This window comes from Halorubrum sp. CSM-61 (genome assembly GCF_003781945.1).
Lineage (GTDB): Archaea > Halobacteriota > Halobacteria > Halobacteriales > Haloferacaceae > Halorubrum.
Window position 1 is genome coordinate 278,992 of record NZ_RJJW01000001.1, and the last position, 54,212, is coordinate 333,203.

Sequence of the window (54,212 nt, forward strand, 5' to 3'; positions counted from 1 at the left end):
ACTCCGACGCCGGCGATTCCGACGCGCCGGTCGTCGTGGGGATCGATCAGGCCTTTCTGCTGCCCGACGACGGCGAGGACCGGGCCGTCTCCGCCGCGGTCGCGATCCGCGGCGGCGACGTGGTCGAGTACGCGAGCGCGATCACGTCCCTCTCGATCCCGTACGTCCCGGGCCTGCTGTCGTTCCGTGAGGGAGAGGCGATGCTGGCGGCGCTCGACGCGCTCTCGGTCGAACCGGACCTGCTGGTGTGTGACGGCTCCGGCCGGATCCACTTCCGGGAGGCCGGGATCGCGACCCACGTCGGCGTGCTGCTGGACGTGCCGAGCGTGGGCGTCGCCAAGAGTCTGCTGTGCGGCGCGCCCGACGAGTCGACCGACGGGCGACCGCCGGGGTGGCGGACCCCGATCCGGGCGGACGCCTCGATGGAGACGACGGGCGTGGACGACGGCGACGGCGGCGACGCCGGCAACGACACCGACGCCAACGGAGACATCCCAGCCGCCCCCGTCGTCGGCTACGCCTTCCAGTCCCGGCAGTACCCGAACAGCCGGCGCGTGAACCCCCTGTACGTGAGCCCCGGTCACCGGGTGTCGGCCGCGACGACCGTCGAGTTCGTCGCGGCGCTGTGTGCGGGCTACAAGCTCCCGGAGCCGACCCGGATCGCGGACGCGTACGCCGACGCGGTGAAGCGGGACGAGACGTGAACGCGAAGCGGAAACCGACCCGACGAGGGACGGAACTCGGCGACCGAACCCCCGTGCCATGGGTTGCCACAGGCAGGCGGTTTATATACGCTGGGCCGCGAACGCGAACGCATGGGAGACGAGGAGACCGAGGGACCGATGTCTGCAGAGGAGTTCCGATCGCTGACGGACGGACTGGTTCGACAGAGCTCCGGCGGCGGGACCACCGTGTACAAGAACGCCGCGGGGGTCGGCTGTCCGAACCCCGACTGCGACCGCGGCGTCTTTCAGACGCTGTTCGTCAGCGACCACGGCTGGCAGCAGATCGGCGCGACCCGAGACGGGATCGATCTCTGCCTCTGTAACACCGAGTCGAAGCGGCTCGTCTTCATCCACGACGAGTGACCGCCGACGATGACGAAACAGTGAGCGACGAGTTCGATCCGGTCACCGCGTTACACGAACACCTCGCGGCCACCGAAGAGCGTCCCGTGGAGCGGGAGGCGGGCTGGCGGCTCGGCGAGGCACAGGCGCTGGCCGCGGAGATCGCCGACGGCGGGGTCGACCGAGCGACCGTCATCGGACGAGCCGACGAGATCCGGACGCTACTCGCCGAAATCGACCGTACTGGCGACCGGGAGGCTGATGACCACGTCGCCGCCGCACGAGAACTCGCGAACCGGATCGCGAATCGCACGGACGACGGGTGAACGCCAGTAGCCGACGCGGCACCCCCACTTCGTATTACTCGTCCGCCGCCGACGCTCCGCCGGCCTCCGCGGCGCATCGATTCGGATCGAGTTCCAACTCGATCGCCGCGGTCTCGTCCGGCGGCTCTCGCCGCGTCCGCGATGAACAGGTTTTAGCCGAGTGACCCGACAGATCGCGGCATGGTCGAGGCGTTCGCGGTCGCCAGCGGGAAGGGCGGCACGGGGAAGACGACGAGCACGCTCGCGCTGGGGATGGCGCTCGCCGAGGAGCACGACGTCACCGTCGTCGACGCCGACACGGGGATGGCGAACCTGCTGTTCCACGCCGGGCTCGACGACGCGGCGGTCACCCTCCACGACCTCCTCGTGGAGGGGACCGCGACGGCGGTCTCGGAGGCGACGTACGACCGCTTCGGGCTCTCCGTCGTCCCCTGCGGCACGTCGCTCGCCGGCTTCGAGGCGGCCGAGCCGGGTCGCCTCCGCGAGGTCGTCGCCGATCTCGCGAGCGACACCGACGTGCTGCTCCTCGACTCGCCGGCCGCGCTCGGCTCGAAGTCGGCGGTGTTACCGGTCGTCCTCGCCGACCGCGTCGTGGTCGTCGTCGAGCCGACGATCCCCGCGCTCTCCGACGGGCTGAAAGTACAGGAGTACGCGCGCTCGTACGGGACGGGGACGGCCGGCGTGCTGTTCAACAAGGTCCGCGACGACGCCGCCGACGTGGCCGATCAGGCCGAGAAGCGCTTCGGCGGCCCCGTCCTCGCCAACGTCCCCGACAGCGACGCCGTCAGGGCGGCGAGACGCGCCGGAGAGCCCCTGCTCGCGCACGCCCCCGAGAGCGAGCCGGCCGCCAGCTACCGGCGGGCCGCGGCCCGGCTCGACGTGCGCGACGGCGACGAGGGGGCCGTCGCCGACCGCTTCCGGAGCGCGGTCGTCCCCGACACGCCATGACCGGGACCGCGGAGTCGCCGGAGCTCCGGATCCCCCGCGGGGACCTGCTGCGCTCCCGCGTCGTCTCCGACGTGGGCACGACGCTCGACCGGGCGCTCGATCGCGAGCTGACCGGCTACGCGACCCTCGTGCCGCAGGAGACGCTCCTGCTGGAGGGCGACGCCCGCGGCGTCGTCACCTTCGCCGACGGCGTCCCCGTGCTCGCGTACAACACGGTGAGCGACAGCGGCGGGCCGGACGCCCTCGCCGAGCTCGCGGTCCCGGGTCCCTACCGCGTCGAGCTGTACGCGGTCGACGACGGCGCGCTGGAGACCGCCCACGAGGAGGAGGCGCTCCGCGTCGCCCCGGGCGCCGCGGCGACCGAGCTCGCCGACGACCAGGCGCTCGCCGACCGCACCCGCGACGCGGCCCCCGACGAGCGGCTGGACGCCGGCGGCGACGAGGACGGCGACGCGGTCGCCGCGTTCCTCGAAGACGACGAGCGGATCGACGCGATCCGCGAGCAGGCGCGCTCGGAGGCGGCGGAGCGGGCCTCGGAGTGGGGGCTCGACGACGCGCTCGCGGAGACGGACGAGAGCGGGTTCGACGGGTGACTCGCCACAGGGGTTAGGTCGCTCCGCGCCGTGTAACGGATATCACCGTCCTCCGCCTCCTCTGCCTGACCGCGCCGAACGACTTCGCCGACTGGTACGCCGCGAGCCGCGCGTACACCCGCCACGTCGCCGAGGGGATGGGGTTCGAGGGGGTCGACGCGCTCGACGGGACGCGGATCGCTACCGACCTCCGCGAGGATCCCTCCGGGCTGTCGCCCGCGGCGGCCCGTTCCGTCGCGGCGACGCTGCTCGCCGACGGGCGGTTCTCCGAGCCGTACTGCGAGTGGCTCCCGACGTGGTACGAGCTCGCCCTGATCGCGCCGGTCCGGTACGGGGAGTGGCGGCTCCGGCGAGTCGCCGCCGCGCTCGCGGACGCCGCGAGCGTGACCGTAACCGCGCCGCGGTTCTCGCGTCCGCGAGACGTGACGATCGACGGCAGACCTGCGCTCGCCCGCGTCTCCGGCTTCCGCGAGCGATTCCTGCTCGCCGACGCGCTGTTGCACTTGGAGTGGTTCGAGCACGCCGCGGCCGCCGACGGTATCGAGGTCCCGGCGGCGCTCGTCGACCGGACCCGCGAGGAGTCGCTGTCGTACTACGGCGGCGACCGCGACTGCCTCTCCGATCCGGTGCGGCGGTTCCAGCGGCTGCTGTTCGCCGACGACGCGTGGGTGCGACGGGTCGACGAGAGCTACGGGCTCGACAGCGGCCTGTTCGGCCTCTGGGAGCGATTCCTCCGCGCGGAGCGGGAGCGGCTCGCGTCGACGTGACGGGTCGATCGAAAGATGGGGTGTCCCGAGAGGCGTTACAGGACCGGTAACACGTTATCGACCCTGTCGTTGAATCGGGAGGTAAGTATTCCAGTGGACGGGTCATACGAGAGTGTACGAGCCGTCGACCGGTTCGTCGTTCCCCCGGGACGCTTCGGCCCTCTACCGCGTTTTCCGATCTCGCGTCCACCGGACACGACCAGTGGCGTCTCCGCCAGGTGCGTCCGACCCCACTGCGATCACTCGGCCGCGAGTAATCTTTTATTCACAGTTGCACTGGCCGGAAGCTTCATAGGTCGGCTCTCGGATCCTCCGAACACACGAATGGCAGTACTCTGGCTCGAGGATGTCGATGCCGACGACGTCGGGACCGTCGGCGGGAAGGCGGCTTCGCTCGGTGAACTCATCGGCGCTGGGCTCCCGGTTCCGCCGGGGTTCACCGTCACGGCGGGCACGTACCGCTCCTTCATCGAGGAGTCGGGAATCGACGAGGAGCTGTTCGCCGCGGTCGACGTCGATCCAGAGGACTCCGCCGCGCTTCGGGAGGCCGAAGAAACCGCGGCGGAGCTGATCTTGGAGACCCCGCTCCCCGACGACGTTCGCGACGAGATCGTCGAGAGATATCGGGCGATGGGCGACGACGCCGACGAGGCGTTCGTCGCGGTGCGCTCCTCGGCGACCGCCGAGGACCTCCCCGACTCCTCTTTTGCCGGCCAGCAGGAGACCTTCCTCAACGTCCGCGAGCGGGACCTGATCCGACGAGTGAAGGAGTGCTGGGCGTCGCTTTTCACCCAGCGCGCGATCTACTACCGGCAACAGCGGGGATTCCCGCACGCCGAGGTCGACATCGCGGTCGTGGTCCAGCGGATGGTCGACGCCGAGAAGTCCGGCGTGATGTTCACCAGCCACCCCTCGACCGGCGACCCGCAGATCACGATCGAGGCGGCCTGGGGACTCGGCGAGGCGGTCGTGTCCGGCACGGTCTCGCCGGACAACTACGTGTACGACCGCGAGCGGGCCACCGTCGACGAGGTGACCGTCGCGGACAAGAAGGTCGAGATGGTCAAGGACGCGGAGACGGGCGAGACCGTCACGCTGGACGTCGACGACGAACGCCGGAACAGCCGGGTGCTCTCCGACGCGGAGATCGGGGAGCTCGTCGAGCTCGGGAAGCGCGTCGAGGACCACTACGGGACGCCCCAAGACGTGGAGTGGGCGATCTACGACGGCGAGATCTACATGCTGCAGTCCCGTCCGATCACGACGATCCAAGAGGACGCCGGGAGCGAGGGGGAGACCAGCGAGAGCGGATCCGCGGGGAGCGCGAGCGGTGACGGCGGAACGGGCGACGTCGCCGCCGATACCGCCGAGAGCGACGACGTGCTCGTCGACGGCCTCGGCGCCAGTCCCGGCGTCGTCTCGGGGACGGTCCGTATCGTCCACAAGCTCGACCACCTCGATCAGGTGCAGGAGGGCGACGTGATGGTGACCGAGATGACGATGCCGGACATGGTCCCCGCGATGAAGCGCGCCGCCGGGATCGTCACGGACGAGGGGGGCATGACGAGCCACGCCGCGATCATCTCGCGGGAGCTCGGCGTTCCGGCCGTCGTCGGCACCGGGAACGGGACGCGGCTCCTGAGCGACGGACAGAACGTGACGCTCGACGGCGACAAGGGGACCGTCCGCGCCGGCGCCGACGAGGGGGCCGAATCCGGTGAGGAGTTCGAGCCGATCGAGGCCGCGCGGCCGGAGACCCCCGTCAAGCCGATGACAGCGACGGAGGTGAAAGTGAACGTCTCGATTCCGGAGGCGGCCGAGCGCGCGGCGGCGACGGGCGCAGACGGCGTCGGCCTGCTCCGGATCGAACACATGGTGCTGTCGCTCGGGAAGACCCCCGAGAAGTACATCGCCGACCACGGTGCCCGCGCGTATCAGGACGAGCTTATCGAGGGCGTCCGCCGCGTCGCAGACGAGTTCTACCCGCGGCCGGTCAGAGTCCGGACCATCGACGCCCCGACGGACGAGTTCCGGGAGCTGGAGGGCGGCGAGGGCGAGCCGGCCGAACACAACCCGATGCTCGGCTGGCGCGGGACCCGCCGGAGCCTCGACAAGCCCGAGCCGTTCCGACAGGAGCTCGCGGCGTTCGCCCGGCTCTACGAGATGGGGTACGACAACCTGGAGGTGATGTTCCCCCTCGTCAACGACGCGAGCGACGTCGAGGGGATCAAAGGACACATGCGCGAGTCCGGGATCGATCCCGAGACGCATCGGTGGGGCGTGATGATCGAGACCCCCGCGAGCGCGCTGCAGATCGAGGAGCTTGCGGCCGCCGGGATCGACTTCGCCTCCTTCGGGACGAACGACCTCACGCAGTACACGCTGGCGGTTGACCGCAACAACGAGCACGTCGCCGACCGGTTCGACGAGCTCCACCCGGCGGTGTTACAGCTCATCGGCGACACGATCGAGACGTGCCGGGAGCTCGGCGTCGACACCAGCATCTGCGGGCAGGCGGGGTCGAAGCCCGAGATGGTCGATTTCCTCGTCGAGGCGGGCGTCTCCTCGATCTCGGCGAACATCGACGCCGTGCGAGACGTGCAACACGAGGTCAAGCGGACCGAACAGCGACTCCTCCTCGACTCGGTCCGCTGACGCGATCGCGTGAGGCGATCCGCGCGGGGCGAATGCACCCGGAGCGGAACGGGTAAGACCCTCCGCGGCAACGTTCCGTCGAATGCAGCAGCCCGAGCCGCAGTCGTTCGACCGGGTGCTCTCCTCGATGTGCACCGAGCCGCATCCCGCGGCCCGCGCGGCGGCCGAGCGATTCCTCGCGACGAATCCGGGCGATCCGGCCACGTACGAGACAGTCGCGTCGCTGGAGGAGCGCGCGGTCGAACTGCTCGCGACGCTCGCGGATCACCCGACGCCGACCGACGCCGCGGGGTACGTCACCTCCGGCGGTACCGAGGCGAACGTGCAGGCGGTTCGGTCGGCGCGGAACCGTCACGACGCGGGCGACGTGAACGTCATCGTCCCCGAGAGCGGCCACTTCTCGTTTCACAAGGCCGCGGAGATGCTCGACGTCGAGCTCCGGACCGTGCCCGTCGGCGACGACTTCCGCGCCCGGACCGACGCGGTCGAAGCGGCCGTCGACTCGTCGACGGCGCTGGTCGTCGGCGTCGCCGGGAGCACGGAGTACGGTCGGGTCGATCCGATCCCGGAGCTCGCTCGGATCGCGCACGAGGCGGACGCTCTGATGCACGTCGACGCGGCGTGGGGCGGGTTCGTGCTCCCCTTCGCCGACGGCGAGTGGTCGTTCGGCGACGCCCCCGTCGACACGCTGACGGTCGACCCCCACAAGTTCGGACAGGCGGCGGTGCCGGCCGGCGGGCTGCTCGCCCGCGACGACGCGGCGCTGGACGCCCTCGCGGTCGACACACCCTACCTGGAGACGCGGTCGCAGGCCACGCTGACGGGCACGCGGAGCGGCGCGGGCGTCGCCGGGGCGGTGGCCGCGATGGAGGCGCTGTGGCCGGACGGCTACCGCGACGCGGTCGAGCGCGCGACCGACAACGCCGAGTGGCTCGCGGCGGCGCTCGACGAGCGCGGGTACGACGTGGTCGAGCCGGAGCTCCCGCTCGTCGCCGCGGCGCTCCCGGAGACCGAGTTCGGCGCGCTGCGCGAGGCGGGCTGGAAGGTCTCGCGGACGGCTCGCGGCGAACTGCGCGTCGTCTGCATGCCTCACGTGACGCGGGAGGCGCTCCGGGCATTCGTGGCCGACCTCGATCGGATCCGAGAGTAAGGGACAGAACGATGCCGTAGCTGACGGGGAACCCGCGTAGCGGAGCGGTCGGAGTGGCGAACAGGCGGCGCTTCTCGATCCCGGGCGGCTCGCCGCGCGACCGCCTCGACCGCGCCGGGACGGGAGTCAGTTCACGGGACGGTTGGTTCCGGTATCCGGGATAAATCGTCGGAACGGTCTTTTTCACCGATACCGCGGCCACGCCCGCCGTGATCCCCTTCAGCGACCTCTCCCGCGCCGCCTACTGTCCGCGACAGCTCTACTACGCGCGCCGCGACGACGACCGGGACGTCCCCGGCGACGCGAGGGCTCGGATCGACATCGCCTTCCGGTACCCGGCGCTCGTCGACGCGCCGGATTCGACGCTCCGGCGGCTCCCGATCCGTCGGTCGCCCGCCGCGTACCGTCGGAACCTCGCGCGGCTTCGCGAGCGCGACGACTACGACCGGCTCGCCGACCCGGATCACGAGCGCGTCTTCCGGTCCGGAAAGGACTGTCACGGGACGGTCCACAAGGTGCTCGCAGGCGAGACGGGATCTGTTCCTCCGGTCCCCACAGTCGTCTCACCGGGCGAGCCGCCGGAGAACGGCGTCTGGGAGCCGCAGGCGGTCAGGGCCGTCGCCGTCGCCAAGGCGGTCGCGTGGGAGCGCGAGCGCGAGGTGCCGCGCGCGCTGCTCGAGTACCCGAGCGTCGGGACCGTCCGCGAGGTCCGGCTCACGACGCGGAAGAAGGCCGCCTACCGGCGGGCGCTCCGGGCCGTCCGCGCGATCGACGGCCCGCCGTCGCGCGTCGACGACGACCGGTGTTCCGCCTGCGACTACCGGGACCGATGCGGCACCGGACGGCGGTCGTTCCGATCGCTGCTGGGGTGAGGTCTCTACGGCGAGAAGGAGGTGCCGCACTCGCGACAGATGAACCGGAACCGGCCCTCGTCGGTCAGCTCGGTGGCGTGCGTGCGCTCCTCGCCGCACTCGCGGCACTCGATCACGGATTCGATCTGGTCCCAATCGTGGCGCGCGCCCGGTGCGCCGAACGCCCACGCGACGACCTCCTCGTCGGCGTCCTCGCGCACGAAGCCGGACTGGAACTCGCCCGGCGCGAACCGGATCAGCTCGTCGGCCTCGACGTCGACCCGCTCGCGCTCGCGGCCCACCTCGAAGGTGGCGGTGCCCGAGAGCACGTAGAACACCTCCTCTTGGTCGCCGTGCGTGTGGAGTCCGCCCGAGAAGGCGTCGCCGGGGGCGAGCTCGAAGTAGTTCATCGCGACGTGCTCGGTGTCGAGCACCCTCGAGACCGGTTTTCGCACGTCGTGAACGCCCATCGGTTCGTGACGACGTCGACGTCGTCGATCGCGGTTTTCCGCATACTCGCCCGTCCGAGGGCGGCCGTATAACCGTGTCCCCGCCTCGGATCCGCGTCTCGGGGTCCGCGTTCGGTCAAAGCTGTCGAAACCCGACGACTTATCAGTGTGTGACTCGTCGGCACGCACACGAATGACACGAGACGATCGTGGTCGTTCGGAGGATAGAGGAAGTCGCCTCGCGGCGGCTGGCCGCGAAATTCTCCGGCGATAACGACTCCGGGGCGCGACCGCCCCGCGGCGGTACCGGCCCCGAACCCACCGACGAGCCGACGGACACCCTTTTGACCCGAACACCACTCACCACACTCGACGAGGTACAGCTGTTAGACACCACCCTGCGCGACGGCGAGCAGATGCCGGGCGTCTCGTTGACGCCGGCCGAGAAGGTCGACGTCGCCCGCGAGCTCGACGCCGCCGGGATGCACCTGATCGAGGCCGGCTCGGCGTGCACCTCGGAGGGCGAGCGCGAGGCGATCCGCCGGGTGGCCGGCGAGGGGCTCGACGCGACCGTGACGAGCTTCGCCCGCGGCGTGAAGCGGGACGTCGACCACGCGCTCGACTGCGGCGTCGACGGGATCAACCTCGTCGTCCCCGCGTCGGACAAACACGTCGAGACGAAGGTCGGGTCGACCCGCGACGACGTGGTCGAGCGGACGGTCGAACTCGTCGAGTACGCCACGGACCACGGGCTGTGGGTCGAGGTGCTCGGCGAGGACGGCTCCCGGGCCGACCTCGACTACCTCGAACGCCTGCTCGGGGCGGGTCTCGACGCCGGCGCCGACCGGATCTGCTACTGCGACACCGTCGGCGCGGCCGACCCCGAGCGCACCGCGGCGGTCGTCTCCCGGCTCGCCGACCGCGGGCCGACGAGCCTCCACACCCACGACGACCTCGGCTTCGGGGTGGCCAACGTCCACGCCGGGCTGAAGGCGGGCGCCGACACCGTCCACGGGACCGTCATGGGCGTCGGCGAGCGCGCCGGCAACGTCGCCCTCGAAGAAGTCGCCATCGCGCTCGACCGGTCGTACGGCGTCGACACCGTCGAGCTGGAGCGGCTCTACCGGCTCTGCCGGACCGTCTCGGAGGCGACCGGCGTCGCGCTCCCGCCGAACAAGGCGGTCTGCGGCGCCAACGCCTTCGCCCACGAGTCGGGGATTCACACCGACGGGACGCTGAAGGACGGGACGATGTACGAGCCGTACCCGCCGGAGACGGTGGGGCGGGAGCGCCGGCTCGTCCTCGGCAAGCACGCCGGGCGCGCCGGGGTCAAGGCGGCCCTCGCCGAACACGACGTGGCGGTCGACGACGACGAGCTGAGCGAGGTCGTGAGCCGCGTGAAGGAGCTCGGCGACCGCGGGAAGCGCGTCACCGACGCCGACCTCCTCGCGATCACCGAGGACGTGCAGGGCCGCGAGCGCGACCGCTACGTCGAGCTCGTCGACCTGTCGGCCACCTCCGGCGGGAACCTCCCGACGGCCTCGGTCCGGCTCCGCGTCGGCGACGAGGAGCGCGTCGCCTCCGGGACCGGGTCGGGCCCCGTCGACGCCGGGTTGGAGGCGGTCCGGGCCGCGCTGGCCGGCGACGGCGCCGGGGAGGGCGTCTCCTTCGAGCTCGATTCCTACCACGTCGACGCGATCACGGGCGGGACCGACGCGGTCGTCACCGTCGAGGTCGACCTCTCGCGGGGCGACCGGTCCGTGAGCGTCTCCTCGACCGACGCCGACATTACCCGCGCCAGCGTCGTCGCGATGGTGGACGGGTTGGACCGTCTGCTCTCCGCGGCCGCCGAGGACGGGTCGGCGCCGGACGCGGTCTCGCTCGCCGACGACTGAGGACGGAACGACAGGGCTGACAGAGCGGGCGGGCCGCCGTCGTCTGACGAGGTTTTTAAGCGATGCCGCCCGAACGGCGTCCGTGAGCGTCGTCGTCGCGGTGAAACCCTCCGCCCGAAAGCGAAACGCGAAGGTGGGCCGACTCGTCTTCGAGGACGGCTCCCGCCACGCGTTCGAGAGCCGCGCGGCCGCCGAGCGCTGGGCCGGCGATCTCTCGACGGGCGACGGCCACGTCTGGGTCGCGAGCGCGCACCCCCGCGACGGCGACGACGCCGACCTCTACCTCGTCTCGCGGGCGACCAACGCGAAGCTGGAGGCCGCTTACGACAAGCGCCGACGGCGGCTCCGCGGCGACACCACGCCCGAGCAGGAGTCTCTCGGCGGGGAGCCGTAGGCGATGTCCCTCAACGGGAAGCCGTAGGGAGTCGATCGGGAGAGTCCGGTCGCTACCGAACTGAGCGTCCGAAAGAAGCGCCGAGGCGGAGATTTGAACTCCGGTGTCCGAATGGACAGTAGATTTCGAATCTACCGCCTTGGCCAGGCTAGGCTACCTCGGCTCGTTTTTCGGTTGGCCGGTTTCGCTGTTATGCGTTTCGATCGCCGGCGGCGACTCGGGTCGGCCAGTGCTCCGTGATCGACGAATCCGCCTCCGCCGACAACGCTTTTCGGCGCGGATCGCGTGGGGGCGGTATGGACGTCCCCGAAGCCGCGGCGGCCTGTTCCCGCGTCGTCGACGAGGTCGGCGGCGCGGTCGTGGCCGACCGCGAGTTCCTCGACCGCGTCACGCTCGGCATCCTCACCCGCGGGCACGTCCTCTTGGAGGACGTGCCCGGCACCGGCAAGACCCTCTCGGCGCGCTCGTTCGCGACCGCGCTCGGCTTGGAGTTCTCGCGGGTCCAGTTCACTCCCGACCTCCTCCCGAGCGACGTGACCGGGACCAACGTGTTCGACGAGCGCGACGGCTCCTTCTCGTTTTCCCCCGGTCCGATCTTCGCGAACGTCGTGCTCGCGGACGAGATCAACCGCGCACCGCCGAAGACGCAGGCCGCCCTGCTGGAGGCGATGGAGGAGGGACAGGTGACCGTCGACGGGGAGACCCACGAGCTCCCGGACCCCTTCTACGTCATCGCGACGCAGAACCCGGTCGAGAGCGAGGGCGCGTTCCCCCTCCCCGAGGCCCAGCTCGACCGATTCGCGATCAAGACATCCATCGGCTACCCCGACGACGAGGGGGAGATCGAACTGCTCCGTCGGCGGGCGGGTCGGGTCGCGCAGGCGCCGACCGTCGAGCGCGTGCTCGATCCGGGCGCCGTGGCGGACCTCCGCGAGGTCCCCGAAACGATCCGCGTCGACGACGACCTCTTGGAGTACGTGGCCTCGATCGCCCGCGCGACCCGCGAGGACCGCCGCGTCGACGTCGGCGTCTCCCCGCGCGGCACCCAGCGGCTCTTCGAGACGTCGCGGGCCGCCGCGGTCGTCGCCGGTCGGGAGTTCGTCACGCCCGACGACGTGAAGCGCGTCGCGGAGCCGGCGCTGGCTCACCGGCTCGTGTTGACCCCGGACGCCGCCGTCAACGACGCCGACAAGCGCGACGTGATCGCCGACGTGCTCGACCGGGTCGCGGTGCCGACGGTGGACGCGGTCGAGGCGTAAGTTCGGGAGAGAAAGGCGCTACTCCGCGTCCCGCTCGGCCAGCAGTTCGGTCGCCGTGAGCAGCGACTCCAGTTCGATGTCGTGGTCGGCCAGCAGTTCCTCGGCGCCCTCCTCGCGGTCGACGACCACGAGCACGCGGTTCACCGTCGCGCCGGCCTCGCGGAGCGCCTCGACGGCGTCGACCGCGGACTGCCCGGTCGTGGCGATGTCCTCCAACACGACGACCTCCTCGCCCTCGTCGAGCCGGCCCTCGATGCGGTTGCCCGTGCCGTACTCCTTCGCCTGCTTGCGCGCGATGACGTACGGGCGGCCCATCTCGGCGGCCGTGACGGCCACGAGCGGGACCGCGCCCAGCGCGACGCCCGCGAGCTTCGCGTCCGTGTCGGCGAGCCGGGCGGCGAACGCCTCGCTCACGAGTCGGAGCGCGTCGGGGTCGGTCTCGAAGAGGTACTTGTCGACGTAGTAGTCGCTCGTTCCGCCGTGCGAGAGCTCGAACTCGCCGAACCGGACGGCGTCGGCCGCCCGCAGCGCGGCGATCAGCTCGCTCCGTCGCTCGTCGTCGGTCATACCGAGATAGCGCGCGGCGGCGATTATAAACGGGTCGGAACGCGAGCGATACCGGGAGTAGGTATTGCAGATCGGTGGCGGCGAGACCGTACTTAAACGAACTGTGAGCGGCAGCGACGATCACTTATAGAGTGCCGTACGGTGGCGCGTGCCTCCGAGCGGCCGACAGGCCGCGAGGAGTACGCGCGAGGGACGCGGCGACCGAAGGGAGCCGCGAGGCTGGGGAGGTGTGAGGCTGCGGTGCCGTGCGGTGCGGGTGGACTCAAAGGGGCAGCCGCGAGGCCGACGCAGGCGACGTAAGCACCGCAGCGAAGGAGCGATAGCGACTGAGCGAGGAGCACAGCGAGCGTGCGTCGGCCTCGCGGCTGGGGCTTTGTAGGTCTTGGCCGTCGATCTGCAGTCAACCGCCTATAACCGAGCGGCTGGGGCTTTGTAGGTCTTGGCCGCAGAGCCGTCGATCACGGAGAGACACCCGTCAGCAACACCACTCGATCACTGATAAACAACCGAGCCACCACAGCGATTCACAACAGCATCTCACGCTCGGATCAACATATTCACTACAGGCCGTCACGAACCGGGGTGTATGAGCACGGACGACGTCTCGCGGCGCACGTTCATTCGGACCGCCGGCGGCGCGGCCGGCGTCGCTGGGGCGACGGCGGCGACGGGGACCGCGGCGGCACAGGAGGAACAGCCGGTCTGGCCGAGCGGGGCCGAGGGGAACGTCGGATCGTACGAGGACGCCCGCGGCGAGAGCGAAGTCACCGTCCAGGTCGGGGCCGGTGACCAGGGGCTCGCCTTCGATCCGACGCTGCTGTGGGTCGATCCCGGCACGACGATCACGTGGGAGTGGACCGGTGCGGGCGGCGCCCACAACGTCGTCACCGTCGAAGACGGCGGCCCAGCCAGCCTCGACAGCGGCGACCCGGTCGGCGAGGAAGGGTACACCTACGAGTACGAGACGAGCGAGGAGGACGCGGGGATCACGCACTACCACTGCGTGCCGCACACCACGACCGGGATGCACGGCGGCCTCGCCGTCGGCGAGGACGTCGAGACCGAGTCCGCCGGCGGAGGGGGCGGCGGCTCCGACGCCGTGTTCGTCCCGCAGGGCGCCCGCGCGCTCAGCGTCGCGACGTTCGTCGCGATGGTGAGCACGCTCGGACTCGCCTTCGTCTTCATGAAGTACGGCGGCACGATCACGGGAGACGAGGAGTAGTTGTCCGTCGCGCTCGGCGCAGTCCGGTTGTCCGCCGCGGTCGCGCGGTCCCCGTTTTCGCTGTTACTCTCCGTTTAAAAGGTCCCGGTACGTGTCGACGACCCGATCGAGTACGGCGTCGTGGTCGTAAGCGGCGAAGTCGCGCTCGACGGACTTCCTGTCGAGGTCGCCGACCGCGACGAACTCGTCGGCGAGCTCGGCCGGGCTCGTGACGAGCCGCCCGCGCCGGTATCCCTCCACGAGCTCGTGAGCGCTGGAGTCCGCCTGATACTCGACGAGGGCGACGCAGCCGCACGCCAGCGCCCACAGCAGGTCGGTCGCGAACGTCTCCCACGTCGCCGTCGCCACCGCGACGTGGGTCCCCTTGAACAGCTCGACCCGCTCGCGGAGCGGCAGGTCCCCGAGGAACGACACCCGGTCGTCGATCCGGAGGTCGCTCGCCGTCGACTCGATCCGGGCGCGCTCCGGGCCGTCGCCGACGATAGCCGCGGTCCAGTCGCGGTCGCGGAGCTCCGCGAGCCCGAGGAGGAACGTCTCGACGTTGGCGTGGCGGTCCAGCCGCCGGGCGTACACCGCGTCGAACCGGTCGTCGACGCCGGCCTCCTCGACGAGGTCGAAGTCGATGCTCTCGGGGATCACCTGCACGTCCTCGCCGGCGGCGCCGTGCTCGCGGACCCGCGTCTTCGTCGTCCGCGAGGGGGTCGTGACGACGTCGGCCCGCCGGGCGAGGGGCCGGTACCGCCGGCGGGAGTCGGCGGGGTGGTCGCGCCACCAGTCGACGACCACGGGCGTCCGCGAGAGGGTCCCCCCGACGGTCGCGGCGATCCCGGGCGTCGGCGGGGTGTTGACCGCGTGGATCACGTCGGGGGCGACCCAGCGGAGCGCGGGCGGGAGGCGAGCCGCGAACGCCGACGGCGACGGCTCGACGGTCACCGACCGATACGTGATCCCCTCCTCGTCGAAGACGTCGTGGTCGCCGCCCCACCAGCGGGCGCAGAGCCAGACCACGTCGTGGCCGCGGTCGGCGAGCCCGCGGGCGAACCGTCGCGTCCGCGACCGCGCCGGCGTGTCGCCGTGACTGGGTGCGAAAAGCGAGACGAACGCGACGCGCATACGCCGACCGGACGGCTGGGGCGGATAAAAAGACACGGCATCCGGCGGGCGACGGCGGGCCGACGGCAGGCCGCCACGGCCGAGCGCGCGGATCGCGGCCGTGCGACCCGTTCCCCCACCCGAAACGGTTTCACACCGCGCGGTGAACCGGACCCCATGCACCAGTACGACATCGAGCGATACCTCAACGTGCGGAACGCCGGCGGGGCGGATCTGGGCCCCAACGGGCGGCTCTCCTTCCTGTTGAACACGACCGGCACCGGACAGGTGTGGTCGCTCGACGAACCCCTCGGGTGGCCCGAACAGCACACGTTCTTCGAGGAGTCGGTCTCCTTCGTCGACTCCTCACCGCAGCGCGCGGAGGCCGTCTTCGGCATGGACGAGGGCGGCAACGAGCGCGCCCAGCTGTACCTGCTCAACTACGAGTCGGGCGAGATCACCGACCTCACCGACCGCCCGGAGGCGAAACACCGGTGGGGCGGCTGGGACGGCGAGGGCGACCGCTTCGCGTTCGCCTCGAACCGCCGCGACGAGGCCGTCTTCGACGTGTACGTCCAAGACCGGGACGCGACCGGCGACGACGCCGAGCTGGTGTACGAGGGCGACGGCTGGCTCTCCGTCGCCGGCTGGTCGCCGAGCGACGACCGGCTGATCGTCCACGAGGCGCACTCCTCGTTCGACCACGACGTGTATACCCTCGATCTCGACTCCGGCGGCCTGACCCACCACACGCCCCACGAGGGGGACGTCCGCTACGGCAGCCCGGAGTGGGGGCCCGACGGCGAGGGGCTCTACCTCGTCACCGACCGCGACAGCGACACGCTGCGCTTGGAGCGACTCGACCTCGCCACCGACGAGTTCTCGGTCGTCGCGTCGGGGGAGGGCCCGGGGCGCGAGAGCGGTGCGGGCGCGGACGAGGAAGACGGGGAGGCAAAGCGAGGCGACGCCTCCCCCGTGAAGCCCGGCGGCGACGACGGCTGGAACGTGGACGGCGTCGCGGTCCACGAGGAGTCCCGCCGCGTGGTCTACTCGCGTAACGTCGACGGCTACACCGAGATCACGGTCGGCGAGCTGGTCGAGGCCGACCGGATCGACCCGTTCCCGACCCCCGACCTCCCGAGGGGCGTCGCCGGCGGCGTGAGCTTCGGCCCGGACGGGAACCGCTTCGCGATCACCGCGACCGGCAGCACCCACAACGCGAACGCGTACGTCGTCGACGCGACGACCGGCGAGACGGAGCGCTGGACCGCCGCCTCGACCGCCGGCATCCCGCCGGAGACGTTCGTCGAGCCGGAGCTGGTCCACTACCCGACGTTCGACGGCCGGGAGATCCCGGCGTTCTTCTCGGTTCCGGCGGCGAAATCACCCGAGGAGGGCTACCCGGTGGTCGTCGACATCCACGGCGGCCCCGAGTCGCAGCGCCGGCCCTCCTTCGCCTCGGTCAAGCAGTACCTGCTGAACAACGGTTACGCCGTGTTCGAGCCGAACGTCCGCGGCTCCTCGGGGTACGGGAAGGCGTACTCCGCGCTCGACGACGTCGAAAAGCGGATGGACTCGGTCGCGGACATCCGGGCCGGCGTGGAGTGGCTCCACGACCACCCCGAGGTCGACCCCGACCGCGTCGTCGCGATGGGCGGCTCCTACGGCGGGTTCATGGTGCTCGCGGCGCTGACCGAGTACCCCGAGCTGTGGGCCGCCGGCGTCGACGTGGTCGGCATCGCGAACTTCGTGACGTTCTTAGAGAACACCGGCGACTGGCGCCGCGAGCTCCGGGAGGCGGAGTACGGGTCGCTCGACGAGGACCGGGAGTTCCTCGAGTCGATCTCGCCGATCAACAACATCGAGGCGATCGAGTCGCCGCTGTTCGTCCTCCACGGCGCGAACGACCCGCGGGTCCCGGTGGGCGAGGCCGAGCAGATCGTCGAAGAGGCGCGCGAGCAGGGCGTCCCCGTACGGAAGCTGATCTTCGACGACGAGGGACACGGCTTCGCGAAGCTGGAGAACCGCATCGAGGCGTACCGCGCGGTCGTCGACTTCCTCGCGGAGCACGTCTGAGACGAAGAGCCGACTCGCTTTTAAAAGAAACTCGTCGCCCGCCTACCAGTCGGGGCCGAAGTCCGGGTTCAGTTGGCGGTCGGTCCGGCCGAGGTCGTCGATTTGTTGGATGTCCTCGTCGTCCAGTTCGAGCCCGAGGCTCGCCCAGTTGTCGGCGATGTGGTCCTCGCCGGTCGCCTTCGGGATGGCGGTGACCCCTTTCTCGCGGAGCCACGCGAGGCTCACCTGCGCCGCGCTGACGCCGTGTTTCTCGGCGATCTCTCCGATCGTCGGATCGTCGAGGATCTTCCCGCGGGCGAGCGGGGAGTAGCCGACGAGTTCGACGCCGTTGGCGTCGGCGTACTCGCGGAGCTCCTCCTGCCGGAGCAGCGGGTGACACTCCACCTGGTTCGCGAACGGCGCCTCGCCGAGAACGTCGGTCGCGGCGTCGAGGTGCTCCGGCTCGAAGTTCGAGACGCCGATCCGGTCGATCAGACCGTCGTCGCGGAGCTCCGCGAACGCGGGCAGCGTCTCCCCGGGGTCGTACTCGCCGGCCGGCCAGTGGACGTACAGCAGGTCGGCGTACTCGGTGTCGAGCTTCTGGAGGCTCTCGCGGGTCGACGCGGCCACGTCCTCGGGCGCGAGGTTGTCGATCCACACCTTCGTCGCGAGGAACACGTCGTCGCGGTCCACGTCCGCGGCGGCGATCCCCTCGCCCACGGCGGCCTCGTTGCCGTAGATCTGGGCCGTGTCGACGTGGCGGTAGCCCGCCTCCAACGCCGTTTTGACGGACTCCGTACACTGCGCGGGGTCGTCGTTCTCCCACGTCCCGAGCCCGAGCACCGGCATCCCGTCGCTGGTCGGTACGTCGAAGGACTGCGGTTCCTGTGACATACGCGAACGTAGTCGCGTGAGGGGAAAGTCGCTTGCGGTCCCGGCGGTCGAAGCCGCCGCGGGAGAGGTGAGGAGGGGGTGGAGGAGGAGGGAGAGAGGAACGAGCCCGAGCGCCCGCCGGTCAGTCGTCCAGCAGCGCCCGCGAGGAGTTCGCCACGACGAGGAGGCTGGAGGCGCCCATCGCGATCGCGGCGAACAGCGGATTCAGGAGGCCGGTCACCGCGAGCGGGATGGCGACCGCGTTGTAACAGAACGCCCAGCCGATGTTCCCCTTCACGCGCCGGCCCGCGGCACGCGAGAGCTCGAAGACCGTCGCCACGGAGCCGAGGTCGTCGTCGACGATCGCCACGTCGGCCGCGTCGGCCGCCATCGCGGTCCCCCCGCCGAGCGCGACGCCGAGGTCGGCGGCGGCGAGCGCGGGCGCGTCGTTGGTCCCGTCGCCGACCATCACGGTCCGCCCGCGCGCCTTCAGCCGCTCGACCGTCTCGGCTTTCCCCTCGGGCGGGACGCCCGCGAACACCGACGAGATCGCGTCGTGCTCGCCGAAGACGGTCGCCGCGCGCTCGTCGTCGCCCGTCAGCACGACCACCTCGACGCCCGAGTCGGCGAGCTCCGTCACGGTCTCCTCCCACCCCTCGCGCAGCTCGTCTCCCACCACGACGACCCCCTCCGCGGCGCCGTCTCGGCCGACCGCGACCGGAACGCGTCCCACGTCGCGGGCCGCAGAGACCGCCTCGCGGATCCCGTCGGGGACCGTCCATCCCCGCTCGTCGAACAGGTCCGGATGGCCGACGACGACCTCGACGCCGTCGACGACGCCGGAGACCCCGCGGGCGTGGCTCTCGAAGTCGGTGACGGCGAGCGCGTCGCCCGCGTCGTCGGCGTCCGCCGCCTTCACCTCCCCGCCGTCGGCGACCGCCGGCGACCCGGCGCCGGAGTCCGACGCGGATTCGGGGGCTCTCGGGGCGCCGTCGCCCGCGCGCGCCGCGGCGATGGCCTGCCCCACCGGGTGCGCCGAGCGCTCCTCGATCGCGGCGGCGAGCCGGAGCAGGTCGTCGTCGACGTCGGCGGAGACCACCCGCATCTCGCCGGTGGTGAGCGTCCCCGTCTTGTCGAAGACGACGGTGTCGGCGCCGCGGAGGCGCTCGAAGACGGTGTCGTCGAAGATCACGATGGACCGCTCCAATGCGTCGCGGATCCCGGCGGCGACCGCCAGCGGGGTCGCGAGCCCGAGCGCGCACGGGCACGAGACGATGAGCACCGTGAGCCCGACGAGCATCGCCTCCGTGACCCCGTTTCCGAGCGCGAGGTTCGCGCCGGAGGCGAGGAGCGCGACCGCGAGCACGACCGGGACGAATATCGTCGCCAGCCGGTCGGCGAGCTTCTGGACCCCGTGGTTCCCGCTCTGGAGGTCCCAGACGAGCTCGGCAACGCGGTCGAGGCTCGAGGTCGCGTCCGGGCCGACTTCGACCGTCAGCGAGCCGTCCGCGACCACGGAGCCGCCGATCGCGGCGTCGCCGGGCGTCTTCCGGACCGGCATCGACTCGCCCGTGACGACCGACTCGTCGACGGCGGCGTCGCCCGCGACCGCCTCGCCGTCGACCGGGATCCGCTCGCCGACGCGCACGAGCAGGCGGTCGCCGGGCGCGAGGTCGTCGATGGCGACCTCCTCGGTCTCGCTTGCGTTTGCCCCGGCGCCGTCGACGTCCCCCTCACCGACCAGCCGCCGGGCGCTGTCGACCTGCACCGCGGTGAGATCGGAGAGGAGCTCGGTCGAGCGCTTCTTGATCGAGTCCTCGTAGTGGTTGCCGACGGTGACGATCACGATGATCGCGACCGTCACGTCGTAGTAGATGGACGGCGACTCGACGAAGATCACGGCGAGCGTGCTGTAGACGTACGCGCTGAGCGCCGCGATCGCGACGAGCAGGTCCATGTTCGGCGACCGCGTCCTCGCGCTGACGTACGCCCCTCTGAGTATCGGCTTCCCGGTGACGAACAGGACCACCGTCGTCAACACGGCGATCACGATGAAGAAGTACGTCCCCGAGGTGGAGGCCATCGCCTGGTTGAGATACTCCAGGGTGCGCTCGTTGTAGAAGGGGAACGCGAAGTACGTCGGGTAGATGATGACGATGTACTGGAGCATGACCGCCATCCCGACGAGCACGCCGGCCGCGAGCCGCGCCGTCGCCATGTTGTCCGCCTGCCGGCGCGAGAAGGCGTCGTCGCGGTCGTACGCGCTGTAGCCGAGCCCGCTCACCGCCTCCGAGAGGTCCTCGACTGAGACCGCGTCGGGGTCGTGGTCGATCCGCACCGTGTCCGTGACGTAGCTCGCGCTGGCGGCGCTGACGCCCTCTGTGTCGGTCGCGACCGTCTCGATGAACGCCTCGCAGGTGGCGCAGTGCATCCCGTCGACCTCGAGGAAGGTAGCCTCGTGGTCGGCCGGGACCTCGGTGTCGGATCCGCTCGTGTCGGCCTCGTTCCCCTCCTCCTGCCGCCGTTCTCGCACCGCCTCCGCGTCGACGTCGACGTCGCCGAGCGTCTCGTACACGTCCCGGCAGCCGGTACAGCAGAACGCGTTGCCCTCGTCGTCGGCCACGTCGACGCCCTCGGTCGGGAGCTCACAGAGCGTGCAGTCGGGCGCGCTCATGGGCTAGTGGCCCCCCGCGGCCGCGGCGTCGATCGGGTTCCAGAAGGGGAGGCTCGGGTGCGGCACGTGGACCCCGACCGCCATCAGCCCGTGCGCGAACAGGACGTAGCCGAGCGCCACGAAGGCGACGCCGAGCAGGCGGTGGACCCGGCGACGGTGGACCGCGTCCACGCTCTCGATGACGGTCCCGTACAGGAAGACGGCGGGCATCGTGCCGACGCCGAGCGCGCCCAGCGCGACCCCGCCGCTGACGGCGGAGCCGCTGGCGAACGCGTAGAGGTACGCCGGGTAGAGGATCGGACACGGGAGCAGCCCGTGGACCGCGCCGAGCCCGACGATCCCGGGACCGTTGGCGAGCCGGTCGACGTGGCCCGTGAGCCAACCGGTGACCCGGTCGAGGCCGGGGAGGTGGACCCCGCCGGTCGCGCCGCCGAGGGCGTACCGGATCCCGACGAGGATCACGGCCGCGCCGACGGCGAGGCCGACGACGCCGCGGACCGCCTCCGCCGCGCCGGTCAGCGTCGCGGTCGTGACGAGGACGAACCCGCCCAGCGCGCCGAGCGCCGCGCCGATGGTCGCGTAGCTCGCGGCGCGCCCGAGGTTGAACAGCGCGTGCTGGCGGACCTCGTAGGTCGTGAGGTGGCTCCCGCGCCGGTCGGCGGTTCGACCGGTTCCGGAGTTGCGGGTCCGTTCGGTCGCGGCGCTCCCGCCGTCGGCGCGCTCGCTCCCCGACCGCATCCGGCCGGCGTACACCGTGACGAGCGGGCCGCACATCCCGATGCAGTGGGCGCCGCCGAGCAGCCCGATGGCGAGGAACAGCAGGACGTCGGTCCCGAGGAGCGTCGAGATGGTCATTCGTGTCAGTTACCGCGAGTTGGTGTCGCGCGCGCTAATGGGTTTCGTCGACCGGAAGGCGGGGGAGACGGGTCGGGGGTCTCGCACGTCACTCCTCCACGAACACGGTCGCATACATCCCGCCGGTCTCGTGCGGGATACAGACGTAGTCGTAGCGCCCGGCCACCTCGAAGGTGTGCGAGAATCGATCGCCGCTCTCCAAGGCGCCGCCGAACTCGTCGTGCCACGCGGTCCGGGCGGTCCGCTCGTCGTCGAAGCCGCCGGAGGCGAAGTAGTCGGCCGCATCGGGAATGCCGCCCTCGTAGGCCGTGACGGTGTGTGTTCGCGAACTCGTGTTCTCCCAGACCACGGCGTCGCCGACGGAGACGGTCAGCTCTGCGGGTCGGAACGCGTCCGCGACCATCCCCACGTCGTAGCCGGGGTCGCCGTCGACGGCCGAACAGCCGGCGAGGGCGGTCGTCGCCGCGACGCCCCCGGCCGCGCCGACCCGTCGGAGGAACCGTCTGCGATGCATACCCGACCTGAGGGCTCCGGTCGTTTCAATACCGCGGTCGACCCCGTCGCGTGGGAATCGTCCGCCTCGGCGTCTCCCGCAGCGGTCGAGCGCGGCGGTCGAGCGCGGCGATGGGCGGTCGACGACGCCCGAGAGACAAGCGCTAAACCCGCGGCGGCGGTGTGTCGGGGTATGAAACAGGCCATCGTCGCCCGCACCGACATCGGGATGGGCGAGGGGAAGCTCGCCGCGCAGGTCGCGCACGCGTCGCTGTCGGCGTACCAGGACGCGGGACGGCGCGCCCGCAAGAAGTGGCAGGGCGAGGGACAGAAGAAGGTGGTCCTCAAGGGCGACTCCGAGAGCCAGCTGTTCGAGCTGGCCGACAAGGCCGACAAGGAGGGGATCCCGTACGCGATCGTCCGCGACGCGGGCCACACCCAGCTGGAGCCGGGGACCGTCACCGCGCTCGCCGTGGGGCCCGCCCGCGACGACACCGTCGACCGCGTGACCGGCGACCTCTCGTTGTACTAGATGCCGCCCTCGACCCCCCTCCGCGAGGCGCACCCGGCCGAGCGCGCCGCGGGCATCGACCACTACGTCAGCGACGCCGACGGGATCGGCGGTCGGCTCCGCGAGTCGCCCGAGGACTTCCGCGTCCGCGAGCTGGAGGCGTTCGAGCCGGAGCCGCTCGGCGCGGACCCGGGAAGCTACCCCGAGCTCGTCGTCCGCGTCACGCTCCGCGACTGGGACACGAACGACTTCGCGCGGCGGATCTCCGACGCGCTACAGATTAGCCGCGAGCGCGTCTCGTGGGCGGGGACGAAGGACAAGCGCGCCGTCACCACGCAGCTGTTCACGCTCCGCGAGGTCGACCCCGACGACCTCCCCGAGATCCGCGGCGCCGAGATCGAGCCCCTCGGCCGGGCGGGTCGCGGGCTCTCGTTCGGGGACCTCGCGGGCAACGCCTTCGAGATCCGAGTCGCCGAGACGGTCCCGGAAGCCCCCGAGCGCGTCGCCGACGCGGTGAGCGACCTGCGGGCGTTCGGAGGCGACGGGGGAAAGGCGACGGTCAGCGGCCCGGACGGCATCGACGCGGCCGCCGTCGGCGTCCCCAACTACTTCGGCCAGCAGCGCTTCGGGAGCCGGCGCCCCGTCACCCACCGCGTCGGGCTCGCGGTCGTCCGCGAGGACTTCCGCGAGGCGGTGCGGCTGTACGCCGGCAACCCCGCGGAGACGGAGCCCGACGACACCCGCGCCGCACGCGACCGCGTCGACGCCGCGTTCGATACCGACGGCGACTGGGAGGCGTGCCTCGACGCGATCCCGGGGAAGCTCCGGTTCGAGCGCTCGATGGTCCACCGGCTCGCCGAGCGCGGCGTGGCCCCCGACGCGCCGCCGGACGGCGAGGACTGGCGGCACGCGCTGGAGGCGGTCCCCTCGAACCTCCAGCGGCTCTTCGTCAACGCCGCGCAGTCGTTCCTCTTCAACCGGATCGTGAGCGAGCGCCTGCGCCGCGGGCTCCCGTTCGACCGCCCCGTCGCCGGCGACGTGGTCTGTTTCGCCGACGGCGACGCCCCCGACGAGCTGTACGCGCCCGACACAGACCGGCTCCAGCGGGTCGACGAGGACCGCGTCTCCGTCGTCACGCGCCACTGCGAGCGCGGGCGGGCGTTCGTCACCGCGCCCCTCGTCGGTACGGAGACCGAACTCGGCGACGGCGAGCCGGGCGAGATCGAGCGCGAGATCCTCGCCGCCGCCGGGGTCGAGCCCGGCGACTTCGCGCTCCCCGGCGAGTTCGACTCGTCGGGCACCCGCCGGGCGATCCTCCTCCGGAGCGACCTCGACGTGACGTTCGACGACGGGGACCCGCGGTTCGCGTTCGCGCTCCCGAGCGGGTCGTACGCGACCGTGTTGCTCCGAGAGTTCACGAAGAGCGGGCCGCTCGACCTCTGATCGGTGCTCGCTCTCCGCATATCGATCCGAGTTCGTGCATTGTTAGGAGAATTTAGCGGCCAAAAACACCACGACACTGCGTTCCGTTCCGAGCCGTTTTTGTGCGGGAGCCGCCAACCGGAGCCATGACCCGGATCGTCGTCATCGACCTCCACGGCCAGTTCACCCACCTCGAACGGCGGGCGCTCCGCGACGTGGGCGTCGACACCGAGATCGTCTCGGCCGACACGCCCCCCGCGGAGATCGACGCCGACGGCATCGTCCTCTCCGGCGGCCCAGACATGGACCGCGTCGGCAACGCCCCGGACTACCTCGACCTGGACGTCCCCGTGCTCGGCATCTGCCTCGGGATGCAGCTGATCGCGGTCGAGCGCGGCGGCGCGGTCGGCGGCGGCGACTACGGCGGCTACGCCGACGTCGACGTGGAGATCGTCGACGACGAGGACCCGCTCGTCGGTTCGCTGGCCCCCGAGACGCGCGTCTGGGCCTCCCACGCGGACGAGGTGGTCGAGGTCCCCGAGGGGTTCGTCCGGACCGCGACCTCCGACGTCTGCGACGTGGAGGCGATGTCGAACGCCGACGCGGGGCTGTACGGCGTCCAGTGGCACCCCGAGGTCGCGCACACCGAGCGCGGCGAGGAAGTGTTCGAGAACTTCGTCGCGATCTGCGAGTCCGCGTAGGGAAAGAGGCCTAGTCTCCGATGTGCGCCGTCAACACCGGGAGCTCGCTGTGTCGCACGACCCGCTCGGCGACCGAGCCGGCCGTGACGAAGCGTCCGATCCCGGTGCGGCCGTGGGTCCCCATCACGATCAGATCGACCCCGTAGTCGGCCGCGGCGTCGAGGATCTCCTCGTGGGGGCGTCCGCGCCGGAGGTGGCGCTCGGCCGCCACGTCCCGCTCCGCGGCCGCCTCGGCGACCGCGTCGAGCGCGCGCTCGCCGCGCTCCTCCTCGCGCTCGACGACGAGGTCCCATTCGTCGGCGCCCGCGATCCCCTCGTCGACGACGAACAGCGCGTGAATCCGCGCGCCGGTCAGCGCGGCGAGACCGCAGGCCTGCTCGATCGCGGCGTCGCTCCCGGGGCTCCCGTCGGTCGGACAGAGGATCGCGTCGTACATGTCGGTCTGACCCACGATCCGATAGGTGTTAACGGTTAGCGAGGAATCGGCCGACCTCCGCCGACCGAGGGGTCAGAGCCGGTATCGGTGAACGCGCTCGGTCCCGCAGCTCGGGCACTCCCGACGGTACTCGACCGTCGCGCCCGTCGTCACCGCGTCCCACGATCCCTCCTCGTCGACGAACCCGCACTCCTCGCAGGCGTGCGGCCGCCCGTCGAGCCGCGCGCGGAGCCGATCGAACGCGGACGTACCGCCGTAGCTGGATGACATACGGTACCAATACACAATAAAACGATTAATAATTATCGATCAGTCAGATCGTCGATACGGACCGCGCTACCGGTGCGTGCCGCTCTCCGTCTCGATCAAGGTGGCGGTCGGAAAAAGGACGCGCCGCCCTACGCCTCGAACAGCTCGTCGACCGCCTCGCCGGCGGTCTCGGCCGCCTCGCGGGCGACGGCGTCCGGGTCGGGGTCGTCGGGGGCGTTCAGGTAGACGTCGACGTCGAGGACGCCCTCCTCGAACGTGACCGTCACGTCCAGGTCGGTCACCGCCGACTGGTCGTAGTGGGCGAACACGACGCCCTCGGCCGCCTCCGCGGCGGTGCGGACGACCTCGTCGTCCGTGGGCTCGGCGGCGCCGCCCTCGCTGCCCGCGTCACGCGACTCGCCGGTCGATTCGTCGCTCGATCCGTCGGACATCGGCGCTTACGCGCCGCCCGCGCCCGGACCGCCCGGACCCATCGGGCCGCCGCCGCCGGCGCCGCCCTGGAGCATCTGCTGGAGCTCGCCCTGCAGGTCGTCGAACTGCTCCTGTACGCGCTCCTCCTGCTTCTCGAGCTGCTCGACGCGGACTTCGAGGGAGTCGACCTTGTCCTCGAGGTCGTCGTAGGCGGACTCGTAGTCCGTCTCGACGAGGACCTCGCCGATCTCGCGGTACATCCCGGCGTCCTCGTCGACGTCTTCGAGGGCGTCGAGGGCCGTCTTGGACTCGTTGAGCGCGGACTGCGCCTGCTCCTTCTGCTCGGCGACCTGCTGTGCGGTCTCCTGTAACTCCTGCAGCTCCTCGATCTTCTCCTGTGCCTCGGGCGGCATGTTCCCTTGCATGGGCGCAACGAGGCGTCCCGGACGGAAAAACCCCCGACTTCTCCGCCGGCGATCGATTCGACGCGTACAGCGCCGGAGAGGCGTGAAAACGACGTGTCGACGCTACTCCCGACCGCCCGCTTCGCCGACGCGCTCGGCCACCTCGATCAGCCGCGACCAGCTGTTGATCCCGGCGCGGAGGGCGACGAGGTCGTCGGCGACGACGCGGACCCTGACCGCGTCGCCGTCGCGGGAGACGGTGGCGGCGGAGCGGGCGTCGTCGATCTCGCCGACCTCGGGGTCGAGCGCGTCGCCGACGAGGCGCGCGCGCCGCTCGGAGGGGTAGCGGAACGAGAGGACCGTCTCGTGCGCGCGGTCGGCGGTCGCGGTGACGGGGTCGGAAGTCACGGTGACGAACGGGGACGGGTCGGGATCCGAACGCGGGGTTACTCGACGTTGACTTCCTTCACGTCGCCGCCGCGCTCCTTTAAGAGGACGCGGTGGCCGCAGTACGGGCAGCGCACGCCGCCGTACTCGTCGAGGGTGACGTCGCGCTTACAGCGGGAGCACTTGTAGCTCATCGCCTTACTCCTCGTCGGCGAGCGCGGCGCGGATGGAGCGGCGGACGGTGCGACCGCCGGGCGTCTCGGGGCGGTACGCGCCGCCGGTGAACGTCTCGCCGGTCTCCTCGTTCACCCAGATGCCGGTGCCCTTGCGGGTGACGTCGTCGCCGTCGACGGTGGCGTTCTGCATCTCCTCTTCGATGTCCTGAACCCGCTTGCGGGAGACCCGACCGTAGCGAGCGCCGAATCGGCCCGCACTGCCGGTGCTTCGTGCCTTGTCCTCAGCCATAGTGACTCCCTCTACCGCCAGCGCGCGTAAAAAGGCTACGAGTCGGGGGCGTCGGAGGGGGACGAGGAACCGGCGGAACGCAGAAGCTTGAAACGCGCCGCCGGCCACGAACGCGTATGGACGCGGACCGTCGGATCGCCGCCGTCGAGGAGGTCCCCGAGGACAGCACGCTGCTCGTGACGCTGCGACCGGTCGACGCCGACGCGGTCGACGCCGGCGAGGGCGACGTTGGCGAGGCCGAAGACGGGACGCCCGAGGCCGAGGCGATCCTCACGCGGGCGGCCGGCGAGGTGCGCGCGTTCCGCAACTACTGTCAACACTGGACCGACGTGCGCCTCGACAAGGACGACGGGGCGTTCGTCCGCGACGGCGAGGTGTTCTGCCAGAAGCACGGCGCCACCTTCGAGGCCGACGGTGGCTACTGCAACTTCGGGCCCTGCGAGGGGGCCGTCCTGGAGACGGTCGACGTGACCGTCGAGGGCGACGCGGTGTACCTCGCCGACGACGCCTACGAGTTCGTCCGACTCGGCCACGCGACCCGCGACGACGACGCCGGGGACTCGCGGATCGACTTCACGGGGAACTGAGAGCGCAGAGACGACAGCGCCTCTTTGTGCAACGCGGACGCATTTATCCGGGGCCGACGAACGACGGGTATGAGCGATTCGAAGCCCTCCAGGCGCCGAGTGCTCGCCGGCGGTCTCGCCGCGGCGGCGGGCGCGGTCGCCGGCTGTCTCGACGGCTCGGTGACGGGCGGCCCCGCGGACGACGACGGCGACGACCGGGTCCTCGCGCTCGCCCTCAGCGACGCGGGGGACTCCCTCCGTGACAGCGCCGTCGTCGATCCCGCGGAGGCCGGTCGGGGATGGGACGAGGCGGCGTTCGCGGCCGCCCGCGACGGGGAGGAGTACACCACCCAGTACCGGAGGCCGTTTCCGGTCACGCCCGACGACCCGGCGTACGCCCTCCACGAGGGGACGTACTACCGGCTGAGTTCCGTCGTCGTCGACGAGGCGGAAGCGACCCGGCCCGTGCTCCGGCTGTTCGAGGTCGACGATGCCGACGGGGTCGACGCCGTCGAGAAAGACGTCCTCCCGGAGGGCGACCGCCGCGCCGTCGAGAGCGCGCACTTCGCGGCGCGGGCGCGGGGGAACTCGGGGGGCGTGCCGGTCGGACTCGTGGAGCGCGGGGGCTACGTCTACCGCGACGCGGACGCGATCGACGCGAGCGAGCTGCTCGCGGCGGACGGACCGGACCGCGTCGCGTACCGGGACTCCGTCTACCGAGTCGAGGTCGCCCGCGAGCGGTTCCACGAGCCCGTGCACCGCGCCGTCGCCGAGCCGGTCGCGGAGTCGCCGGAGCGGATGGAAGCGATCCTCCGCGCGCGCACGGTCGGCGCGCGGATCGACCGCGACGACCTCTCCGACGACGCCCGACAGGTGATCGAGGCCGCCCGACACGACGGATACGAGGAGTCGCACCCCTTCTCGGACGGATACGCCGAGGTCCTCCGAGCGCTTCACGAGCGACCCTACCTCGACGGTAACATTCGAAAAGACGCGGGGTGGAGCGAGTCGGGCTCGGAGCGGGTCCGCTACGAGGACCGGTACTACGACTACCGACTCCGGTTTCTGCCGGCCTGAAGCCGGCCCGTGCCACCCCGTCAGAACCGCGTCCGACCGCTCGCCCCGCCCGCGTCGTCCCGACCGAGCGCCTTCTTCAGGAAGCTCATCCAGCGCTTCTGGTCGGCCGCCTCCTGCCGTTTCGCCTCCGTCTCCGGGTCGGGCGCGCCGAGCCCTTCCAGGGCGTCGAGCGCCCGGTCGATCCCGATGATCGAGGCCGCCAGCTCCTCGCCGCGGTCGTAGCTCACCTCGTTCTCCTCGATGGGTTCGAGCCGCGCTAAGCGCTCGCGCCGGAGGTTCCGCTTCGCCCGCTCGACCCGGTCGCGCTCGCCGGGCGGGACCGTGTCGCGGCGCTTGATCTCGAAGACGAACGACCGCAGTTCGATCGGCTCCCCCTGGATCTCGATCTCCTCGGGGATGTCCGCGCCCACCGTCGCCGCCTCGCGGTTGACGCGTTCTAAGAGCCCCTTCCGCTCGTACTCCTTCACGCCCGACCGGTAGGGCGCGGTCGCACTTCGCTCCTTCGCCGCGGCAGGACCTCCGCGTGAGACCGCGGATTCGGTCCGAACTACGTCGCGTCGGTCGGCCGGTCTCTGGGCGGGAGGTAGAAGCGAACGCGGTTGCCGCGCGGTTCGCGTCGCTCGAACGTCAGTTCGCCGCCGAGAGATTCGATACACCACTTCATCACGAACAGCCCGACGCCGGTTCCGTGACGCGTGCTCGTCAGTTCGGAGAACGCGTCGAGCGCGTCGATCTCGACCCGCGGGATGTACGGATTCGTGTCGGCGACGCGGATCTCGACGCGACCGGTGTTGGGAGAGGGGTGAACCGTCACCTCGACGGTGGGGTCCGGCTCGTCGGCGTGACGAGCGGCGTTCTCGAGTGCGTGACGAAGCGCGTGGTCGAATGCGGCGTCGACGTGAACCCACATCGGCCGCCGCTCTTCGACGACGAACTCCGCGTCGGGATACGTCGGTTCGAGGACCGCGACGACGTCGCGAACGGCGTCGCCAGCCGGTCGGTACGAACGGTACGTCTCGGACTGCACGGCGGCCTGCTGGATCTCCTTGACCGACGTCGCGACCGTCCCCAGATCCAGCGCCGTCGAGCGGGCCTTCTCCGCGGCGTCGCGAACGGCATCGCGTTCGGTTTCCCGTAGAACCTCGCCGGAGTAGCCGACGAGCTTGTTCGCCTCGTTCCGGAGGTTGTGGCGGAGCACTCGCCAGAACAACGTCTCCCGTCGGCTCGCCGCGTAGTGGTCGGTGACGTCGCGGACCTCGGCGAGGACGTGCTCGTCTCGTCCCCGGCTCCACGTCGAGAGCGACACGCGGACCCACGTCAGCTCGCCGTCCGCCCGCTTGATGCGCCACGGAAATCGCTGGGGCTCGCCGCGCGCCGCGTCGCGGAGCCGTTCGGCGAAGTCCGCCTCCGAGAACCGATAGGTGTTGGCGGTGTAGCGACCGGGCGGCATCTCTCGCAGCTCGTCCGTCGCGTATCCGAACAGCGACTCGAACCGGTCGTTCGTCCGCTCGATCGTCGCGTCTTCGGCGTCGTACAGCGCGATCGCCAGAGAGAGCGCGTCGTACTCCGACGGAAATCGTCCCCGTGGTTCCGCGGCCATGTGCGTGATGCTGACCGGCAGCGGAACATGGCTCTTGGTAAGAGCGATATATATCCCTCTATCGCCACGGGGAGCGTCGAAGGCAGGGGTTAACTCGCCGGCGCCGCAAACTATCCCATGGAATCGCTCGAAGCCGAGCTCGAACGCGCCCGCGACCTCGATCCCGGGGACCTCGCCGACGCCATCGAGTCGATCGGCTTCGAGTGCACGCGCTGTGGCGGCTGCTGTACGGGGTACGCCCCCGACGAGCCGGGCGGCGCGCCGGCGGGAGAAGGGCACGGGGAGGACGACGCGGACGCCGCCAGCTGCCACGGCGGCGAGGGCGACCACCGCGACGTCCCGGCCGATCCCGACACCGACGACGACCGCGAACCCCACACGGCCACCGTCTTCCCGGACGAGGTCCGCGCGGTCGCCGACGCCGCCGAGGCGGAGTTCGGCGAGTCGTACGACTGGCGTGACGTCGCCCGCCCGATGCCGTTCGGGCTCTCCGAGGGCGACGACGGCGAGCCCGCGGGCGAGACGTTCGAGTGGGCGCTCGCGACCGACGACTGCGGCGACTGCACCTTCTACGAGGAGACGGGCGGGCAGGGGGCCTGTACCGTCCACGACGCCCGCCCGCTCATCTGTCGGACCTATCCGTTCAGCGTCGCGCTGGAGGGGACGAACCAGCCGATGGGCGAGGCGGTGGACGAGGCGGGCGTCGTCCGCGCCCACGAGTGCGAGGGACTCGGCCGCGATATCTCCCGCGAGGACGCCGAGGGGCTGGCCGCGTCGCTCAAGGAGCGCGCGGTCCGCGAGCTGGAGGAGGCGATCGGCGTGCGCGACGGCTACGACCCGACCGCGGCCGGGCGCGCCGAGAGCGACGCGGTCGTCTTCGACTCCGAGGGACCGAAGGAGGCGGACGGGACGCCGATCGACGGGGACTGACAGTCAGATACCTCAGACCGCGTCGAGCGCCGCGTCGACGTCGTCGGCGATCGCCTCGCGCCCCGCCGCGTCGGGGAGGGTGAGCGGCGGCCGGACCCGCGGGTCCGGGATGAAGCCGCGGTGCGCGGCCGCGACCTTCGCGGCGGGCGCGAAGCCGTGCTCGGCGCACCGGGCGAAGAGCGGGGCGATCGCCTCCCGGTGGAGCGCCAGCGCGCGGCCGTCGTCGCCGGCGCGGAGCGCCTCGCCGAGCGCGACGAACGCCTCGGGGATCACCTGCGAGAGCGCGTTGATTCCGCCGTCGACGCCGAGCGACGCGGTGGGGTAGAGCTGGGCGTCGACGCCCTGGAAGACGGTAAAGGAGTCGGGGGTCCGACGGAGGGCGGCGTCGAGCCCGGTGAGGTCGCCGGACGTGTCCTTCAGCCCGACGACCGACTCGTGGCCGGCGAGGTCGGCGACGACGTCGGGGTCGATCGGCTCGCCGACCGTCGCCGGGATGTCGTACAGGTAGACCGGGACCGGAGCGTCGTCGGCGACCCGCTCGAAGAAGGCCCGCTGCCCGTCGGGCCCCGTCGAGGTGTGGAAGTACGGGAGCGTGACGAGCCCCGCGTCGGCGCCCGCCTCGTCGGCGAACCGAAGGCGGTCGCGCACGCCCGAGACGCTGGTGTCCGCCGCGCCGGCGATCACGGGGACGCGGCCGTCGGCCGCGTCGACGACGGTCTCGATCGCGGTTCGCCGCTCCGCGTCGGTGAGACTGGCGAACTCGCCGGTCGTTCCGCAGGGGACGATCCCGTCGAGGCCGGCGTCGACCAGCGTCTCGACGTGGTTCGCGAGCGCGTCGACGTCGACGCCGCCGTCGGCGTCGAACGGCGTGACGATCGGGGACGAGACGGCGCCGTAGGGGAAGTCCGGTTCGGTCATGGGTCACGGTTCGGCGGGCCGCGAGAAAGGCCTTGGTCCGGTGGCGACGGTTGCCGGTGGCGGAGCGGGGCGGGCCGAGGCGGGCAGAGCCGCGATCAGTCCGACTCGACCGGGTCGCCGTCGGAGACGGTCGCGTCGTTCCGTCCCCGATACCGGTCTCGGAGCGCGAGCGCGAGCGCGCCGAGCCCGAGGAGGAGGACCAGCAGGTCGACGATTCCGCCGACCCACGGGACCAGTCCGATCAGGGCGACGCCGACGACGCCGAGCAGGAGCGCGGCCCACCGGTTCGGCCTGCCGAGGCGGTCGAGCACCCACGATCCGAGGGCGTACCGCCCGTACACGGAGCCGACCCAGAGCGCGACGACGTAGGCCACGATTCCGACGAGCGCGAGCGGGATTCCGACGATCGTGACCGCCACGAGCGCGAGCGCGATAGGGGTGACGACCAGCGCGAGGAGGCCGACCCCGCCGCTGAGGAGGGACCTGTCGGCGACTCGGTCCGCGACACCGCGCGAGAACCGCGGGAACGCGAGTAGGAGAACCGCGCCCAACGCGAGGTTGACCGCGACGCCGTACGCGGGCCCGACCCACGAGGGCAGGAAGTCGCCGCCGCCGATCCCGGCTCCCCCCTCGCCGCCGAGGCTCGGATCCTCGACGACGCCGCCGGCGACCGTCGCGTCCGGGCTCTCGGTGAACGACTCCGCGTCGTATCTGAACTCGCCGCCGACGTCGGCGTTGGGTCCGAGCGTGACCGAGTCGGCGGCCGCCCTGACGTCTCCGCCGACCGCGCCGTCGACGCTGACCGAGCCCGCGCCGACGTCCAGCGACCCGCCGATCCGACCGGTCTCCGTCAGTTCGAAGGAGCCGGCGCCGACCTCGACGTCGCCGTCGACCGTCCCGTCGACGACCACGGTCCCGGCCGCGGCCTGGACGTTCCCGCCGACGCGGCCAGACTCGGCGATCCGGATCGACCCGGCCGCGCCGGAGAGGTCCCCTTCGACGGTGCCGTACACGACGACGGTCGCGGCCGCGGTCTCGACGCTGTCGACCGTCTCCCCCTCGTCGACGATCACGGAGCCGGACGGCCCCTGTACCGACTGGGCCGCCGCGATCCCCGTCGCGAGCGGTGAGAGGAGCGCCACGAGCGCGAGCGCGACGGCGACGCGACGGCGAGCGCCGCTGTCTGAGAGAGCCATACCCGGGGAATCTACGCCGGAGCACATATGTCTATTCGTCAACTTTTGTGAACGGATCGCGGTCGTCGAGCGGTTCGTCTCGCGAGAAGGCTCGCACGCGCACCGGACCGTCCGGCCGGGTGTTCGCGCTCGCCCGGAGCGACAGGTCGGTCGTCACCGGCTCCAGTCGAACCCGACGGAGGAGCGTCGCGACCGCGAGCCGGAGCTCCTGACGCGCGAATCGCATTCCGATGCAGTGGCGCGGCCCGCCGCCGAACGGGAAATACGCGTACTCGGGACGCTCGCCGATCGCCGGACCGGGGCGGTCGTCGCCGTGCGCGATGCCGCCCTCGACATCGCGCAGCCAGCGCTCGGGGCGGTACGTCTCGGGGTCGTCCCACCACCGCCCGTCGCGGTGGACCGCCCACGGGGAGAGCGTGAGCACGACGCCGGCCGGAACGCGATACCCGTCGAGCGAGACCGGTTCGGTCGGTTCTCTGAAGAAGGAGTGGACCGGCGGGTACGAACGGAGCGCCTCGTCGACCGCCGCGGTCAACAGGGGGCACTCACGGAGGTCGGCGGGCGTCGGGTCGCCGTCGAGCGCCGCCGCCTCCGCGTGAACTCGCGCCTGAAAATCGGGTGTGTCGGCGAGGCAGTAGAGCGCGTACGTCAGCCCGAGGGCGCTCGTCTCGTGGCCGGCGAAGAGGAACGTCACCGCGTTATCGACCAGCTCGTCGTCGTCGAGCGCCCCCAGCTCCGCGGCCGCGACGAGCGTGCCGAGGAGGTCGTCCGCCGCGGCGGGATCGGTCGGCGGGTCGACGGCGCGCCGGTCGGCGACGACACCCCGGATCGCCTCGCGGAGGGCGTCGAGGCGCCGGCGGTATCGGCGGTTCGTCGGGGTCGGGAGCCACTCGGGCAGGAACGAGGTCGGCCGACGCATGTCGAATCGCTCGGTGATGGCCTCGGCTGCCTCGCGGACGGTCTCGCGCTCGCGCTCGATATCGGTTCCGAGCAGGCTCTCCGCGAGGACGACGAACGCGTACTCCGTCGACGCCGCGTGCGCGTCGACGACCGCGCCGTCCTCCCACGATTCAGCCGTCGCACGGGCGCGTTCGACCATCGAGTCGCCGTAGGCGGCGACGCGCTCGCGGAAGAAGGCCGACCGGATCGCCGCGCGCTGCTCGCGCCACGCCTCCCCCTCGGCGAGGAACAGCCCGTCGCCGAGGAGGCCCCCGAGCTGCTCGCGGGGCATTTCGCCTTTCACGAACCGATCGTGGTCCGCGACGAGGACCCGTCTGATCGCCTCGGGATCGCTCACGAGGTAGCTCTCCGTGCCGAACACGTCGTACCGGACGACCCCGCCGTGTCCGGATCGACGCTCGTAGAACCCGAGCGCGTCGCTCGCGAGCTCGCGGACGTTGCCGAGCACCGGGAGCCCGCCGGGATCCGGCGGGCGCGTCGTCCCATCCATACGAACGGATCGCGGTGGGAGACCGCTGAGTCTTTACACGCATCCATCCGTGTACTTATAAGCAAACGCTGGTGGGTTCAAGTGACGGTCGGCCGTATCGACGAGTATGCGATACGTTCGCGCGGAGTTCGCGTTTCCCCCGTCGGTCCGACATCCGATGCACGGCTTCCTCGACGAGGGCGACGGCTGGCGCACCGAGCTGTTGACGTGGCGGCGACTCCCCGACGAAACGCTCGTCACGCTGTTCCGCGTCGTCGCCCCCCGAGAGCGATACCTCGAGCGACTGCGGACCGTCGATTCGATCGATCGGTTCGAGACTGCCCCCGGCGACGACGCCTTCTATCTGAAGGCGTACGAGCGGCTCGGCGGGCCGCTGGAGGCGTTTCTCGGAGCGTTCGTCGACACGGAGTTCCTCTCTGTACCCCCGGTCGTGTACCGATCGGGCGGTCGGTTGTCGTTCGGGCTGATCGGCCCGCCGAACCAGTTACGGGGTGTCCTCTCCGCGGTTCCGGACCCCATCGATGTCACGATCGAGCGTATCGGATCGTACGGCGGCGGCCAGCGGTTGGCCGGCGTCGGCCTCACGGAGCGCCAGCGAGAGGCGCTCCGCGCCGCGCACCGCGCCGGGTACTACGACGTGCCCCGGTCCGGTTCGGTCGCCGACGTCGCCGAGGCGATCGGGTGTTCGCCGTCGACGGCCGGCGCCCACCTCCGGAAGGGAGAGGCGGCGCTGGTCGGCGCCTCCCTCGACGGGTGAGCCGAGCGTGTCGGCGGTACAACTATACAGGTTCGCTCCCACGTTTCGCTGGAGTCTACTATGGAGATCTCAGAGAAGCTCCTTTGTCTGTTCAGCGCCGACGTTCGCGAGGAAAACGGCGAGTACGTCGTGGAGGTCCCGCGACGCGAGATCGAGACCGGCTCGCTGGAGCCGGGCGAGACGTACCGCGTCGCGCTCATCGATCGGTCCGAGTCGGAGGCGACCGAGGCGGCCGACGAGGGCGTCGACGCCTCGGCGTCCCGCGCCGACGACGGCCCGCAGCCCCCCGTCGAGCCCGGCGAGATGCGCTACGTCGAGATCGAGGACCTCGGGAAGCAGGGCGACGGGATCGCCCGCGTCGAGCGCGGGTACGTGATCATCGTCCCGGACACGGAGGTCGGCGAGCGCGTGAAAATCGAGGTAACGGAGGTCAAATCGAACTTCGCGGTCGGCGAAGTCGTCGAGGAGTCGGCGTAGCTCACTCGGCGTCCGCGTCGGCGGCGTCATCGCTGTCGGTAGAGTCCCCGGAGACCCGAGCGTCCCAGTAGGAGACGGACGCCACGTAGTCGCCCGGGATCGTGTCGCCGACGAGCTCGTCGATCGCCCGGAACGGCTTCGCGACGGGGCCGGGAAGCTCGCGGTAGAAGCCGTACGGCAGCACGAAGTCGTGTTCCTCGCTCGCGAGCGTCAGGTCCGCCGCGCGGAGCATGTCGACGACCTGCCGCTCGGAGTAGAGCCGAGAGCCCATCGGGAGCAGCCACGTGTACAGCGTCCGCAGGCTGCGGCTGTTGAACGTGTCGAAGAACACCTGATCGGCGCTGACGCGGCGCAGCTCGCGGGCGAACGGTACCGGGTCGTCCATCAGGTGGAAGAATCGCATCGCGACCACCGAGTCGAAGTGGTCGTCCGGGAACGGGAGCCGGGAGGCGTCGCCGCGGACGAACTCCACCGTGTCGGAGAGCCCCGACTCGGCCGCGTTCTGGCGGCCCTGTTCGAGCATCTCGCGGGAGATGTCGAGCCCGACGATGTCGGCGCCCCGGTCCGCGAGCATGGTCGTGAACCGGCCGGTGCCGCAGGCGACCTCCAGCACGCGGTGTCCCTCCTCGATCGGTCCGAGCGCCGAGAGCACCGCCTCCTTCTCGCGCCGGTCGATGAGCTCCCCGCCGCCGGAAAACCGTACGTCCTCGTACTCCTCCGCGACCTCGTCGGCCTGGTACCAGTCCTGTCCCTTCACGTTGTGCGTACTGCACACCCGACCGACAAAACCGTACTGGATGCGGTCGGCGCCTACTCGGCGTCGACGGCGTCGACGACCGAGGGAGGGACGGCCGGTCGAGCGGGAGGTCAGTCGACGAGCCGATCCGGTCAGCCGCTCGTCGCCACGTTCTCGGCCGGGATCTTCACGATGACTCGCGGCCCGGACTCCTCGCCGTGGTGCGGGTACTCGTCGACGTCGAAGTACCGCCGCGCGAGCTCGTCGATGTGCTCGGCCGCGCCCTCCTCGGTGAGCTCCGCCTCGCCGCGTACCGAGACGTACCGGTAGGGGTCGGTCGGGTCGAGCACGCTCACGCCCACCTCGGGGTTTCGGCGGACGTTCCGCTCCTTCTGCCGGCCGCGAGCCGTGTTGACGAGGACGTACTCGCGGTCCTCGTGGTCCACCCACACCGGCGTGACGTGCGGCGTCCCGTCCGGCATCACCGTCGCGAAGTGGGCGTACGATTCCGATTCGAAGATGTCGACGTGCGACTCGGGAATCATCGACCGTTCGTACGCGCCACCGCGCCAAAACGTCCATGATCGATCGGGATTGACGGTCGGCCGAACTGTGATATTAACACATTATATTATTCCAATCGAATTGCCCTATATGTAGCCAACCTTTACCAATAGGCGTAGATTGGACATGAGACATGAGTACCAGTCCCGCGGAGACCGCTGACCAGGACCGTCTGTCGGAAGCCGAGTACCGCGATCGCTTGCGCGAGCTCCCCCCGAGCGCCAAGCTCGTCGCGAAGGTACTGGAGGGCGACGCTCCCCTCTCGCAGGGCGGCCTCGCCGACGAGTCGCTGCTCCCCGACCGGACCGTCCGCTACGCGCTCAACCGCTTGGAAGAGGAGGGTCTCGTCGACTCCCGCTACAGCTTCAAGGACGCGCGCAAGCAGGTGTACTACCTGACGGTCTGATCGGTCACCCCGTCCGGACCTTCGCCGACCGGTCGCGACGCGGCCGCGCCGCCGACCCGCACAGAGCCCTTTTTAATCCTCGGCCTCGATACCCGACCGTATGGACCTCTCGGTCGTCGTTCCCACGCTCAACGGGCGGGATCGGTTGGCCGCCTGCCTCGACGCGCTGGCGGCCCACGCCCCCGAGGCGGAGGTGATCGTCGCCAACGGCCCCTCCGCCGACGGCACCACCGGGATGGTGCGGGACCGCGAGGACGTGGACGTGCTGGTGGAGATATCCGACCGCACGGTCAACGTCGCCCGCAACGCCGGCATCGAGGTCGCCACCGGGGACGCGGTCGCGCTCGTCGACTACGACAACCGGATCGGGGAGGGATGGCTCGACGCCGTCCGCGACGGGCTCGCCGACGCGGACGTCGTGACGGGACCGGTGATCCCGATCGACCCGGAAGGGGGAGCGGAGCGCGGCGGCGGGGCGGATTCCGATAGCGACGGCGAGCGCGACGACGACGAGGCCCGCGACGGAGAAGCCTCCGACGGAGAGGCCTCCGACGGAGAGGCCCGCGACGGGCCGGAGCGCCGGTCCATCGCTGGCACCGAGGTGACCTACTTCGAGGGGGGCAACGTCGCCTTCCGGCGGGACGCGCTCCGCGATCTGGACGGCTTCGACGAGTACCTCAACACCGGCGGCGCGCGCGACGCGGCCCACCGGCTGGCGCAGATGGGGCGGACCGTGGCGTGGCGCGAGGCCATGGCGGTCGCCGAGGAGCTCCCGAGCCCGACGGCGGCCGACGGCGGGCGCAGCGCCCGCGAGTGGGGGTGGAAGTACCGGGCGCTCGCGTACCGCCTCCTGAAGAACTACGGCGTCCGTCCGTCAGTGATCGCGCGGGCCGGGACGCACGCGGTGACCGACGCCGTCGGGGCCGCCGGCGACGTGCTCCGCGGCGAGTCGACGCCGTCGCGGTGGGCCGCCACCGGCCGCGACGTGATCTTCGGACTCGCCGGCGGGAGCTCCGACGGCCTCGTCGCGCGGAGCCGGGATCGGAGCCCCGCCCGGAACCCGAACGGCATCTCGACGCGCGCCGACCGCGCCGTCGCGAAGTACGACCGGCGAGCGTCGGCGGCGGACGCGGAAGGGGACGGGGAGGAGGCGGGCGGAGAGGGAGACGGGAGGAAGGCGGAGGAGTGACCCCCAATCGGTGGTGCGGACCGGCCGACCGTCCCCGCGCCTTTTAACCTCGGCCGCCGCCAACGACCGGTAACGAATGGGACTCACGAAGCGGATCATCCCCTGTATCGACGTCGACCTCGACGACGACGGGGACGCGGCGGTGTACACGGGCGTCAACTTCGAGAACCTGGAGTACACCGGCGACCCGGTCGAGCTGGCGAAGAAGTACAACGCCGCGGGCGCCGACGAGTTCGTCTTCCTCGACATCACCGCGAGCGCCGAGGGGCGCGAGACGATGCTCGACGTGGTGAACGCGGTCGCCGACGAGTGTTTCATCCCCCTCACGGTCGGCGGCGGCATCCGCACCACGGCCGACATCAAGGAGACGCTCCGGGCGGGCGCGGACAAGGTGTCGATCACGACCGGCGCCCTCGAACGCCCCGAACTCATCGAGGAGGGCGCCGCGGCGTTCGGCAGCCAGTGCATCGTCATCTCCGTCGACGCCCGCCGCCGGTACGACGATGAGGGCGAGCACTTCTACGAGGACGAGGACGGCGAGCGGGTGTGGTTCGAGTGCACCAAGAAGGGCGGCCGCGAGGGCACCGGCATCGACGCCGTCTCGTGGGCGATCGAGGCGGAGGAGCGCGGCGCGGGCGAGCTGTTCGTCAACTCCATCGACAAGGACGGGACGAAGGACGGCTACGACGTCCCGCTGATGAAGGCGGTCGGCGAGGCCGTCTCGACCCCGCTCATCGCCTCCTCCGGCTGCGGCGGTCCCGAGGACATGCACGAGGTGTTCACCGAGGCGAACGCCGACGCGGGGCTCGCGGCCTCCATCTTCCACTTCGGCGACTACTCGATCGAGGAGACGAAGCGGTACCTCGACGAGCGCGGCGTGCCCGTCCGGCTGTAGGGGGAGCTCGGATCCGGCAAGTGGTTTACTCGGGTTTTGGTTAATTCGCATCAGCTATGACGGTTGTTTCGTCGATGGCGATCGAAAACCAATACTTATTATCCGATCGGGAGCGAATCGGCACGTATGTCCACGTCATCGACGCGCATCCGTGCCGAGCAGTCGGAGCTCGTCTGTAAGGGGACCGACGGCGACGCCGACGACGAGGAGGTGACGTTCTTCGAGGCGGACCGCGATCCCGACGAGCGGACGACCCGGTGGATCACGGTCCGCGCGTCGGACTGCGTGCCGGCCGACGAGTGGCGATAAGACTGACGTATTGATTTTTGTGCGTTCTCTGTGGAATACCGTGTACGGCGAGCGTTCAGCGCGTACTTATAAGTGAACTCCGGTGACTCTGCGGTGAAGACCTCCAAAGCCCCAGCCGCTCGGCTGTACGTGATCGACGATTCCGCGGAGAACACCTCCAAAGCCCCAGCCGCTCGGCTGTACGTGATCGACGATTCCGCGGAGAACACCTCCAAAGCCCCAGCCGCGAGGACTCGAAGGGCTCGCTGCGGTCCTCGGTCGCTCGCAGCGCTCGCTCCCTGTGGTCCTTGCATCGCCCGTCTTCGTCCTCGCGACTGCCCCTTTGAGTCCCACCCGACCGCACAGCACCGCAGCCTCACGCCTCCCCAGCCTCGCGGTTCGCGCTCTGCGAGCGCTCACCGCGTCCCTCGCGCGTGCTCCTCGCGGCCGCCTTCGGCGGCCACTCGGAGGCACGCGCCGCCGCTGCCGGTTTATAAGTGATTGTCGCTGGTTCTCAATCGCTCAACTATCGAATCGCCGTCGCCCTCGCCGTCACTCGCGTTCGGTCTCGGTCTCTCGCTCGTCAGCGTCGGCGTCGGAGTTCTGCGCCTTCTGCTGAGCCTCCCGCTGCGCCTCCTTCCGGGCCCTGTCCGCGGCGAGCTCCCTGTCGATGTCGTCCTCGACGTACCCCATCGACTCCACGGTGACGACGTTACCGCCGCCGGGATCGACGACCATCACCTCCTCGCCCTCCTCGATCGTCCCCTCGATCGAGCGCGCGGAGTAGTGGGGGTTGAAGCCGCCGCCGGAGAGCTTCACCTCGCCGCCGGCGGTGGTCACCCGCTCGGTGACGGTCCCGGTCTTCCCCTTCAGCGCGTCGCTGTCGCTCGTCTGTCGCTGGCCCTTCCCGCCGTACAGGTCGAACTCGTGGTAGCCGTAGAAGGCCGCCGCGCCGAACACGAGCGTCAGGAGCGCCATTACCAGGGTCAGCCCCGCGCCGACGACCCCGAGCGACGTGAGGAGGAGGCCGCCGAGCCCCGCTCCGATCAGCGCGATCCCGATCACGATGAAGTTCGCGCCCGGAGCGAGCGCCTCCGCCATCGAGAGCAACAGCCCGGCCGTCAACAACAGCAGGGGGAGCGTGTCCGGAGCGAAGAGCCCGGACTGCGCGAGCACGTCCATGTCCGGACGTACGGCCCCGGCGGTATAAGTGGTGGTGCGAAACGCCGACGGTCAGAACCCGACGAAGAGGACGCCGATCGTGAGCACGACGCCGAGCGCGACGAAGACGGCGTGCTCGGCGTCGATCGACCCGGGCTCGATCGGCTCACTCTCGGGCGTGTGGGTGTCCTCGGTGACGCCGCCGGGACCCACGTCGTCGACGGCGAACCGCCACTCGCTCTCGTCGTCGTTGTCCCCGCCTTCGGCCTCGTCCGGACGGGTCTCGTTCGCCCGGCTCCGCACGTCGTCGCGGTCGTCGTCGCTGCTCATGCCCGCGGCTAGGCGGCTCATCAGTAAATGGCTGGCGGGTGGGACGGCGGCCTCCTGGGTCCCGTCCGCCCTACCGCTTCCGCGCCGCCGCGATCACGTCGCCGTCGTAGACCACGCCGCGCTCGCCGTCGACGGTCACCACGGTCCCGTCGGTCACGCTCTCGGGGAGCCGCGCGCCCGAGACCATCGGGACGCCGAGCTCGCGGGCGATCACCGCGGGATACCCGGTCATCCCCTCGCGGGCGTCGACGATTCCGGCGACCGCGTCCAGATCGCCCGTGAACTCGCCCTCGAAGCCGGGGCCGAGCGCCACGATCGACCCCTCGGGGACCTCGCTCAGGTCGCCGTCGGCGGTCCGGTACACCGGGGCCGCGACGCTGCCGGCGACGACCGCCTTGCCGGTCACGAGCGTCTCGGCGGCGACGTGGACCTTGAGCGTGTTCGTCGTGTTCGTCCCCTCGAACTCGGTCAGCATGCCGGAGAGCACGACGAGGGTATCGCCCGACTTCGCCCCGCCGCGGTCGAGCGCGGCGTCGACCGCGTTGTCGAGGATCGTCTCCATGTCGTGGGCGTACTCGGTCAGCACGGGGCGGACGCCCCACGAGAGCGCGAGCTGCCGCCGGACGCGGTCGTTCGGCGTGGTCGCGACCACGGGGACGCCGGGTCGGAACATCGCCGTCTTTCGGGCGGTGAACCCGGACTCCGAGACGGCGACGACCGTGGAGGCGCCGATGTCGCGCGCGAGGTAGCGCGCGGATCGAGCCAGCGCCTCGGTCCGCGAGCCCTCCGCGGCGGTCGGGACGCGCTGTTCGCGCGTCTCCGCGTACTCGTCGCTGGACTCGACCTCCCGGACGATCCGGTCCATCGTCTCGACGACGTTGACCGGGTCGTCGCCGATGGCGGTCTCGCCGGAGAGCATCACGGCGTCGGTGCCGTCGAGGACCGCGTTCGCCACGTCGGACGCCTCCGCGCGGGTCGGCCGGCGGGAGGAGACCATCGAGTCGAGCATCTCCGTCGCCGTGATGACGGGGACGCCCGCGTTGACGCACTTGCGGATGATCCGCTTTTGGATCACCGGCACGTCCTCCAGCGGGCACTCCACGCCGAGGTCGCCGCGGGCGACCATCACGCCGTCGGCGGCGTCGACGATCCCGTCGAGGTTCTCGACCGCGCCGGCGCGCTCGATCTTCGCGACGATCGGGATGTCGTCGCCGCCGCGCTCCTCTAACGCGTCCGCGATCTGGTAGACGTCCTCGGCGTTGCGCACGAACGAGGCCGCGACGAAGTCGGCGTTCGCCCGCGCCGCGAGGTCGAGTTCGGCCTCGTCCTCGGCGGTGACGAGGTCCACGTCGATGGCGACGCCGGGGAGGTTGACGCCCTTCCGCGAGCTGAGCTTCCCGCCGGAGACGACGGTGGCGACCACGGCCTCTCCGTCGACGCGCTCGACCCGGCACTCGATCCGGCCGTCGTCGAGGAGGACCGTGTCGCCCGGCCCGGCAGCCGCGATCGAGTGAGTGAGGCCGACGCGCTCGGGGGTGGCGTCGTCGCCCTCGACGAAGGTCACCTCGGACCCGGTCGCGAGCCGGATCGGCTCGTCGAGCTCGGCGGTCCGGACCTCCGGGCCCTTCAGGTCGACCATCACCGCGAGGGGGTCGTCGATCTCGTCGTCGACGGCGCGGGCGCGTTCGATGACCGCTTCCCGGTGGTCCGTCGTCCCGTGGCTGGCGTTCAGCCGGACGACGGACATCCCCGCCTCCGCGAGGCCGCGGATCGTGTCCCGGTCGTCCGACGCGGGACCGATCGTACAGACGATCTTGGCGTTTCGCATGTCGCCGGATTCGGCGCAGGGGCGGAAAAAGGCATACGGTTGAGTCGAGGGCGAGTGAACGTTCGTGATCGTTTCTCGGGCCTCCGGCAGCGATCCCGGCGTGGGCGACTCAGGGCGTGAGCGAGACCGACAGCGCGAGGGCGGCGACACCGATTCCGAGGAACAGCCGGTTCGCGCGGGGATTCGCCGCCGGGGTCAGATCGAAGGTGACGTGCCACTTCAAGATCGGTCGGAACGGCCGGATCCCCATCGGCGTGATCGCGTCGCCGGCGACGTGCGAGCAGAGGGAGAGGGTCGCGACGCCCCCGACGAAGGCCGGAGTCCACGGGGGGAGGGCGGTTTCGCCGCCTGCTGCGAAGACCGTCCAGTCGCCCGCGGAGAGTGCGACCGCGGCCGCGAGCGCCGCGAACGCGCCCGCCGCGACCGCGAACGCGACCGTGTGCGTCGGGCCGCGGTGCGCGACCGGCATCCGGTGATCGAGGTCGGGGACGGTCGAGAACCCGACGGCGACCGCCGCGCCGAGGGCCGCCAGTTCGGGCTCGCCCGCGGCTCGGACCGCCGCCGCGACGGGCGCGTACGCGAGCAGCGCGATCCCGACGTGGCCCCGCCAGTGCATGCGAGACGCTCGGAGGAAGCCGGTGAAAAGTCCGTCGAGGGAGGGGAAGGCGTCAGCGGGGGATCGGAGGGAATCGCCGATCGCGGAGCGCGGCGCCTCAGTCGTCCGCCGGCGCGGGGGCGCTCCCGGTCGACAGGCTCACCTCGGGGCCGTCGACGCCGAGCTCGTCGAGGGCGCTCTGGGCGGCCTTCTTCCCGGAGACCAGCATCGCGCCGAACGTCGGGCCCATCCGCGGGAGGCCGTGGGCGGTCGCGACCGCCATGCCGGAGGCGATCAGGCCGTCGTGGACGACGCCGGTGTGCTCGACCACGGCGTCCTCGCTCTCGCCGACCCACATCGAGTCGTGCCCGGGCGAGTCGTGGCCGGGCGCGCCGTACTCCCCGTCGCCGGTCTGGTCCATCCCGGTGTTGTGCTCCTTCGCGTGCTCGATGCCGGGCGCGGAGAGGACGCCGCGCTCGTCGAGCTTGCTGATCGCGACCGCGTCGTGGCCGGTCGCGTCGATCACGAGGTCGGACTCCACCGCGATGGGGTCGACGCAGGTAATCTCGCGGGGGAGCGCGTGGACCGGCGTCCAGTTCATCACGATCCCGCCGACCTCGTGGTCCTCGCGGACGACCAGGTCGGTGAACTCGGTCATGTTCTGGACGCGCGCCCCGGCGTCGCAGGCCGCCTTGATCAGCCCCGAACAGGCCTCCGGTCCGGCGGCGGTGTAGAGCCCGTCCACGTCCTCGACCGGGTCGTAGTCCACGTCGAGGTCGTCGAGGATCTCCTGGGCCGGGTCCCGGACCGTCACCGTGTTCATCAGGAACCCGCCGAGCCAGAACCCGCCGCCGAGGTAGTTGTTCTTCTCGACGATCATCACCTTCACGCCGCGCTCGGCCAGCTCCTTGGCCGCCATCAGCCCGGAGGGGCCGCCGCCGAGGATGATCACGTCCGACTCCGTGAAGTCGAGGAACCCGTCGGTCCACTCGTTGCCGATCGCCTTCGTCACGTCGGTCTCGCTCACGTCGCTGAAGCCGTCGAATCCGTGCATACAACCAAGTAATATTACTAAGTAGTGAAAGGCGTTGCGGTCCGGGCGGCGTCGTCGTGTCGAATCGGAACTTCGATTCGACCGCGTGTCGAAGGCGGTCCGCGGCGCTCCGAGGAATCGACTCGATAGACGGACGAACCGCTCTCGGCGGCGAAACGGCGGTCACCGACGACTCGGTGACTAGGGAAAAAGCGCGTCGCGTCAGTCGTCGGCGGCGACGCGGTCGGCGAACTGCGGGAGCTCGTCGTCGAGCAGCGCCACGGTCGCAAGCCGGATCGCGTGGGGCCACCCGAGCGGCGCCGCGCTGTCCGGCGTCCCGTCGTCGAAGAACTGCTCGGGGAGGTACGTCGTCGGTTCACAGAGCGATCCCCCGGGCGAGACGTGCGCGAGCAGCTCCCGAGCGCGCTCGACCATCTCCGCCGCGCGCGGGTCGTCGCGGGCGGCGAGCAGGACGGCGAGCTCGGCGCAGGCGTTCGCGCCCCACGCGGTCGAGACCGTCCACACCTTCTCGGAGCGCTGGTCGGCCCGGCGCCAGCCGTCGCCCTCGTACCGGACCAGGCCGGCGATCTCGTCGCTCTCGTGCGCGAGCCCGTCGACGACCGTCTCCACGTGCGAGACCAGCCGGTCGAGGCGCTCGGCGTCGACCGCGCCGGCCTCGCCGGTTTCGTCCGCGTCGTCGCCGTTCTCACTCCCCTCGCCCCCACCGAGCGCGTCGAACGACCGGTGCGCGCTCGCCAGCGACAGCGTCGAGGAGTCGAGCCGGTCGTCGATCGCCCCCTCCGGCGTCTCGCGGAGCGCGTAACAGCCGCGCTCGGGAACCCACAGGTCGTCGAGTGCGTCGTACACCCGCGCCGCCTGATCGCGGGCGTGGCCGGCGAGGTCCGCGGGGAGGGCGGCGGGGTCGAGGTCCGCGTTCGAACCGAGCGCGTCCGTCTCCAGCCCCTCGCCGTGGAGCGCGAGCTCGCTGTACGCCTCCAGGAACGTCGCCGCCGTGTGCGCGAAACGCCCGGCGCTGTCCTCCCACGCGTTCTGGCAGACGACCGGGCGGCCGTCCGCCTCCAGCGTCTCGTCGAGCCCGGCGAGCGCGGCCACGAGGGTCCGATCGAGCCCCTCGGCGTCGACGCCCGCGGCGCGCGCCTGCGCGAGGTAGGCGATGACGCTGCCGGTCTGGTCGGCCTGGTAGTCCACGTCGGGCCCGTCCTCGATGCGCGCGTTCGCCCAGCCGGGCGCCAAGGCCCCGCTCCGGGGCCACACGCGGTGCGGCCACGAGCCGTCGGGGCGCTGAGTGGCGACGTACATCTCGGCCGAGCGCGCGTGCCAGTCGTCGAGCCCGAGCCCGAGTCGGTCGTCGGCGTCGAGCGCGAACGTCGATATCTCGGCGTCGTCGCGGAACCACGTGTAGCCGTAGCCGCCGGAGGTCGCGTAGAAGGGGTCGAAGTCGGGGCCGGCGATCCGGAGCCCGGACTCCGCCGAGAGCAGCGAGAGCACCCGGAGGTCGGCGACGACCGACTCGCGGGCCGGGACCGATTCCGGGACCGAGGGGGTCGTCTCGCCCGCGGCCGCGGCGAGCGCGTCGGGGGAGTCGAGGTCGGCGAAGAGCTCGTCGAGCCGGCCGCGGGCCGCCTCGCGCGTCGTCTCCTCGCGGTCGGTCAGCAGGGTGCCGACGGTGGCGACGCCGCCTTCGAAGGGCACGTCGGCGATGACCTCGCCGGAGAGCCGCTCCTCCTCGTAGCGGTCGCCGTCGCGGTCGCGGGGGAGGTCGGTGGGCGCGTCGTCGATCAGCTCGGGGAACGTCGCCGGGAGCTGGCCCCGCAGGTCGGCGAAGCCGGTGTCGCTCGCGAGGAAGTCGCGCTCGTCGGCGTGGTACACCTCGACCGCGTCGTCGTACCGGAGCTGCCCGACCCGGTCGTCGCGCCCGTCGGGCGCGAACCGGGCGTAGACGACGAGCGAGAGGTCGTCGGGGTCGACGTTCGCGTGGCCGTCGTCGCCCGCGTCGAACGCCGCGCGCGTGAGGTGGGCGTCGCCGACCGTCGCGTCGTGGCGGGTCAGTGTCCCGTGGTCGGTCTCGTGGACGGTCTCGATCAGGGTCGTGTCGCCGACGTAGCGCTGCTCGGTCGCGACCTCGTCGAGCCACGTGACCTCGTCGCCGACCGCGAGGCCGATGCGGGAGCGGACGAGCCCCGTCAGCCCGGTCAGCGGGTAGCCGAAATCGCGGACCTCGCCCCCGGCGTCGACGTGGACGAGCCGCCCCTCACCGCCCGAGAACCGACCGGTGACGGTCCGGCGTTCGCCGGGGAACCGAGTGTCGTGCCCGGTGTTTCGCTTGTAGTCGTCGAGCGCGTCGCGGAGTTGCATTACGGGAGTACAATACCCCTCCGTGTATGAAGTTTTGGTGTAATCATTATTCATTCGTTTGTAGAACGGGAACGCTCGAGTCGGGGCGCCGTCGGGAGCCCGGATGCGCGAACCCGTCTGTACGAGTCCGGTCCGCCGCGGCCGACGGAGAAGTCGCGGTCGAGAGCATCGCAGTCCTGCGGTAGTCGACCGTTCACGGGACGCTCGCCGCGGCGGCGGCGGTCGAGACGACCCTTATAAGTGAGTGCCTCGCGCATCCCCGTCACATGGACGACCGGACGCTGAACGATCTTCTCCGCCGGTTCGGGCTCTCGGACAAGGAGGTGGACACGTACCTCAGTCTCTTGGCGCACGGCGAGGCGAAGGCGAGCACCGTCGCCGACGCCGCCGGCGTGTCGAAACGCTACGTCTACAGCGTGAGCGAGTCGCTCGCGGAGCGCGGCTTCGTCGAGGTGAACGACCACGTCGTGCCGACGACGATCCGCGCGAACCCGCCGGACGAGGTGATAAACCGGCTCCGCTCGGACGTGGACGCGATCCGCCCCGGCTTAGAGGAGCGCTTCTCGCGCGTGGAGCGACAGACCGAGCAGTTCGAGGTGATCAAGTCCCGGGTGACGGTGATAAAGCGGATCCGGTCGCTGCTCGCGGACGCCGACGACGAGGCGGCGCTGTCGATCACCGCCGACCACCTCGCCGAGATCCGCGACTCGCTCGTCGAGGCGGTCGACCGCGGCGTCTTAGTGCTGCTCATCGTCTCCGACGCGGGCGGCGCGGAGGACATCGAGGGCGGACTCGAGGGCGTCGCCAGCGTCGTCCGGACGTGGGGCGAGGCGATGCCGACGCTGCTCACCGTCGACTCCGCGGCCGGGGTCGTCGCTCCGCCCGAGCTGTTGCGCCGGTCCGACACCGACCGACAGGCGATCCGCTTCTCGCAGGAGCAGCTCGCGCCGGTGATCGTCGGCTCGTTCCTCGGGAACTACTGGCCGGCCGCGAACGAGGTCGCGACCGCGCCGCCCGCGCCGCTCCCGGTCGAGTACGCGAACTTCAGGCACACGGTCCTGCAGGCGACGCTCCGGCTCCGGGCCGGGGAGACTCCTCGCGTCACCGTGGGCGGTCGGTGGACCGACGCCGACGAGCCGGTCGAGGTCAGCGGCCGCGTCGTCGACTCGAAACAGGGGATGGTGGAGCCGACGACCAACGAGTTCCCGGTCGAGCACTCGCTCGTCGTCGAGACCGACGACGGCGAGACGGTCACGGTCGGGGGACAGGGCGCCTTCGTGGAGGACGTGGAGGCCGACCTCGTTCGGATCGAGGCGGAGGAGGACGAGTCCGACGAGGCGGACGCGACGGAGGAACCCACAGAGGAGTGACTACGACCGGATCGCCGCGCTGGCGAGCCCGACCGGGCCGTCGTCGGAGCCGGCGGAGAGGGTGACTTCCCACCCCTCGTCGACGGCGGCGATCCGGACCGCTCCCGGCCGGCGGCCGGGTTCCGTCCGGCGGTACAGTTCTACCACGAGCGGCAGCGTCGGGAACCGCCCGTTGCGTGGGGAGAAGGCGTACTCGGACACCAGCACCGTCGCGCTCTTCCCCGTCGCGTCGGACTCGCGGGCGTACCCGTCGACGACGCCGACCCCCGCGAGGCGGTCGAACGCGGCGCCGACGGGATCGTCCGCGGAGGCGGGCGGGAGCCCCGCCGCCGCGGCCGACAGCACCGACGCCTGCTCGGCGGGGGAGAGCCGCCGGTGGAGAACGTCGGCCATCGCTTCGAGGAGACACAGACAGAGGTCGTCCGGATCGCCCACGCGCTCGGCGAACTCGAAGTACGCGTCCATCACCGCCGACTCGGCGTCGCCGTGCCCGCCCGCCGACAGCGCCTCGAACACCGCGGCCGCGGCCTCGTGGCAGAACTCGACGCGGTCGCGGCCGCGGTCGTCCCGAACGGTGTCACCGTCGCTCGGCTCGCTGGGGCCGTCTCGGTCGCACCGACCGCCGGCTCGCCCGTCCGCTTCCACCGCGGGATCGGAGAGGCTCCACTCGGACGCCTCCGCGGCCGAGAACCGCCGCACGTCGTGTGGTACGTCGTGCGTGTTGTCCCGATTTCCGGCGTCGCCGCCGGGTTCGGTCGCCGAACCGTCGTCCGCGAACTCCTGTCGGACGATCACGTCGTAGTACGGCAGCCGCGGGTCGTACCGCCGGAGCGCGTCGCGGTACTGCTCGGTGGCGCGCGCCGCGGCCCGCGCGACGGCGCGGCTCTCGAACCGGAGCCCGGCCGCCGGGACCGGTCGGTCGCCGTACCGCGCGCAGACGAGCGAGTACTCGCCCGTCTCGCTCGCGAGCGATTCGATGTGGTCGCTGATCTCGAGTAGCGTCGTTCCGATCACGTGGTGTCACCTCCGCGCGCGGCTTACTCCTCCAGGCTCGGATGGGTCTCCTGCGGGTCCGGGTGCGGCGCCGCGAACCGGTCTCGGATCGCCTCGCGGGACTCCTCCTCGCGCTCGCGTCGCTCGTCCGCGTCGATCTCCTCGCAGCCCGGCGGTACCTCCCTGCCGCGATCGGTGAAGTACCCCTCGGACGCGACCCAGTCGTGGTAGAACCCGCGGTCGTCCTCCTCCAATATCGTCACGCCGACCTCGGCGCCGTGGCCCGCACACACCGCCGCTTGATGCGATTTCTCCGCGAGCCGACCGGCCGCGTACAGCCCGTCGACGCCGGTCCGTCCGCGCTCGTCGGTGTCGACGTACGACTTCCCGCGGTCGAGGATCCCGACGCCCTCGACGCCGTCGAGGTAGCCGACCTCGTTCTTCGTCGCCGCGACGACGTACCGGGTCCGGATCAGGTCGCTGTCGCCGGCGAGCGGTTCGCCGTCGCCGCCGTCGCCGCCGTCGACCTCGACGACGAACCGGGCGCCGTCCGGCGCGTCGGAACCGTCCTCGCTCCCGGCGTCTTCGCCCTCACCGACCGCCGTCACGCGCGTCGCCCGGCCGTCGAACCGGTCGGCGCCCGCGGTCGCGGCCTGCTCGGCGAGGAGGTCGAGCAGCCGCCGGGCGTCCACGCCGAGCGGGAAGCCGGGGAAGTTCTCCAGGTGCGCGTTCCGTCGGAGGAGCGATCCGCCGTCGTCGATCACGAGCGTGTCGAGCCCCTGCCGGGCCGTGAACACGGCCGCGGAGAGCCCGGCGACGCCCCCGCCGACGACGACCACGTCGCGGGAGCCGTGCTCACGATCTGCGGACGTCTCGTCGCCGCTCATCGGTCGATCCCCCGTTCGAGTCGCGAGTCGTCGCTGTCGATCGCCATACCCAACGGCGTGCACGGACCGTCGTAGTCGCTTCGGTCGGGGTGAACCGCGCTCATCGCCGGACTCGAACCGGTCTTTCCGCCGCGATGAACGGCTCGTCGCGGTCGGCGGCCGCGAACGCGAGGTCGCCGTCGGCGCCGCGTTCGACCCGCCACGTCGGGAGGACCGGCACGTCGTACTCCGTCGGGTCGCCGAAGGCGGCCGCGACCGTCCACTCGCGGGCGCGCATCTACGGGTCCCCGTTGATGATCTCCGCGACTCGTTGACGATCGAACAACTGCTCGTCACCGGTGACGGGGCCGAACTCCTCCGGATACAGCTGCTTCGCGGCCCGTTCGGTCAAGAAGAGGTTGTGGATCGGTCCCTGATAGAGGTAGCCGCCGCGGTACACGCGACCATCTTGAACCGCCGTGAGCTCGCTTCCGACGGAGTGATCCTGCATGTACGCGAGGACGGTGTCGCGGAACTCTTCCGGCGATTTCCGCTCGTGTCCGCGGACGAGGATCACGTCCGGATCCACTTCGAGCAGGTTCTCGTAGTCGAGCTCCCCGCGGTTCGTGGTGCTGAGGTTCTCGACGTCCGTTCCCGCGAGCGCGTCGGTCACGCCCAGATCGAGCCACTGCTTCTTGCTCGTCCCCTTGTCGACCAGTCGGTACGGCGAGAAGGTCTCCGGCTCGTCGGTTCCCTCGAACGTCAGGAACACGCTCGGCCGATCGTCTGCGGACGGAAGGCGCGACTGCACGTCGGCGATGAACGACTCGTGGAGCTCGGCGAACGCCTCGTAGCGCTCGCGTTCGTCGAACGCCGCCGCGACCCGCTCGAACGCCTCGTACAGCGTGTAGTACCGATAGTCGTGCCACCCGTCCGACCGCCGGAAGATCAGGTTGCCGAAGAAGGGAGCGACGTTATCCCGGATTTCCGCGACGTCGTCTTCTCCCCAATCGAACCAGTTGACGAGCATCTGCGGGTCATAAAAGTGGATATCGGCGTCGAGCTCGTAGAACTGCTCTTTCGTCCTGACCTCCGGGTGCGCCTCGATCGGGCCCCGATCCATGTCGACTCCGGGGAGCTCGTCGTAGACGTACGTGTAGTACCGGTCGGCGTTGCCGACGCCGGCCAGCCCGTCGCCCTTCCCCAGCGCGACGGCCATGTCCGCGAAGCCGCCGTCGTACGCGACCCACCGCTCCGGGACCGACTCGAAGGTCACCTCACCGACCGGTTCCATGGAGGCGGTGTACGGGAGATCGTCGGACTCCTCGCTCTGGGCGTCCGATTCGGTCGGAGCCGTCGAGGCGGCCTCCGTGTCGTCGTCCCTGCCGGCGCTCTCCGCGCCGTCACCGCCGTCGCCGCCTCCGACGCAGCCGGCGAGTACGCCGCCGAGGGCGACGGTTCCGCCGTACTTCGCGAACGCCCTGCGGGTCGATTCTCCGTGTGCCGCGTCGTCTCTGACCATGCTTTTAGGCCAGCCTAAACAAATAAAACCGTTCCGATCTTTAGGCCGACCTAAAACACAGCGGTCCCGGATCGCATCCTCCCCTTCGATCAGCTACTCGTGTCGCGCCCGGAGGGGGGTGACGCGCGGCCCGTTCTCGGTCTGGACCACGTCGGCGTCGACGCGGAACACGTCCGCGAGCAGCTCCTCGGTGACGATCTCCTCGGGGGCGCCGCGGGCGCGGATCTCGCCGTCCTTGAGCGCGACCATCCGGTCGGCGAGCCGGGCGGCCTGCTCGATGTCGTGGAGCACGACGACGACGGTCACGTCGCTCTCGTCGCGGAGGGTCTCGATGATCTCCATCACCTCCATCTGGTGGTGCATGTCGAGGAACGTCGTCGGCTCGTCGAGGAGGAGCACGTCGGTGTCCTGCGCGAGGACCATCGCGATCCACGCCAGCTGCTTCTGCCCGCCGCTGAGGCTCCCGACCTCGCGGTCGCGCAGGTGCCCGCAGCCGGCCAGCTCGATCGCCTCCTCGACCGCGACCGCGTCCGCCTCGGTCGTCCGCTCGAAGAACCCGCGGTGCGGGTAGCGACCGTGGTACACGAGGTCCTCGACGGTGATGCTGTTCGGCGAGGTGCTCTCCTGCGAGAGCAGCCCGAGCTTCCGGGCGAGCGCCTTCGCGTCCATCGCGTGCACGTCCTCCCCGTCGACGAGCACGGAGCCGTCTTCCGGCGCGATCTGCGTCGCCAGCCCCTTCAGCAGGGTGCTCTTGCCCGACCCGTTCGGGCCGACGAGCGCCGTGACCGCGCCGGGCTCGGCCGCGATCGACTCGCCGTCGATGACGGGCTCCGGAGCGTTCGGATACCCCAACACGAGGTCCTCTCCGTCGAGGTCGGTCGCGTCGGTCGCGGCGGACCCGTCTGCGGGCCCCGCCGAGGCGTCCGCGTCGTTCGAGCCGTCCGGTCCGTTCGTCGTCTCCGTCCGCGTCGTGTCCGCGTGTTCTGTCGACATTCAGAGTTCACCCATGTTCTGCTGGCGCCGCATCAGGTACAGGAAGTACGGGCCGCCGATCAGCCCGGTGACGATACCGACCGGGATCTGCGAGTCCGCGCCCGTTATGACGCCCATCCCGAGACGCGCGCCCACGTCGGCCGCGACCATCAGCGCCGGGCCGACGAACAGGCAGCCGACGATCACCCGCTTGTAGTCGCTGCCGACGAGGTTCCGGACCATGTGGGGGACGATCAGTCCCACGAAGCTGACGATCCCCGCCACGGCGATGCTGGCGGCGGCCGCCAGCACGGCGACGCCGGAGAGCGCGAACCGGACCTTCTCGATCGACATCCCCAGCGACTTCGCCGTCTGCTCGCCGAGGAGGAGGAGGTTCAGCTGACGCGACCCCGCGAGCGACAGCGCCACCGCCACGACCGTCCACGGCAGGGCCATCCGGACCTGGTCCCAGTCGGTGCCCGTCAGCGACCCCGTCGTCCACTGGATCGCCGACTGGACGACGCCGATGTCGTCCGCGAAGAAGAACAGCCCCGTCTGGAGGCTGTTGAAGACGGTCCCGACGATCACGCCCGCGAGCACGAGCCGGACCGGGCTCGTCCCGTTCTTCCACGCGATCGCGTAGACGATCAGGAACGCGACCGCGCCGCCGAGCGCCGCGATCAGCGGGAGGAACGCCGAGAGCCCCCCGAACACCACGAGCGTCAGCAGGATCATCAGTCCCGCGCCCGAGGAGACGCCGAGGATGAACGGGCTCGCCAGCTCGTTCCTCGTGACCGCCTGGAAGATGGCCCCCGAGATCCCGAGGTTCATCCCGACGAGGGCGGCGACGAACACCCGCGGGAGCCGGATGTTCCAGACGATGAGCGTCCCGTGTGCCAGCTCGGGCAGCTCCCCCTGAAACCCGG

59 protein-coding genes, 1 tRNA gene and 1 pseudogene (2 of these 61 only partly in view) are annotated in these 54,212 nt (G+C 71.0%); 27 read left to right on the forward strand and 34 right to left on the reverse strand.

Going from position 1 to position 54,212, the window contains the following annotated elements:
* From EDM04_RS01450 to EDM04_RS01490, 9 genes are all read left to right on the forward strand, one after another.
* On the forward strand, positions 1–704 hold the 3' portion of the coding sequence (locus EDM04_RS01450) for an endonuclease V (protein WP_123619399.1). It extends 220 nt beyond the left edge of the window; only the last 704 of its 924 coding nucleotides appear in the window; its start codon lies beyond the left edge, outside the window; its stop codon occupies positions 702–704.
* A gap of 111 nt (positions 705–815) precedes the next feature.
* Positions 816–1,088 carry a hypothetical protein gene (locus EDM04_RS01455; RefSeq protein WP_012659832.1) on the forward strand — a complete coding sequence of 91 codons (273 nt, stop codon included), beginning with the start codon at positions 816–818 and terminating at the stop codon, positions 1,086–1,088.
* Positions 1,085–1,393 carry a hypothetical protein gene (locus EDM04_RS01460; protein WP_241154837.1) on the forward strand — a complete coding sequence of 103 codons (309 nt, stop codon included), beginning with the start codon at positions 1,085–1,087 and terminating at the stop codon, positions 1,391–1,393. The genes EDM04_RS01455 and EDM04_RS01460 overlap by 4 nt, the downstream gene beginning before the upstream one ends.
* A 180-nt stretch (positions 1,394–1,573) precedes the next feature.
* A complete protein-coding gene (locus tag EDM04_RS01465) occupies positions 1,574–2,341 on the forward strand; it encodes an AAA family ATPase (RefSeq protein WP_123619401.1) in 768 nt (255 codons plus the stop codon).
* On the forward strand, positions 2,338–2,934 hold the full coding sequence (locus EDM04_RS01470; protein WP_123619402.1) for a hypothetical protein: 597 nt from the start codon (positions 2,338–2,340) through the stop codon (positions 2,932–2,934). Before EDM04_RS01465 ends, EDM04_RS01470 begins: the two co-directional genes overlap by 4 nt.
* A gap of 137 nt (positions 2,935–3,071) precedes the next feature.
* A complete protein-coding gene (locus tag EDM04_RS01475; protein ID WP_123619403.1) occupies positions 3,072–3,701 on the forward strand; it encodes a hypothetical protein in 630 nt (209 codons plus the stop codon).
* A 324-nt stretch (positions 3,702–4,025) separates the two neighbouring features.
* Positions 4,026–6,356 (forward strand): phosphoenolpyruvate synthase, encoded by a 2,331-nt coding sequence (gene ppsA, locus EDM04_RS01480; RefSeq protein WP_123619404.1) that lies wholly within the window; start codon positions 4,026–4,028, stop codon positions 6,354–6,356.
* An 82-nt stretch (positions 6,357–6,438) separates the two neighbouring features.
* Complete coding sequence (gene mfnA, locus EDM04_RS01485; RefSeq protein ID WP_123619405.1) at positions 6,439–7,506, forward strand: tyrosine decarboxylase MfnA; 1,068 nt, start codon at positions 6,439–6,441, stop codon at positions 7,504–7,506.
* Positions 7,507–7,715: 209 nt separating this feature from the next.
* Positions 7,716–8,378 (forward strand): Dna2/Cas4 domain-containing protein, encoded by a 663-nt coding sequence (locus EDM04_RS01490; protein ID WP_123619406.1) that lies wholly within the window; start codon positions 7,716–7,718, stop codon positions 8,376–8,378.
* Positions 8,379–8,383: 5 nt separating this feature from the next.
* Here the strand turns inward: EDM04_RS01490 and EDM04_RS01495 are convergent.
* Positions 8,384–8,871: pseudogene (locus tag EDM04_RS01495) on the reverse strand (cupin domain-containing protein).
* Positions 8,872–9,150: 279 nt separating this feature from the next.
* Here EDM04_RS01495 and EDM04_RS01500 point away from each other — a divergent pair.
* Both EDM04_RS01500 and EDM04_RS01505 read left to right on the forward strand, forming a co-directional pair.
* The gene (locus EDM04_RS01500) at positions 9,151–10,701 is read left to right on the forward strand and encodes a (R)-citramalate synthase (RefSeq protein WP_206424413.1); all 1,551 of its coding nucleotides are present in this window, start codon (positions 9,151–9,153) and stop codon (positions 10,699–10,701) included.
* Between the two features lie 82 nt (positions 10,702–10,783).
* A complete protein-coding gene (locus EDM04_RS01505; RefSeq protein ID WP_123619409.1) occupies positions 10,784–11,095 on the forward strand; it encodes a hypothetical protein in 312 nt (103 codons plus the stop codon).
* Positions 11,096–11,173: 78 nt separating this feature from the next.
* Here EDM04_RS01505 and EDM04_RS01510 read toward each other — a convergent pair.
* Positions 11,174–11,258: transfer RNA gene (locus EDM04_RS01510), tRNA-Ser, on the reverse strand.
* 133 nt (positions 11,259–11,391) lie between these two features.
* Here EDM04_RS01510 and EDM04_RS01515 point away from each other — a divergent pair.
* Complete coding sequence (locus EDM04_RS01515; RefSeq protein ID WP_123619410.1) at positions 11,392–12,354, forward strand: MoxR family ATPase; 963 nt, start codon at positions 11,392–11,394, stop codon at positions 12,352–12,354.
* Between the two features lie 18 nt (positions 12,355–12,372).
* Here the strand turns inward: EDM04_RS01515 and pyrE are convergent, their stop codons facing one another.
* Positions 12,373–12,921 (reverse strand): orotate phosphoribosyltransferase, encoded by a 549-nt coding sequence (gene pyrE / locus EDM04_RS01520; RefSeq protein WP_206424403.1) that lies wholly within the window; start codon positions 12,919–12,921, stop codon positions 12,373–12,375.
* A gap of 586 nt (positions 12,922–13,507) precedes the next feature.
* Here pyrE and EDM04_RS01525 point away from each other — a divergent pair.
* Positions 13,508–14,143: a halocyanin domain-containing protein gene (locus EDM04_RS01525; protein WP_123619412.1), complete on the forward strand. Its 636-nt coding sequence runs from the start codon at positions 13,508–13,510 to the stop codon at positions 14,141–14,143.
* Between the two features lie 63 nt (positions 14,144–14,206).
* On the opposite strand, the gene EDM04_RS01530 is transcribed toward EDM04_RS01525, so the two are convergent.
* The gene (locus EDM04_RS01530) at positions 14,207–15,256 is read right to left on the reverse strand and encodes a glycosyltransferase (RefSeq protein WP_123619413.1); all 1,050 of its coding nucleotides are present in this window, start codon (positions 15,254–15,256) and stop codon (positions 14,207–14,209) included.
* Positions 15,257–15,412: 156 nt separating this feature from the next.
* On the opposite strand from EDM04_RS01530, the gene EDM04_RS01535 reads away from it, so the two are divergent.
* Positions 15,413–17,311 (forward strand): S9 family peptidase, encoded by a 1,899-nt coding sequence (locus EDM04_RS01535; RefSeq protein WP_123619414.1) that lies wholly within the window; start codon positions 15,413–15,415, stop codon positions 17,309–17,311.
* Between the two features lie 42 nt (positions 17,312–17,353).
* On the opposite strand, the gene EDM04_RS01540 is transcribed toward EDM04_RS01535, so the two are convergent.
* The 4 genes from EDM04_RS01540 to EDM04_RS01555 form a co-directional block, all read right to left on the reverse strand.
* Positions 17,354–18,139 carry an aldo/keto reductase gene (locus tag EDM04_RS01540; protein ID WP_123619706.1) on the reverse strand — a complete coding sequence of 262 codons (786 nt, stop codon included), beginning with the start codon at positions 18,137–18,139 and terminating at the stop codon, positions 17,354–17,356.
* A 166-nt stretch (positions 18,140–18,305) separates the two neighbouring features.
* Positions 18,306–20,837 (reverse strand): cation-translocating P-type ATPase, encoded by a 2,532-nt coding sequence (locus tag EDM04_RS01545; protein WP_123619415.1) that lies wholly within the window; start codon positions 20,835–20,837, stop codon positions 18,306–18,308.
* Positions 20,838–20,840: 3 nt separating this feature from the next.
* Complete coding sequence (locus EDM04_RS01550) at positions 20,841–21,692, reverse strand: sulfite exporter TauE/SafE family protein (RefSeq protein WP_123619416.1); 852 nt, start codon at positions 21,690–21,692, stop codon at positions 20,841–20,843.
* Between the two features lie 88 nt (positions 21,693–21,780).
* Complete coding sequence (locus tag EDM04_RS01555) at positions 21,781–22,206, reverse strand: plastocyanin/azurin family copper-binding protein (protein WP_123619417.1); 426 nt, start codon at positions 22,204–22,206, stop codon at positions 21,781–21,783.
* A 171-nt stretch (positions 22,207–22,377) separates the two neighbouring features.
* Here EDM04_RS01555 and pth2 point away from each other — a divergent pair, with 171 nt between their 5' ends.
* From pth2 to EDM04_RS01570, 3 genes are all read left to right on the forward strand, one after another.
* The gene (gene pth2, locus EDM04_RS01560) at positions 22,378–22,716 is read left to right on the forward strand and encodes a peptidyl-tRNA hydrolase Pth2 (RefSeq protein ID WP_095636301.1); all 339 of its coding nucleotides are present in this window, start codon (positions 22,378–22,380) and stop codon (positions 22,714–22,716) included.
* Positions 22,717–24,138 (forward strand): tRNA pseudouridine(13) synthase TruD, encoded by a 1,422-nt coding sequence (truD, locus tag EDM04_RS01565; protein WP_123619418.1) that lies wholly within the window; start codon positions 22,717–22,719, stop codon positions 24,136–24,138.
* Positions 24,139–24,263: 125 nt separating this feature from the next.
* Entirely contained in the window at positions 24,264–24,818 is a 555-nt protein-coding gene (locus EDM04_RS01570) for a GMP synthase subunit A (RefSeq protein ID WP_123619419.1), read from the forward strand.
* Positions 24,819–24,828: 10 nt separating this feature from the next.
* On the opposite strand, the gene EDM04_RS01575 is transcribed toward EDM04_RS01570, so the two are convergent.
* The 7 genes from EDM04_RS01575 to EDM04_RS01605 form a co-directional block, all read right to left on the reverse strand.
* Complete coding sequence (locus EDM04_RS01575) at positions 24,829–25,254, reverse strand: universal stress protein (RefSeq protein ID WP_123619420.1); 426 nt, start codon at positions 25,252–25,254, stop codon at positions 24,829–24,831.
* A gap of 72 nt (positions 25,255–25,326) precedes the next feature.
* The gene (locus EDM04_RS01580) at positions 25,327–25,524 is read right to left on the reverse strand and encodes an HVO_0649 family zinc finger protein (RefSeq protein ID WP_123619421.1); all 198 of its coding nucleotides are present in this window, start codon (positions 25,522–25,524) and stop codon (positions 25,327–25,329) included.
* A 128-nt stretch (positions 25,525–25,652) separates the two neighbouring features.
* Positions 25,653–25,955: a DUF3194 domain-containing protein gene (locus tag EDM04_RS01585; RefSeq protein WP_123619422.1), complete on the reverse strand. Its 303-nt coding sequence runs from the start codon at positions 25,953–25,955 to the stop codon at positions 25,653–25,655.
* A 6-nt stretch (positions 25,956–25,961) separates the two neighbouring features.
* Entirely contained in the window at positions 25,962–26,348 is a 387-nt protein-coding gene (locus tag EDM04_RS01590; protein WP_049909380.1) for a prefoldin subunit beta, read from the reverse strand.
* Between the two features lie 114 nt (positions 26,349–26,462).
* Entirely contained in the window at positions 26,463–26,747 is a 285-nt protein-coding gene (locus tag EDM04_RS01595; RefSeq protein ID WP_123619423.1) for a KEOPS complex subunit Pcc1, read from the reverse strand.
* A gap of 38 nt (positions 26,748–26,785) precedes the next feature.
* A complete protein-coding gene (locus EDM04_RS01600; protein ID WP_004049526.1) occupies positions 26,786–26,920 on the reverse strand; it encodes a DNA-directed RNA polymerase subunit P in 135 nt (44 codons plus the stop codon).
* A 4-nt stretch (positions 26,921–26,924) separates the two neighbouring features.
* A complete protein-coding gene (locus EDM04_RS01605; protein WP_008004716.1) occupies positions 26,925–27,191 on the reverse strand; it encodes a hypothetical protein in 267 nt (88 codons plus the stop codon).
* Between the two features lie 116 nt (positions 27,192–27,307).
* Between EDM04_RS01605 and EDM04_RS01610 the strand changes: the two genes are divergently transcribed.
* On the forward strand, positions 27,308–27,778 hold the full coding sequence (locus tag EDM04_RS01610; RefSeq protein ID WP_123619424.1) for a Rieske 2Fe-2S domain-containing protein: 471 nt from the start codon (positions 27,308–27,310) through the stop codon (positions 27,776–27,778).
* A gap of 69 nt (positions 27,779–27,847) precedes the next feature.
* On the forward strand, positions 27,848–28,834 hold the full coding sequence (locus tag EDM04_RS01615) for a hypothetical protein (protein ID WP_123619425.1): 987 nt from the start codon (positions 27,848–27,850) through the stop codon (positions 28,832–28,834).
* A gap of 20 nt (positions 28,835–28,854) precedes the next feature.
* On the opposite strand, the gene EDM04_RS01620 is transcribed toward EDM04_RS01615, so the two are convergent.
* Both EDM04_RS01620 and EDM04_RS01625 read right to left on the reverse strand, forming a co-directional pair.
* Positions 28,855–29,301, reverse strand: coding sequence for a DUF5788 family protein (locus tag EDM04_RS01620; RefSeq protein WP_123619426.1), 447 nt, complete (start codon positions 29,299–29,301; stop codon positions 28,855–28,857).
* Between the two features lie 80 nt (positions 29,302–29,381).
* A complete protein-coding gene (locus EDM04_RS01625; RefSeq protein ID WP_123619427.1) occupies positions 29,382–30,434 on the reverse strand; it encodes an ATP-binding protein in 1,053 nt (350 codons plus the stop codon).
* Positions 30,435–30,551: 117 nt separating this feature from the next.
* Here EDM04_RS01625 and EDM04_RS01630 point away from each other — a divergent pair, with 117 nt between their 5' ends.
* A complete protein-coding gene (locus EDM04_RS01630; RefSeq protein ID WP_123619428.1) occupies positions 30,552–31,364 on the forward strand; it encodes a YkgJ family cysteine cluster protein in 813 nt (270 codons plus the stop codon).
* A 12-nt stretch (positions 31,365–31,376) separates the two neighbouring features.
* On the opposite strand, the gene EDM04_RS01635 is transcribed toward EDM04_RS01630, so the two are convergent.
* The 3 genes from EDM04_RS01635 to EDM04_RS01645 form a co-directional block, all read right to left on the reverse strand.
* Positions 31,377–32,282 carry a dihydrodipicolinate synthase family protein gene (locus tag EDM04_RS01635; protein WP_123619429.1) on the reverse strand — a complete coding sequence of 302 codons (906 nt, stop codon included), beginning with the start codon at positions 32,280–32,282 and terminating at the stop codon, positions 31,377–31,379.
* Positions 32,283–32,377: 95 nt separating this feature from the next.
* Positions 32,378–33,478, reverse strand: a complete 1,101-nt coding sequence (locus tag EDM04_RS01640; protein ID WP_123619430.1) for a polymer-forming cytoskeletal protein — start codon at positions 33,476–33,478, stop codon at positions 32,378–32,380.
* Positions 33,479–33,509: 31 nt separating this feature from the next.
* Complete coding sequence (locus EDM04_RS01645) at positions 33,510–34,928, reverse strand: cytochrome P450 (protein WP_123619431.1); 1,419 nt, start codon at positions 34,926–34,928, stop codon at positions 33,510–33,512.
* Between the two features lie 106 nt (positions 34,929–35,034).
* Here EDM04_RS01645 and EDM04_RS01650 point away from each other — a divergent pair, with 106 nt between their 5' ends.
* Both EDM04_RS01650 and EDM04_RS01655 read left to right on the forward strand, forming a co-directional pair.
* Positions 35,035–35,685, forward strand: a complete 651-nt coding sequence (locus EDM04_RS01650; protein WP_123619432.1) for a helix-turn-helix domain-containing protein — start codon at positions 35,035–35,037, stop codon at positions 35,683–35,685.
* A 60-nt stretch (positions 35,686–35,745) separates the two neighbouring features.
* A complete protein-coding gene (locus tag EDM04_RS01655) occupies positions 35,746–36,162 on the forward strand; it encodes a TRAM domain-containing protein (protein ID WP_123619433.1) in 417 nt (138 codons plus the stop codon).
* A gap of 1 nt (position 36,163) precedes the next feature.
* Here the strand turns inward: EDM04_RS01655 and EDM04_RS01660 are convergent, their stop codons facing one another.
* Together EDM04_RS01660 and EDM04_RS01665 are read right to left on the reverse strand one after the other, a co-directional pair.
* Positions 36,164–36,919, reverse strand: coding sequence for a class I SAM-dependent methyltransferase (locus EDM04_RS01660; RefSeq protein WP_123619434.1), 756 nt, complete (start codon positions 36,917–36,919; stop codon positions 36,164–36,166).
* A 131-nt stretch (positions 36,920–37,050) separates the two neighbouring features.
* A complete protein-coding gene (locus EDM04_RS01665; protein ID WP_123619435.1) occupies positions 37,051–37,443 on the reverse strand; it encodes a PPOX class F420-dependent oxidoreductase in 393 nt (130 codons plus the stop codon).
* A gap of 152 nt (positions 37,444–37,595) precedes the next feature.
* Between EDM04_RS01665 and EDM04_RS01670 the strand changes: the two genes are divergently transcribed.
* The 4 genes from EDM04_RS01670 (at position 37,596) to EDM04_RS01685 (ending at position 40,261) form a co-directional block, all read left to right on the forward strand.
* Positions 37,596–37,868, forward strand: a complete 273-nt coding sequence (locus EDM04_RS01670) for a helix-turn-helix domain-containing protein (RefSeq protein ID WP_004049512.1) — start codon at positions 37,596–37,598, stop codon at positions 37,866–37,868.
* A gap of 100 nt (positions 37,869–37,968) precedes the next feature.
* A complete protein-coding gene (locus EDM04_RS01675) occupies positions 37,969–39,057 on the forward strand; it encodes a glycosyltransferase (RefSeq protein WP_123619436.1) in 1,089 nt (362 codons plus the stop codon).
* Between the two features lie 76 nt (positions 39,058–39,133).
* Positions 39,134–39,952 (forward strand): imidazole glycerol phosphate synthase subunit HisF, encoded by an 819-nt coding sequence (gene hisF, locus EDM04_RS01680; protein ID WP_123619437.1) that lies wholly within the window; start codon positions 39,134–39,136, stop codon positions 39,950–39,952.
* 126 nt (positions 39,953–40,078) lie between these two features.
* Complete coding sequence (locus EDM04_RS01685) at positions 40,079–40,261, forward strand: hypothetical protein (protein WP_123619438.1); 183 nt, start codon at positions 40,079–40,081, stop codon at positions 40,259–40,261.
* A 531-nt stretch (positions 40,262–40,792) separates the two neighbouring features.
* Here EDM04_RS01685 and EDM04_RS01690 read toward each other — a convergent pair.
* The 6 genes from EDM04_RS01690 to EDM04_RS01715 all read right to left on the reverse strand — a co-directional run bounded on the left by EDM04_RS01690 (position 40,793) and on the right by EDM04_RS01715 (position 47,563).
* Entirely contained in the window at positions 40,793–41,422 is a 630-nt protein-coding gene (locus EDM04_RS01690) for an NfeD family protein (RefSeq protein WP_123619439.1), read from the reverse strand.
* 51 nt (positions 41,423–41,473) lie between these two features.
* Entirely contained in the window at positions 41,474–41,731 is a 258-nt protein-coding gene (locus EDM04_RS01695; protein WP_123619440.1) for a hypothetical protein, read from the reverse strand.
* 70 nt (positions 41,732–41,801) lie between these two features.
* Positions 41,802–43,559, reverse strand: coding sequence for a pyruvate kinase (gene pyk, locus EDM04_RS01700; protein ID WP_123619441.1), 1,758 nt, complete (start codon positions 43,557–43,559; stop codon positions 41,802–41,804).
* 109 nt (positions 43,560–43,668) lie between these two features.
* The gene (locus EDM04_RS01705) at positions 43,669–44,175 is read right to left on the reverse strand and encodes a metal-dependent hydrolase (protein ID WP_123619442.1); all 507 of its coding nucleotides are present in this window, start codon (positions 44,173–44,175) and stop codon (positions 43,669–43,671) included.
* 97 nt (positions 44,176–44,272) lie between these two features.
* Positions 44,273–45,208, reverse strand: coding sequence for a sulfide-dependent adenosine diphosphate thiazole synthase (locus tag EDM04_RS01710; protein WP_123619443.1), 936 nt, complete (start codon positions 45,206–45,208; stop codon positions 44,273–44,275).
* A 201-nt stretch (positions 45,209–45,409) separates the two neighbouring features.
* The gene (locus EDM04_RS01715; RefSeq protein WP_123619444.1) at positions 45,410–47,563 is read right to left on the reverse strand and encodes a glucan 1,4-alpha-glucosidase; all 2,154 of its coding nucleotides are present in this window, start codon (positions 47,561–47,563) and stop codon (positions 45,410–45,412) included.
* 266 nt (positions 47,564–47,829) lie between these two features.
* On the opposite strand from EDM04_RS01715, the gene EDM04_RS01720 reads away from it, so the two are divergent.
* Positions 47,830–48,933: a TrmB family transcriptional regulator sugar-binding domain-containing protein gene (locus EDM04_RS01720; protein WP_123619445.1), complete on the forward strand. Its 1,104-nt coding sequence runs from the start codon at positions 47,830–47,832 to the stop codon at positions 48,931–48,933.
* Here the strand turns inward: EDM04_RS01720 and EDM04_RS01725 are convergent, their stop codons facing one another.
* The 6 genes from EDM04_RS01725 to EDM04_RS01745 all read right to left on the reverse strand — a co-directional run.
* Complete coding sequence (locus tag EDM04_RS01725) at positions 48,934–49,947, reverse strand: hypothetical protein (RefSeq protein ID WP_123619446.1); 1,014 nt, start codon at positions 49,945–49,947, stop codon at positions 48,934–48,936.
* A gap of 23 nt (positions 49,948–49,970) precedes the next feature.
* Positions 49,971–50,813 (reverse strand): FAD-dependent oxidoreductase, encoded by an 843-nt coding sequence (locus EDM04_RS01730; RefSeq protein ID WP_123619447.1) that lies wholly within the window; start codon positions 50,811–50,813, stop codon positions 49,971–49,973.
* A gap of 100 nt (positions 50,814–50,913) precedes the next feature.
* Positions 50,914–51,090, reverse strand: a complete 177-nt coding sequence (locus EDM04_RS18355; RefSeq protein ID WP_164471056.1) for a hypothetical protein — start codon at positions 51,088–51,090, stop codon at positions 50,914–50,916.
* Positions 51,091–52,314, reverse strand: coding sequence for an ABC transporter substrate-binding protein (locus tag EDM04_RS01735; RefSeq protein WP_123619448.1), 1,224 nt, complete (start codon positions 52,312–52,314; stop codon positions 51,091–51,093).
* 93 nt (positions 52,315–52,407) lie between these two features.
* On the reverse strand, positions 52,408–53,307 hold the full coding sequence (locus EDM04_RS01740; RefSeq protein ID WP_123619449.1) for an ABC transporter ATP-binding protein: 900 nt from the start codon (positions 53,305–53,307) through the stop codon (positions 52,408–52,410).
* Positions 53,308–54,212 carry the 3' portion of an iron ABC transporter permease gene (locus tag EDM04_RS01745; RefSeq protein WP_123619450.1) on the reverse strand. The gene runs 265 nt beyond the window's last position, so 905 of the gene's 1,170 nt are visible here — the last part of the coding sequence; its start codon lies beyond the right edge, outside the window; its stop codon occupies positions 53,308–53,310.

Coding starts and splice junctions, on each gene's coding strand:
- EDM04_RS01610 (WP_123619424.1), top strand. CDS start 27,308: ATGGACGCGGACCGTCGGATCGCCGCCGTCGAGGAGGTCCCCGAGGAC.
- EDM04_RS01540 (WP_123619706.1), bottom strand. CDS start 18,139: ATGCCGGTGCTCGGGCTCGGGACGTGGGAGAACGACGACCCCGCGCAG.
- EDM04_RS01705 (WP_123619442.1), bottom strand. CDS start 44,175: ATGCACTGGCGGGGCCACGTCGGGATCGCGCTGCTCGCGTACGCGCCC.
- EDM04_RS01735 (WP_123619448.1), bottom strand. CDS start 52,314: ATGGTCAGAGACGACGCGGCACACGGAGAATCGACCCGCAGGGCGTTC.
- EDM04_RS01470 (WP_123619402.1), top strand. CDS start 2,338: ATGACCGGGACCGCGGAGTCGCCGGAGCTCCGGATCCCCCGCGGGGAC.
- ppsA (WP_123619404.1), top strand. CDS start 4,026: ATGGCAGTACTCTGGCTCGAGGATGTCGATGCCGACGACGTCGGGACC.
- EDM04_RS01475 (WP_123619403.1), top strand. CDS start 3,072: ATGGGGTTCGAGGGGGTCGACGCGCTCGACGGGACGCGGATCGCTACC.
- EDM04_RS01605 (WP_008004716.1), bottom strand. CDS start 27,191: ATGGCTGAGGACAAGGCACGAAGCACCGGCAGTGCGGGCCGATTCGGC.
- mfnA (WP_123619405.1), top strand. CDS start 6,439: ATGCAGCAGCCCGAGCCGCAGTCGTTCGACCGGGTGCTCTCCTCGATG.
- EDM04_RS01590 (WP_049909380.1), bottom strand. CDS start 26,348: ATGCCGCCCGAGGCACAGGAGAAGATCGAGGAGCTGCAGGAGTTACAG.
- EDM04_RS01715 (WP_123619444.1), bottom strand. CDS start 47,563: ATGCAACTCCGCGACGCGCTCGACGACTACAAGCGAAACACCGGGCAC.
- EDM04_RS01685 (WP_123619438.1), top strand. CDS start 40,079: ATGTCCACGTCATCGACGCGCATCCGTGCCGAGCAGTCGGAGCTCGTC.
- EDM04_RS01570 (WP_123619419.1), top strand. CDS start 24,264: ATGACCCGGATCGTCGTCATCGACCTCCACGGCCAGTTCACCCACCTC.
- pth2 (WP_095636301.1), top strand. CDS start 22,378: ATGAAACAGGCCATCGTCGCCCGCACCGACATCGGGATGGGCGAGGGG.
- EDM04_RS01550 (WP_123619416.1), bottom strand. CDS start 21,692: ATGACCATCTCGACGCTCCTCGGGACCGACGTCCTGCTGTTCCTCGCC.
- EDM04_RS01670 (WP_004049512.1), top strand. CDS start 37,596: ATGAGTACCAGTCCCGCGGAGACCGCTGACCAGGACCGTCTGTCGGAA.
- EDM04_RS01630 (WP_123619428.1), top strand. CDS start 30,552: ATGGAATCGCTCGAAGCCGAGCTCGAACGCGCCCGCGACCTCGATCCC.
- EDM04_RS01645 (WP_123619431.1), bottom strand. CDS start 34,928: ATGGATGGGACGACGCGCCCGCCGGATCCCGGCGGGCTCCCGGTGCTC.
- EDM04_RS01635 (WP_123619429.1), bottom strand. CDS start 32,282: ATGACCGAACCGGACTTCCCCTACGGCGCCGTCTCGTCCCCGATCGTC.
- EDM04_RS01740 (WP_123619449.1), bottom strand. CDS start 53,307: ATGTCGACAGAACACGCGGACACGACGCGGACGGAGACGACGAACGGA.
- EDM04_RS01575 (WP_123619420.1), bottom strand. CDS start 25,254: ATGTACGACGCGATCCTCTGTCCGACCGACGGGAGCCCCGGGAGCGAC.
- EDM04_RS01640 (WP_123619430.1), bottom strand. CDS start 33,478: ATGGCTCTCTCAGACAGCGGCGCTCGCCGTCGCGTCGCCGTCGCGCTC.
- EDM04_RS01730 (WP_123619447.1), bottom strand. CDS start 50,813: ATGAGCGGCGACGAGACGTCCGCAGATCGTGAGCACGGCTCCCGCGAC.
- truD (WP_123619418.1), top strand. CDS start 22,717: ATGCCGCCCTCGACCCCCCTCCGCGAGGCGCACCCGGCCGAGCGCGCC.
- EDM04_RS01650 (WP_123619432.1), top strand. CDS start 35,035: ATGCGATACGTTCGCGCGGAGTTCGCGTTTCCCCCGTCGGTCCGACAT.
- EDM04_RS01465 (WP_123619401.1), top strand. CDS start 1,574: ATGGTCGAGGCGTTCGCGGTCGCCAGCGGGAAGGGCGGCACGGGGAAG.
- EDM04_RS01545 (WP_123619415.1), bottom strand. CDS start 20,837: ATGAGCGCGCCCGACTGCACGCTCTGTGAGCTCCCGACCGAGGGCGTC.
- EDM04_RS01585 (WP_123619422.1), bottom strand. CDS start 25,955: ATGTCCGACGGATCGAGCGACGAATCGACCGGCGAGTCGCGTGACGCG.
- EDM04_RS18355 (WP_164471056.1), bottom strand. CDS start 51,090: ATGCGCGCCCGCGAGTGGACGGTCGCGGCCGCCTTCGGCGACCCGACG.
- EDM04_RS01580 (WP_123619421.1), bottom strand. CDS start 25,524: ATGTCATCCAGCTACGGCGGTACGTCCGCGTTCGATCGGCTCCGCGCG.
- EDM04_RS01695 (WP_123619440.1), bottom strand. CDS start 41,731: ATGAGCAGCGACGACGACCGCGACGACGTGCGGAGCCGGGCGAACGAG.
- pyk (WP_123619441.1), bottom strand. CDS start 43,559: ATGCGAAACGCCAAGATCGTCTGTACGATCGGTCCCGCGTCGGACGAC.
- EDM04_RS01720 (WP_123619445.1), top strand. CDS start 47,830: ATGGACGACCGGACGCTGAACGATCTTCTCCGCCGGTTCGGGCTCTCG.
- pyrE (WP_206424403.1), bottom strand. CDS start 12,921: ATGACCGACGACGAGCGACGGAGCGAGCTGATCGCCGCGCTGCGGGCG.
- EDM04_RS01615 (WP_123619425.1), top strand. CDS start 27,848: ATGAGCGATTCGAAGCCCTCCAGGCGCCGAGTGCTCGCCGGCGGTCTC.
- EDM04_RS01690 (WP_123619439.1), bottom strand. CDS start 41,422: ATGGACGTGCTCGCGCAGTCCGGGCTCTTCGCTCCGGACACGCTCCCC.
- EDM04_RS01515 (WP_123619410.1), top strand. CDS start 11,392: ATGGACGTCCCCGAAGCCGCGGCGGCCTGTTCCCGCGTCGTCGACGAG.
- EDM04_RS01535 (WP_123619414.1), top strand. CDS start 15,413: ATGCACCAGTACGACATCGAGCGATACCTCAACGTGCGGAACGCCGGC.
- EDM04_RS01600 (WP_004049526.1), bottom strand. CDS start 26,920: ATGAGCTACAAGTGCTCCCGCTGTAAGCGCGACGTCACCCTCGACGAG.
- EDM04_RS01625 (WP_123619427.1), bottom strand. CDS start 30,434: ATGGCCGCGGAACCACGGGGACGATTTCCGTCGGAGTACGACGCGCTC.
- EDM04_RS01530 (WP_123619413.1), bottom strand. CDS start 15,256: ATGCGCGTCGCGTTCGTCTCGCTTTTCGCACCCAGTCACGGCGACACG.
- EDM04_RS01555 (WP_123619417.1), bottom strand. CDS start 22,206: ATGCATCGCAGACGGTTCCTCCGACGGGTCGGCGCGGCCGGGGGCGTC.
- EDM04_RS01665 (WP_123619435.1), bottom strand. CDS start 37,443: ATGATTCCCGAGTCGCACGTCGACATCTTCGAATCGGAATCGTACGCC.
- hisF (WP_123619437.1), top strand. CDS start 39,134: ATGGGACTCACGAAGCGGATCATCCCCTGTATCGACGTCGACCTCGAC.
- EDM04_RS01655 (WP_123619433.1), top strand. CDS start 35,746: ATGGAGATCTCAGAGAAGCTCCTTTGTCTGTTCAGCGCCGACGTTCGC.
- EDM04_RS01710 (WP_123619443.1), bottom strand. CDS start 45,208: ATGCACGGATTCGACGGCTTCAGCGACGTGAGCGAGACCGACGTGACG.
- EDM04_RS01525 (WP_123619412.1), top strand. CDS start 13,508: ATGAGCACGGACGACGTCTCGCGGCGCACGTTCATTCGGACCGCCGGC.
- EDM04_RS01455 (WP_012659832.1), top strand. CDS start 816: ATGGGAGACGAGGAGACCGAGGGACCGATGTCTGCAGAGGAGTTCCGA.
- EDM04_RS01675 (WP_123619436.1), top strand. CDS start 37,969: ATGGACCTCTCGGTCGTCGTTCCCACGCTCAACGGGCGGGATCGGTTG.